We start from the raw sequence: 57671 nt of genomic DNA on the forward strand, positions 1-57671 counted from the left end.
GAGCAAGCTGATGGATACGCTTATAACGAATTTGCTGGCGACAAAAACTGTGTAATCAATCTATAGGACTTTTCTATAAAAAACATAAAAATACGTCTCGATTAAGTTAGAGATGCTTTTCATTTATCCTAATAACCGAACGGTCATTAGCGCATTAAAGCGTGTATCTATAGGTTTCCCATCAATGGTCCCTGGTGCCTTAAATTTTGGCATACGCTTTATCAACTGAATCACATCTACAGCAATAGCTTTATGATGTGCTTTTACATTAATATCTTTTGTTTTACCTTTTTCATTAATGGTGAATTCTACATAGAATTTTGTGGTTAGATCTGTTGGAAAGACTTTATCTGCCAATTCATAGTTAAAACTCACTTTAATATAATCTATAATTTTATCTGAAGTACATTTCTTAGTCTCTTCAAAACTTAATTCTTGATTACAACCTCTAAAAACTGGATAGGTACTATTCTCTCCTTCTTGCGCACTTAAAAATAAGCCACAAATAAAGGTCATAACAAATACAAATAATTTCATAGATAAAAATTTAAACGGCAACTTTACCTTTAATGTGTGGATGCGGATTGTAATCGACCAATGTAAAATCTTCAAATTTAAAGTCGAAAATATCTTTAATTTCAGGGTTTAAAATCATTTTAGGCAATGGTCTAATATCTCTAGACAATTGTAATTCTAGCTGTTCCTTATGGTTATTGTAAATATGTGCATCACCAAACGTGTGAATAAAATCTCCTGCTTCATAGCCACAAACCTGAGCCATCATCATTGTAAACAAAGCGTAAGATCCAATATTGAAAGGCACACCCAAAAAGATATCTGCACTACGTTGGTAAAGCTGACAAGACAATTTCCCATCTGCTACATAAAACTGAAAAAAGGCATGACATGGTGGTAAAGCTGCCTTACCATTAGCCACATTCTCTGAAAAGGATTTAGACGTATCTGGTAAAACTGAAGGGTTCCAAGCTGAAACCAACATTCTTCTACTGTTGGGATTATTTTTTAAAGTTGTTATAACCTCTTTAATTTGGTCTATTTCTTCACTTGCCCAATTTCTCCATTGATGGCCATAAACAGGTCCTAAATCCCCATGTTCATCAGCCCATTCATTCCAAATTCTCACTCCATTATCGGTGAGATATTTAATATTAGTATCCCCTTTTAAGAACCAAAGTAATTCGTATATAATAGATTTTAAATGTAGTTTTTTGGTTGTAACCATTGGAAAACCTTCGCTTAAATCAAAGCGCATTTGGTAACCAAAAACACTTGTTGTTCCAGTACCGGTACGGTCTCCTTTATCATTACCTTCTGCTAAAACGTGCTTTACTAAGTCGTGGTATTGTTTCATAATATTTCCCACGCAAGTGGGAATCTCTTTAAATTAAACTTGAAATATTCTGGGAAGAAACACCGAAAAAAAACTCAGCATCACTTATAGCGAAAATAAAGAAAAAGCATCAAATTTAATATCTGATGCTTTAAGTATTTTATAATCTCCTATTTTTTTTTAGTTAGTCTATCCAATAATCATACCTGCAATCGTTGCAGATATTAAAGAAGCAATCGTTCCTCCTATTAAAGCTTTCATTCCAAATTTAGACAATTGTGTACGTTGTCCAGGTGCTAAAGACCCTATGCCTCCAATTTGAATACCTATAGAAGCGAAATTTGCAAACCCACAAAGCATATAAGTAGCCATAATAATAGACTTCTCATAAGTGAGGTGTGTTGCATTTGCAGCATTTTTCAAATCAGCCAATTGAATATAACCTATAAACTCACTTGCTGCTAACTTAATGCCGAGCAATTGTCCCATAAGTGCCATATCTTCAGATGCTACACCAATTAACCACATTAACGGTGCAAATAAGTAACCCAAAAGAAATTCTAAGGATAAACTTTTATATGGAGTATTAGCTTCTATAATTTCATTTAAAGATGTAAAATGCCAATCTATATTTAAGAATTCAACTGTTAATCCATCAAAACCGGCAATACCACCAAGAATTCCATTTATCATAGCAATAAAGGCAACGAACACTAATAGCATGGCTCCTACATTAACCGCTAATCTTAGTCCTTCTGTTGTTCCGTTGGCAATAGCTTCTAAAATATTAGAACCAATTTTTTCTTGAGAGACAGCAACATCTGTATTCACCTCTTCCGTTTGAGGAAATAATATTTTTGAAATCACAATAGCTCCTGGTGCAGCCATAACCGACGCAGCTAATAAATGCTTGGCATAAAACAATTGTAAAGCTTCATCTTCACCGCCTAAAAAGCCAATGTAAGCCGCTAATACAGCACCTGCTACCGTTGCCATTCCACCAATCATAACGAGGAGAATTTCAGACTTATTCATTTTCTCTAAATACGCCTTAATAAGTAATGGCGCTTCGGTCTGACCTAAAAAAATATTACCTGCAACACTTAAGCTTTCTGGGCCAGAAATCCCTAAAACTTTAGATAACAACCATCCCATCCCTTTTACAACTTTCTGAATCAATCCTAAATAGAACAATACCGATGTTAACGCTGAGAAGAATATAATGGTTGGTAAAACTTGAAAAGCAAAAATAAAACCGAAGGAATTAATGTCTAACATCCCTCCAAATAGAAATTCACTACCTGCTTGCGTAAATCCTAGGATAGCAATAAACCCTTGTCCTATAAATTCAAAAGCCGTTTTTACAAAATCTATTTTTAAAACACCAATAGCTATAATTAATTGAAATAATAATCCAATACCTACTGTTTTCCAATTGATAGCTCTGCGATTACTACTAAATAAAAACGCAATAAAAATCAGAGTTACCATCCCTAGAATTCCTCTCCACAAACTGTTAAAAGAAAACCCTTGGTTTGGTATAATGTTGTTTGTAATTACACTAGGTGTTACAATAGCCTCTACTTCTTTTTCTTTAGTAGACACAAAATTAAACTGCATCTCTTTTCCTGAAAAGACTAAAGTAGAATCTGTAAGTTCACTGATTTTATACCTTTCAATAGTATTTAACGAATCGTTTTTATACAATACCAGCAAGCTATTTTGGTACATATAATCCCCTTGTAAGTCATCAACAGTATTAGAAGAAAAATTGAATTCTCCATTGTTAAACTCCAAAGTCGTATACATACTTTCTGAGTCTGTAGACTCCCATGTGTTTTCAAGTTCTTGTGCTGTTATTGACGAAAGCCCTAAGAAAATAGCCAGAAAAGCCTTGAAAAACTGATTCATATGTAATAAGTGTTAGTTAGCGTTTAGAAATTTCGTCTCTTATTTTGGCAGCCATTTCATAATCTTCATTATTAACCGCCTGTTCTAAGAGATTATTAAGTTCTTCGAGAGATTTATTTTTATAACCTTCTTGTTCTGCAGATGCAGATTCAATTTCTTCAACAATAAGGTCATCAACAAGAATACTATCTTGCTCTTCATCGTCTTCCTTTTTAGGATTGACTTTAAGATAGATTCCTGCTTTATCTAAAATATTTTTGTAAGTAAAAATTGGTGCCTGAAAACGTAGAGCCAACGCAATTGCATCGCTCGTTCTGGCATCTATGATTTCTTCAATTTTATCGCGTTCGCAAATTAAACTTGAATAAAACACACCATCAACCAACTTATGAATAATGACTTGCTTAACAACAATATCAAATCGGTCGGCAAAGTTTTTAAATAAATCATGTGTAAGCGGACGCGGAGGTCTAATTTCTTTTTCTAAAGCAATGGCAATAGATTGCGCTTCAAAAGCACCAATAACTATTGGTAACTTCCGATCACCATCGACTTCATTAAGTATTAAAGCGTAAGCACCATTCTGGGTTTGACTGTAAGAGATGCCTTTGATATTTAAACGAACTAAACTCATAATTTATAAAACACAAAGAACTGTTTAAATTTGGACTTTACCAACTGCATTGTGCAGATTTGGTTAATTTCCTTTATACTTTCGATAAAACTCAAGTAAATAAACGGAATCTAAATTTAAACAGTCCTTATTAATACCGCATCGTATTTTTATGAATTGGCATTGAATATTACAAGATAATAAAATTATGCGTTTGCAGCTTTAAAAGCTTTTAATTTTTCAATTAATTTTGGTACCACTTCAAATGCATCACCTACAACTCCGTAATCTGCAGCCTTAAAGAAAGGTGCCTCAGGGTCGGTATTAATTACCACTTTTACTTTTGAAGAGTTAATACCTGCTAAATGCTGAATAGCTCCAGAAATACCAATAGCAATATATAAGTTAGATGCTACAGGTTTTCCTGTTTGGCCAACGTGCTCGCTATGTGGTCTCCAACCTAAATCTGATACAGGCTTAGAACATGCTGTTGCAGCACCTAACACTTCTGCTAGTTCTTCAACCATACCCCAATTTTCAGGACCTTTTAATCCTCTACCTCCTGAAACTACAATTTCGGCATCAGCAATACTTACTTTATCAGTAGCTTTATCTACAGACTCAACTTTAACACCTGATTCTGGAATTGATGGTGAAAAATCTTCTACAGTAGCACTACCTTCCGTCTCAACTAAACCAAATGAATTATTAGATAAACCAACAATTTTCACATCTGTAGTTATCTCAGTATTTGCAAATGCTTTATTTGTAAACGCTGAATGTTTTACTGTAAATGGAGAGACACTAGATGGTACTGCTACAACATTAGAAACATAACCAGCTTCTAAACCTACAGCAAGTAATGGTGCTAAATATTTACTGTTTGCACTGGCACTAACTACGACCACTTTTGCTCCTTCGTTTTTTGCAGCACCTTCTATAACGGCTGCATATGTTTTAGCATTAAATGAATTTAAGGATTCATCTTTTACTAAAAGAACTTTAGAAGCCCCATAATTGCCCAACGTTTCTGCGTTATCTGCGTTAACAGCCACTGCAGTTACTGAAGTTCCCATTTGGTCTGCAACAGCCTTAGCATAAGACACGACTTCCAAAGCCGCTTTTTTAAACTTTCCGTTTTCGGATTCTGTATATACTAGAATTGACATAAAATTTTATTTATAAAATTTATCCTGAACTTGATTCAGGAACTTATTACTATTTCCTTTAACATCATGAGATTCCGAAACAACACTTCAACTGCGCTGAGTGTAATCGTTCGGAATAATTTAGCTTCACTAAATTACTTTAGCTTCGTTATGAAGTAAGTTTACTAATTCGTCTAAATTATCAGCATCAACTAATTTTACAGCTCCTTTAGGTTCTGGTTTTTCAAAACTTATAGCTTTAGTTTCAGCATTAGCTTCTATTGGCTCTACAACCGTTAAAGGCTTCTTACGTGCCATCATTATACCTCTCATATTAGGAATACGAAGATCACTTTCTTCTACCAATCCTTTTTGCCCTCCAATAACTAGAGGTAAAGCTGTACTAACTGTTTCCTTACCTCCATCGATTTCTCTAACAGCTTTAACACTAGTCCCATCAACTTCTAAACTAATACAGTTGGATACAAAGTTAGCACCAGTGATACCTGCCAACATCCCAGGAACCATTGCTCCATTATAATCTATAGATTCTCTTCCTGCAATTACCAAATCGTAAGCACCATCAGTAACAACTTTAGCCAGTTGTTTTGCCACAGCATAACCATCTGTTGCCGGTGTATTTACTCTAATTGCAGCATCGGCACCTATTGCTAATGCTTTTCTTAACGTGGGTTCCGTTTCTGGGCCACCAACATTAACAACATCGACACTTGCTCCTTGTTTTTCTTTAAACCACATGGCCCGTGTTAAACCAAATTCGTCATTAGGATTGATAACATATTGAACACCATTGGTATCAAACTTTGTATCACCATCTGTAAAATTAATCTTTGATGTTGTATCAGGTACATGACTAATACATACTAATATTTTCATATAAAAATGATTTATTTAAACGTCTTTTTTCTTGAGTACGAAGATAAAAATAATAATTTGAATTTTACTATGCATGCATAGTATGTTTTTTCAAAAATTCAATATTTTTAGATTAAACTATCAATTTTTTAAAAATTTAAAGATTTTTTGCTCATTCTATTACAATTTAATAATTATATAATTTAAACTCCTCATTAAAAAATCATTTAAATTCGAAAAAACAATCCACTACTATTTTTTTTATACTTTCACATTAAATTTAATGGCATTATATAGTCTAGAATTATTATTTTTGCTCTTCGACTAAAAACAATGCAATGAAGACAATTCAATTTAGAGAAGCTATATGTGAAGCCATGAGTGAAGAAATGCGCAGAGATGAAAGCGTTTATCTTATGGGTGAAGAAGTAGCAGAATACAATGGTGCGTATAAAGCATCTAAAGGTATGTTAGACGAATTTGGCGCAAAACGTGTCATAGATACACCGATTGCAGAACTTGGTTTTGCTGGTATAGCCATTGGCTCTACAATGACCGGAAATCGTCCTATCGTAGAATACATGACGTTTAACTTCTCATTGGTTGGAATTGATCAAATTATAAATAATGCCGCCAAAATCAGACAAATGTCAGGTGGACAATTTAAATGCCCTATAGTATTTAGAGGACCAACAGCATCTGCTGGCCAATTAGCAGCAACACACTCTCAGGCTTTTGAGAGTTGGTTTGCCAATACTCCAGGATTAAAAGTTATTGTTCCTTCAAACCCATATGACGCTAAAGGTTTATTAAAAGCTGCCATTAGAGATGACGATCCGGTAATTTTTATGGAAAGTGAGCAAATGTACGGCGATAAAGGCGAAGTGCCAGAAGGAGAATACGTAATACCTATTGGTGTTGCAGATGTGAAACGTGAAGGAACAGATGTTACTATTGTATCTTTTGGTAAAATCATAAAAGAAGCTTATAAAGCTGCAGACGAATTAGAAAAAGAAGGTATTTCTTGTGAAATTATAGATTTAAGAACTGTTCGTCCAATGGATAGAGACGCTATTTTAAAATCTGTTAAGAAAACCAATCGCCTTGTAGTATTAGAAGAAGCCTGGCCTTTTGGAAATGTTGCTACCGAAATTACATATTTAGTGCAATCTGAAGCGTTTGATTATTTAGATGCACCAATCATTAAAATAAATACAGCAGATACACCTGCTCCATATTCCCCTGTATTATTAGCAGAATGGTTACCAAACAGTAATGATGTTGTTAAAGCAGTAAAAAAAGTACTATATAAATAAATTGCAAATATTTGCGTTTAATAAACTTCATTTGTAACCCTCTAACTTATGTTTAGCACGGTTATTGATGAAGTTTATTTTTTTTAATATGAAACTAAAACTACTTATCCCATTTCTTGCACTCGGCTTTTTTTCTGCTTTGGCTCAGACCAAAGTTAGTGGACATGTTTTTGATGAAAACAATGTCCCTGTTCCTTTTGCTAATGTATTATTTAAAGGCTCTACAGAAGGCACAATTACTAATGAAGACGGTAAGTTCTACTTAGAATCCGATAACAATTGGGATAACTTAATTGTTTCTTTTATCGGTTTTGAAATCCTAGAGATTCCCTTAACCAAACGCGTTAACTACGACTTAAAATTCATCCTTAAAGAGGAAGCCTCTTCTTTAGATGAAGTCCTTATTGTCACTGGTAAACAATCTAAAAAAGCCTCAGAAAACCCCGCGATTAGAATTCTTAAAAAAATCTGGGAACGCAAACGTCAAAATGGTTTAAATCAATTTAAACAATACGAATACGACCAATACGAAAAAGTAGAATTTGATCTAAATACTATTGATAGTGCTTTAGTAAAAAGTAAACTCTTTAAAGGTATGGAGTTTGTTTTTAATGAGGTAGATACTTCAAAAGTTACAGGAAAAACTTATTTACCTATTTTCTTAAACGAATCTGTAAAGAAAATATCAGGAGATAATATTCTTAAGAAAAATCATGAAGAATTAAAGGGGAATAAAAACTCAGGCTTTAGTAATAACCAAGTCATTATCGATTTTATAGACGACCTCTACTCTGAGTATAACGTCTATGACAATTATTTAAAATTCTTCGATAAAAGCTTTGTTAGCCCACTAAGTAGAACTGGAGTTCAAACCTACAATTACGTATTATCCGATAGTGCTTTTATAGATAACAAATGGTGCTATAATATTATTTATTACCCAAGACGAAAAAACGAATTAACCTTTAAAGGTGATTTTTGGGTGAATGATTCAACCTTTGCGATAAAAGAAATTAACCTTCAAGCGTCTAAAAGTGCCAATATCAATTGGGTGAAAGAAATCTATATTGAACAAGAGTTTGAAGTATTAAATGATTCTGTCTTTCTTATTAAACGCGACTATTTCCTTTCGGACTTCGCCATGAATAAAAAAGAAATGTCTCGAGGTGTATATGGAAAACGAACAACCATCTATGACAATTACAAATTCAACCAGCCGAAAGACCCTAAGTTTTATGACAAGGTAGTTTATAACTATAATGAAGACGTATATAACAGAGCGGATGACTTCTGGCAAACCAATAGACTCGAAGACTTAAGTAAAGACGAAAAAGGAGTGTACAAAATGTTAGATACACTTAAAACGGTTAAGAAATTTAAGCGATTATATAACTTAGGAAGCATACTGGCCTCGGGCTATATTGAATTCCCAAGTGTGAATTTAGATTATGGTCCAATTTTTTCAACTTTTGGTTATAACGAAGTTGAAGGTGTTAGATTAAGAACAGGAGGACGAACCTACTTTGGCCCTAACGATTTATGGCGTATTGAAGGTTTTTTAGCTTACGGTTTTAAGGACGACAAATTCAAATATGGCATATCGGGAAAGTGGTTATTAGACAAACGCAGTCGATTTACCATTTTTGGTGGAAACAGACGTGATGTAGAACAAATTGGAGCGAGTTTAACAAGTTCTTCGGATGTATTAGGCCGTAGTTTAGCTTCTTCAGCCGTAATTGGTACAGGTACAAATGATAAGCTTTCAAATATTAATCTAACCAATTTTGGTGCCTCTATTGAGCCTGCTCGTAATTTTGAAATACGTGTAGATGGCAGTTTCCGTACCATAAGTTCAGCATCACCAACATTTAGTTTAGATTATGTTGATCCAGAATCATTATCTGGTGTTTCATCTGAAATTAAACAATTTGAATCGCGGCTATCTTTAGGCTATTTCCCAAAACGTCAAATGACAGGTTTTGGAGTAGAACGTAAAAATAAAAATGATAATTTCGCTAGCCTTTTCGCACAAGTAAGCCGTGGAGATCGCAATTGGTTTGATAGTGATTTTGACTATACCAAAGTTCAGTTTTCATATATCCAACCATGGCAAGTTGGCGGTTTCGGAAGGTTAGTTACTTCTGTAGAATTAGGTAAAACATTTGGAGAAGTCCCTTTAGGATTGTTGAGTGTTGTTCCTGGTAACCAATCCTATTTCTCAATTTATAACACGTTTACACAATTAGATTATTACGAATTTGTAACTGACACTTATAGCTCAGTACATTTAGAGCACAATTTTAATGGTCGTATTTTTTCTCGTATTCCGTTCTTAAAAAAGTACAACCTTAGAGCTATTTTGGGCTTAAGAGGTGTTTGGGGGGAATTATCTGATGAAAACAGAGCCCTAAGTAACACTGGCATAAACCCTGCTGAATTCTTATTAGATGCTCCAGACACACGCATGTATTACGAATACAGTGTTGGTGTGGCCAATATTTTTAAAGTATTACGTCTCGATTTCAACTTTAGAGGTAATTACTTAGACCAACCCAATGCTAGACCTTTTGGTATTACAGGTAGTTTTGGGTTTTATTTCTAAAAAAAAAGGATTTACGTTTTGTAAATCCTTTTTTTTTAGAAAATGTAATTAAAATTTTACTCAAATAAATCAGAGGATAAATAACGATCTCCTCGGTCGCAAATAATACAAACCACAACTCCGCTTTCTAATTCTTTTGTTAATTTTAAAGCTGCAGCTGTCGCTCCCCCACTACTCATTCCTGCAAGTATACCTTCTTCTTTCGCTAATCGTCGTGTCATTGCTATGGCTTCATCTTTACTAACTTCAATTGTTTGATCGACTTTAGAAGCATCAAATATTTTAGGTAAATATGCTTTTGGCCATTTTCTAATCCCAGGGATTTTAGAACCATCCGTTGGTTGTACACCTACAATTTTCACCTCAGCATTTTGTTCTTTCAAAAAGGTAGAGGTTCCCATTATAGTTCCTGTAGTTCCCATTGAAGAGACGAAATGCGTAATAGTGCCTTCGGTATCTCTCCAAATTTCAGGACCTGTGGTTTTATAATGGGCTTTCCAATTATCATCATTAGCAAATTGGTTAAATGAAAAATAACCTTCATTTTCAACCTTGTTAATAGCATAATCTCTAGCACCTTCTATACCATCAGGATGTAAAGTAACTGTTGCACCATAGGCGCGCATCGTTTGCACACGCTCTTTGGTCGCTGTATCAGGCATTACAAGCTCTATATTCAACTTATATACACTTGCAATCATTGCTAAGGCAATCCCTGTGTTACCGCTTGTTGCCTCAATTAATTTAGATGATTGATCAATTATTTTCGAATCGAGAGCGCTTTTAATCATATTATAAGCAGCTCTATCTTTGACACTACCACCTGGATTATTGCCTTCAAGCTTAAAATACAAACTTACCTTAGGGTTTGTATTCAATGCTATAGATTTCACAATAGGTGTATTTCCAATTTGATTTATTAAGGTCTTGTTCATTTTATTTTTTAATTTTCGAAAAAATTTCAACTTGATGATTGTGCGTTACAATAGAATTTTCTGGAACAGACTCCGTTAACCATGTATTACCTCCAATCACACTATTTTTCCCAATAATAGTATCACCACCTAAAATTGTCGCATTAGCATAAATGGTGACATGTTGCTCAATTTTAGGATGGCGTTTTGTATTTTGATGTTGTTTCTTTACGGTTAATGCCCCTAAGGTGACTCCTTGATATATCTTAACATTATGATGTATCTCTGTCGTTTCCCCAATTACCACACCTGTACCATGATCTATAAAAAATGACGCACCAATTGTAGCACCAGGATGTATATCGATACCTGTAATACGATGAGCATACTCGGTCATTAATCTTGGTATAAGTGGTAAATTTAATTGATAAAAAACTCTTGCCATCCTATAAATAGAAATAGCAAAAAAGCCTGGATAGGCTAAATATATTTCTTCTATGGATTGCGCTGCTGGATCATTGTTATAAATGGCTTCAGCATCTTTTTTTAAACTAGCGTATAAATCTGGAATATTAGCTTTAAAATCATCCCAACGTTTGCAAGGCATATTTTTAATCTGCGGACAAGCCATATTACGTATCGATACAAATAACACTTCAAGTTTCTGTAAAGCGTCTTCTGCATCGGTATCACCGTCATAAAACGCCTTAAATAGCAATTTTGTGAAACGTTGCGATTCTTCCTTTAAAGTCATTGAAACCTTAATAATTTGTTTATGTTTATTTATGACTTTGATTAAGTTTGAATCCATACTTGAATGACTATTTTAAATGTCGTGTAATTCTATTGCACATTACAGATGAAACGAAATTAGTGAAACAATTTGACGAAGGAAAGTCCTCTTTAGTTTATTAAAGCTATTCCCTTCACAAAATATCAGATCGTAGTATATACGTTTAGAAGTATCACTCCATTTAACGTACTCAATTTATTCGTCATTATTCTAAAATAAAATCAATAGAATAAACTCTAGATTCATTCTAAAAAATCAGTAGGCCACTATATACTTAAAGTCAAACATAATTAATTGCTTAACTCGCACAATATATTATCTTTGCTATGCTTAAATATGTAACAGAGAATATAATAACGGTTCTAAGAAAAATAGAACTCCCAAATACAATTTAAAACATGTCAGAATCAGAAGAATTAACTTTCGATGTATTAATTGAAATACCTAAAGGAAGTCGTAATAAATATGAATACGATTTCACATTACACAAGATAAGGTTTGACCGCATGCTTTTTTCATCTATGATGTATCCAGGTGATTATGGCTTCATTCCAGAAACTTTAGCTTTAGATAGTGATCCTTTAGATGTTTTAGTTTTAGGACATCAACCTACATATCCAATGGTCGTAATGGAAGTAAGACCAATTGGTGTTTTCCATATGACGGATGAAAAAGGGCCAGATGAGAAAATTATTTGTGTACCAGTTTCAGATCCAATTTGGAGTAACAATAAAGATATCAATGATTTAAATCCACACAGACTAAAAGAAATTGAACATTTCTTTAAAGTTTACAAAGATTTAGAAAAGAAAAAAGTTGATACAGGAGGATGGGGTGATGCTGCGGAAGCTATAAAAATCTACCACGAGTGTGTACAACGTTATGATGAAAGCGAACACAAAAAGAAACGCACTTTCACGATTTAACATTCTTATTTAGGAATCCAAAGTTTTTTACTTAAAAACTATTAAAAAAGCAATATCAATTAAATGATATTGCTTTTTTCGTAAAAATATGATTCATTTTACTACTTTTGCCCAGCTAAAAACTAATCAAATTAAATATTATAATATGGAATCAATGATGATTTATACGCCAATAGCTTTGGCCGTTTTAGGATTAATTTACATGCTTATAAAGCAATCTTGGGTTATGAAACAAGACGCTGGAGATGGTAAGATGAAAGAAATTTCAGATCACATCTACGAAGGAGCATTAGCATTTTTAAATGCTGAATATAAATTACTAGCTATTTTTGTTGTAATTGTAAGTATACTTCTTGCCGTTGTTTCTTTTATAGTACCAACAACACACTGGCTCATCGTTATAGCCTTTATATTTGGAGCTGTATTTTCTGCTTTCGCTGGAAACATCGGAATGAAAATCGCAACAAAAACTAATGTAAGAACAACACAAGCGGCTAAAACTAGTTTGCCAAATGCTCTTAAAATCTCTTTTGGTGGTGGAACAGTAATGGGTCTTGGAGTTGCTGGTTTAGCTGTATTAGGTTTAACCGTATTCTTCATCGTATTTTTCCATGTCTTTATGGATGGAGTTTGGACGAATACTATGGATATGACCATCGTTTTAGAAACCTTAGCTGGTTTTTCTCTTGGTGCTGAATCAATTGCTTTATTTGCAAGAGTTGGTGGTGGAATCTACACCAAAGCTGCCGATGTTGGTGCTGATTTAGTTGGTAAAGTTGAAGCTGGCATCCCTGAAGATGACCCTCGTAATCCTGCAACTATTGCAGATAATGTTGGTGATAATGTAGGAGATGTTGCTGGTATGGGAGCCGATTTATTTGGATCTTATGTTGCAACAGTATTAGCCGCAATGGTTTTAGGTAACTATGTCATTAAAGATATGGGAGGCGCTATTTCTGATGCTTTTGGTGGTATTGGCCCAATCCTTTTACCAATGGCAATTGCTGGTGTAGGTATCATTATTTCTATAATAGGAACTATGCTGGTAAAAATTAAGAGTAACGATGCTAAAGAAGCTCAGGTTATGGGAGCTTTAAATATTGGTAACTGGACGTCTATTATATTAGTTGCTGCAGCATGTTTTGGACTAGTTACTTGGATGTTACCAGAAACGATGCAAATGAATTTCTTCGGAGAAGGCTTACAAGAGATTTCTTCAATGCGTGTGTTCTACGCTACCTTAGTTGGTTTAGTCGTAGGTGCTGTAATTTCTTCTGTAACTGAATACTATACAGGATTAGGTAAAAAACCAATTTTAAATATTGTACAACAGTCTAGCACAGGAGCAGGTACCAACATTATTGCAGGTTTAGCAACAGGTATGATTTCGACGTTCCCTTCTGTATTATTATTTGCTGGAGCTATTTGGGCCTCTTATGCATTTGCAGGATTCTATGGAGTTGCTTTAGCAGCTTCTGCAATGATGGCTACTACAGCTATGCAATTAGCAATTGATGCTTTTGGACCAATATCTGATAATGCAGGTGGTATTGCTGAAATGAGTGAACAAGAACCTATCGTTAGAGAACGTACAGACATATTAGATTCAGTGGGTAATACAACAGCTGCAACAGGAAAAGGTTTTGCTATTGCTTCTGCAGCACTAACATCACTAGCGTTATTTGCTGCTTACGTTACGTTTACAGGTATTGACGGCATTAACATCTTTAAAGCACCAGTATTAGCGATGCTATTTGTTGGTGGAATGGTGCCCGTTGTATTTTCTGCATTAGCAATGAATGCTGTTGGTAAAGCCGCTATGGAAATGGTAGAGGAAGTACGTCGTCAGTTTAGAGAGATTCCTGGGATTATGGAAGGCACAGGACAACCAGAATACGATAAGTGCGTGGCGATTTCTACAGAAGCATCTTTAAAAGAAATGATGTTACCAGGTTTATTAACTATTGGTTTCCCATTAGTCATTGCTTTTGTTCCTATGATTTTTGGAATGGATCCTTTAGCTATCGCTGAAATGTTAGGTGGTTATATGGCTGGTGTTACCGTGTCTGGTGTGCTTTGGGCGATCTTCCAAAACAATGCTGGTGGAGCTTGGGATAATGCTAAGAAATCTTTTGAAGCTGGTGTAGAGATTAACGGAGAAATGACCTTTAAAGGTTCTGAAGCGCATAAAGCTGCAGTAACTGGTGATACGGTTGGTGATCCTTTTAAAGATACGTCTGGACCTTCAATGAACATCTTAATTAAGTTAACCTGTTTAATTGGCTTAGTGATTGCACCAATTTTAGGTGGTCATACTGATAAAACTGGTTTAGCAAATAATGACACAGACGTTTCTATCGAAATGACTGTTGATTCTCAAGATTTAGCAAAAGCCACTGTTAATTATTTGAACATAAAAGATGGAAAGGAAACATCTGAAGTAATTATTTTCAAAGGCACACAGGTCGAAGTTGAAAAAGAATTAAATGCTTTTGAAGCATCGCTTACAAACGAAGCTGGTGACGTTATAAAAGTTATTGAAAAAGTAGATATTTCTAAAAGTTAAATCTTAGAAATACACTTATTTAAAAACCCTCAACATTTTTAATAATGTTGAGGGTTTTTCGTTTTGTGAAATTGAAAAAAGTAGGAATTTAATCCATTGAATTGTTTTATAAGTGAGAAGTTAAACAACAATCAAAATCAATTCAACATGAAACGTATTAGTAAATTCCCCAGATTTAGTGTTCTAATTCTATTTTCAATATTGACATTCACATCTTGCCTAAAAGATGATGGCAACACATCTGGAGGTGAACATCAAGAAATCATCCCAGATGAGTTTTCTTCCTATTTTGGAAATGAAATTTCTAGAGATTTTCTTGGAACAGTAATCGATAAAAATAAAAACCCTATCGAAGGGGTTTTTATTTCAATTGGCGATGACACCGCATTAACCGATAGCAATGGTGTTTTTATGATCAAAAACGCTACAGTAAACCAACGCTTTGCATACATTAAAGCTTCAAAAGCAGGCTATATTCATGGCTCTAGAAATGTAGTACCCACTAATGGCACTAATAAAGTAACTATTATGTTACTTGACGCCAATATTACAGGTACTGTAAACAGTGGTTCTGAAGGAACAGTATCACTTGAAAACGGAAGTTCTGTAAGTTTTGATGGAAACTTTATTAAAGCAGATGGTTCCGAATATTCGGGCATTGTCAATGTGATTGTTCATCATTTAGATCCTACTGAGGAGGATATGGCTTTACAACGCCCAGGCATGTTATATGCTCAAAACTCTGATGGAGCTGAACGTATGTTACAAACCCTTGGCATGTTGGCTGTAGAATTACGCGGAAGCTCAGGAGAAGAACTTAACTTAGCTGAAGGTTCAACTTCCGAAATTAAAATGTACGTCGACCCGAGTTTAATGTCTATTGCTCCCTCTACGATTCCTCTTTGGTATTTTGATGAAACTAAAGGCTATTGGATTGAAGAAGGACAAGCCAGTTTACAAGGTAATATGTATGTAGGTAAAGTAGCACATTTTTCATTTTGGAATTGTGATATCCCTGCTGAGGCGATTACACTTTGTGTTACAGCTACAGATAATGATAACAATGCACTAAATAACCTCTATATAACACTAACAAGTACTACATTTGGTCCACGCAGTGGCTACATAAATGATATCGGACAAGTCTGTGGCTTTGTACCAAGTGGAGAAACCTTAGAGTTAGCTGTTTATAGTTATGATTATTGTGGAAATGAAGCCCTACACACAGAAATGATTGGCCCTTTTACATCAGACTCTAATATTACAGTAATTGTCCCAGACAATCCAGATATTATAGCAGAAACTGTAACAGGAAACTTCAACACTTGTGATGGTAATGCCATAACCGATGGTTATGTACAATTAAAATATGGTAGCCAAACATTTACAGATGTCGTTAATAATGGTATGTTTGAAATTAATCTTCTGCGTTGCAGTGACGATAATACCTTTAAGATAAAAGCGAGTGATTATGTAAATCTTCAAACCACAGATAGCATTAGTTACACGTTTACCACTCCATTAACAAACATTGGAACCATCAGTGCTTGTAATGCTGTTTCCGAATTTATTCAATATACCATAGATGATGATGACACTGTTTTTATACTTGATAATATAGCATCAAACTTTGCCGAGGTTTCAGATGCTGTAAATGGACCAAGGATAACCATAAGTGGTAGCGGAGGAGATAATGGAAACTATACTTGTTTTTATTTAATAGGAGTATTAGATGATTCTAATTATGAAGGTAATTATGACGCTTACAATTGGAACGATCCTGACGATACAGGTTTTAATATTCAAGAATGTATTGACATGTCTGACACCAATAACAATATAAGTTACAACTTAACGTCATTCGGAGCTATTGGTGAGTATATCGATATTAATTTCACTGGTGCTTTTGAAGATTTTAATGGAAATCCACATACTATTAATGGTGTTGTACATGTTTTGAGAGATAATTAGGATATTAAAGCAACAAAAAAAAGCCTCACATTCTTAATATTGAATGTGAGGCTTTTAAATTTTATTATAGCTTCTTAAAGCGTATAAGTCAACCTAAACGTTATAAATCTTGGCAGAATAAACGTCTCTGAATTATAAACCGAAATATTACTAGATCCATTACTAACTTCAGAATCGATATTCAATAAGTTGGTTGCTTTTAATTGATATTCCCATTTAGCATCCTCATCCTTTCTGTACGATAAACTTCCATTCCATGTTTGATACGATTGTGTATCACTAACATTACTACTTTGACTTGTGTACGAATAGTCTGTTCTAAATGTTAATGACTTCCAAATGTATGCATCAAATTCTACTGAAGGAGCATTGGTAATAAATTGCGTGTCATTATCATCTCCTTGATTGGTATCTGAAATGCTATAACTGTATTTCAAAGTAAAATTTGGTGCCTCTCTAAAGTTAGTACTTAATTCTGGCGTATAGGACTGAGAAAACGTTTCATTAACAGATCTAACATCTTCGACAAATTGATTACTCTTACTGTAATTAAGACCTACACGCATACTCGCTCTTAATTTACCGTAAGTACGCTGTATACGACCACTAGCCGTCACACTTTCATCAGCAAAATTTGAATTAAAAAAGGTATTGGTTCTAATCACATTATCGAAATTAGTGATAGACCTCACCTGGTCGATATTCTTATTATAATTAAGAAACGCAAAAATATTGGTATAATTAAATAAGTTAAAGCTAAAGTAACGCAGGTTTAAGTTGTGTGATAATGCATTCTGTAAATTTGGCTCACCATATTGAATACTATTATAATTATTTAAAACTAAACCTTCTGCTAAACTTGTAACATCTGTAAACGACGTTTGCATTTTATAGCTAAACGTTAAGCTTTCACTCTTTTTAAATTGAATTTGTGTTTCAAAATCCGGTAATAATCTCACAAAATTATCTTCATAAGTTTCACCGAATTGTATGTTTTTATTTCCGTAAGCGTGTACCGAGAATCCTGGCGTAATAGTGAATATTCCTGTTTTTAATCGGTAATGAAATCCAAGGTAAATATCACTAAAGTTATATTCTGTATCATTTTCATTTAGCAATACATCACCATCTGTATCTGTTAAGCTAGCAATAGGGTCATAAAAAGAACCATCATCTAAAAATTGAAAAATATTAGAGTTGAATTTTTGAGTACTTAAAATAGTACCTAAAGTAAAGTTGATATTACTTTTTGAATTTAAAATATTGTAGTAGTCTAATTTAGCATCTAGCTGATTAGACTTAATACGACGTTCTTGGTTAAGATCATAATTAGCCTGACCTGTATTTAATCCTAAACTGTTTGCTGTACTTTCAAAAGCACCTTCTTCCTTTAAACCAATTACATTATAAAATGGATCTTCGTCTTTTAACAAATGCTGCGCTTCAAAAGCAAAAATATTGTTCTCGTTGAGTGTGTAGTAGTAATTAATGTTTTGATTAATACTAAATGGTTTTGCTTCATCTAACTGTGTTGTATTTCCTACTACATCAGAAAATTCATTTTGCGTTTCAGAATCATCAGAAATACGTCCTAAAACATCATAGTTTAATTGATTGCTAGCATTTGGTTTATAAGCAGCACTCAATTTCACCAAACCTTGATTAGTAGCCTCTTTACCAGTTTGTATCGTTTCTTCATTCGGAATTCCTAATTCTGGATTTGTATAACGCACATAACTTTCTTCTCTTGTATTTAAACGATTTGCATTATAGATTAAAAACCCACTAAGATCTAAAGCTTCGTTAGGAGAATAACTAAAATTTACGGCTGCTAATTTAGACTCTATATTTTGAGAATCTCCAACATTTGTTAAACCACTTAACCCATTATCTCCAAGATTAAGACTTGTTCCACTGCTAGAACTCGGGCTTCTAAAACCTCCACCGAAATTTCTAATATCACGACTTGTTAAAGCAACTTCACCAATATTATTAATGTCTCCGATGACATTAATACTATATTTAGGACTGTAATAAAATAGCTTGGGTTGTACCAAATACAACTCATCATTTGGTGATGGAGCCACGCCTCCACCTGCTGTTACATCTCCAAACCAGAAGTTCTCCTTGCCTTCTTTTAATTTAATATTAATAGCAACGTTATCTTGATTATTTTGAACACCACTTAATTGGCCTACCTCAGCATAATTACGTAACACCTGAATCTTATCCACAGCATTTGAAGGAATATTTTGAGTTGCCAATTTTGAATCTCCATCAAAGAAATCTTTACCATTGACCATAAGCTTCGTCACCTCCTTACCTTCTACTTCAATCTTTCCTTCTGCTGTAATTTCTACACCTGGTAATTTTTTTAAGACATCTTCTAGCTTTCGTTCAGTTCCACTTTTAAAGGAATCTGCATTATAAATTAAAGTATCTCCTTTAATGGTTACAGGCATATCATAAGTCAATTCAACGGCATCAAGCATGTTATCAGAAAGCATCTGAAAGTCTTTTGTAATATCAACTTCTTTAGTCGCCACAGTTTCATCAACTGATTTTAAACCGATATAACTAACTTGAATACTATAAGTTCCATTTTTGCCTAATGAAATCACATATTTTCCACTAGCATCCGTGATGGCATAAGATTCTAATGTATTAGATTCTTTATTGATGGCAATAATATTGGCCAATTCTAAAGGAGATCCAATACTATCCTTTACAACGCCTGTCATTTTAATTTGAGCAAAAGAACTCATGACTACTAAAGTAAATAGCAGTACTAAAATATTTTTCATATAAATAATTTCTTTGGTTGGTAATTGAGAGCGTGGTTTAGACTCTGTGTCCCAACAGAGTTAAGTTGATATATTTTTTTAGTTTCTACCGCGTCCGCCACCTCGGCCATTACGCCCACCATACATTTCACGCATCTCTTCCATCTTTTTCGTGGTGATTTCAGTATACTCAGCTTGTGTTACCACTTCTCCTTTTTTAGGCTTATCAATGGTTTCTTTCTCTTTAGGATTTAATACAATTTTAGTACAAAGTATGGTGGTACGATCTGCATTAACTTCTAATATTAATCCTGGTAAGCCCCAATAATCATCTGGTCCTTGGTTAACAGGAATTTGCGGTGTGTACCACGCCACAACCTCTATTGTTTTTGGTGCCTTAGGCTCATTTGAGTTGGTAGAATCTTTACCCTTTTCCCCTTCATTTTTTTGATCTCTACCCCTTGGGCCTCTAAAACTGCTAAAGTCAACTCCACTAGGCACAATCGTTGCTGTAGCTTTGAAACAGGTATATTGACCAATTAACTTAGTTTCCGTACCCATTTTCCATTCTAAATCCTTTAATTCATCTTTAACTAAAAATTGCTTTCCAAAAAACTCTTGATCTTGAATCAACTCCTTTGTTTGAACATTTTTATATTTTGGACCACCAGCTAAACCACCTCCAAAACCTCTACGACCACCACTACCAGGTGCTGCTAACTTTTCTTCTTCTTTATAAATAGACTCTGATTTAGAAAACGTTAACGTATATTCCTTCTCTAAGAAGCTTTTCATACGTTCCATAATTTGCTTTTTTTGCTCTGGACTCATGTCTTGACCACCAAATTGATCTAAATCCATAGTGGTTTTAGACATGTAATAGGCTTTTCCTTGAAAATCTTGAGCGAACAAATTAGAACTGGCAAAAAACACAGTTAATAGTAATGTAATTTTTAGTGATAGTTTCTTCATTTTTAGCATTCTAGTTAAATTCAATCATGAATTAAGTTAATCTTACTCCCATAAGACTCCACAAATGAAGAAAAGTTAAGTCTAGGTTTGTTAAACTTGTGTTAAGAGATTTAACCACCAATAGAGATATGAATGGCACCGTCTTTAGACCCTCTGCTTGGCGCATAGCGCTCCATCATTTCTTTGGTTTTCTTATCCATAATATCGTCATACTCTTTCTGGCTCACTTCTTTTCCTTTCGTAGGTGCTTCAATCTCACTTTTGTCTTCTGGGTTGATGACAATTTTACTACAGATTACGGTTAGCTTCCCATCATGAATTTCTAAAATTAAACCAGGAAGTCCTTGATATTTTGCTGGTCCATTACTCACTGGGATTTGTGGTGTGTACCAAGCCGTAATAGTACGCTCTATCATTTCTGGCTCCTCTTCCTCTTCATTCTCATCATCTATATTTGAATTGCTATTAAAGCTAAAATTGTTTTTAGGCACCTCCTTGGTATAAGTTGCTTTAAAACACATGTATTCTCCAATATGTTTTGTCTCGGATTCTAGTTTCCATTCTATGGGAGAGATCGTATCTTTAATAAGGAATTTTTTTCCCATTGTTTCCTTGTGATCTACATAAATATGTTCTTTTATATTTTTATAAAACACATCTGACCCACTATTGCCAAAAGACATTTGAAAACCTCCACCAACTTGTGGCTTATCTAATTCTGACTCTTGTTTATATAAAGATGACGATTTATCGAAAGTCAAAATATATGTTTTCTGAAACTGCTTTTTCATCATGTCCATCATTTGCTTCTGCCTAGCATCATTCATTTTAGTACTATCCATCTTAATATCAAAATCACGATGGGTTTTGTAAGTCGCAATGCCTTGAAAATCTTGTGCACTAACAGATGAAACGATCCCCATTAATATCAAAATTAGAATTCTAGTAATTGTTGTCATTAGTTTCTGTTTTTTAAATTATAAAATTTCGATGCTGTAGCTTTCATTTTTTCAATATTCTTTAGAAATTTCGTTTTTTCATTTGCCCTTCCTGTAACAGTATAAGTCATGTTTCCTTCTAAATTATCCTTAGCCTCTGAAAAGCTACAGTTTAAGGTTAAACTCAACGCTTCATTGTTATCCATCATTTCTAATAACTCATCTAAATCTTCCGCTTTAAAAGTAGACTCTAAGGCTTCAAGAGAATCAACGCTAACCTCAATACTAAACGCATCAATTTTTACTGATTTTTCTTCAACTTTAGATTGACTAAATCCAACAACAGAAACTAATAACACTAAACAAGTAAGCACTTTTTTTAGACTATAACAGTCGCGAATCTTTAATTTCATTTTTTATGGTTTTATAATTAATACCTTACAAAGGTCTCAACACCAATTGATCTTTTAGGTTAACTAGTGTTAACGTGTGTTAACCGATCACTCAATCTAAGCAATAACTTTATACATTTGACATATGAATGATAAAAGATATCGACTGATTTTATATACCATCATTGCCGTAATTATGGCTACCATTGGCATACAGGTCTATTGGAATTATAAAAACTACCAAACCAATAAACAACAGCTTATAAACGACGTGCAAATTAGCTTAGATAAAGCAGTTGATGATTATTATACCGCTTTAGCAGAGCGTACCACTTTTGGTTTTATTCTTGAAGGCGACCAACAAAAAAATGCTTTTGAAGACGATGGAGAACTCGAAAAAATTTTAAAAACCATTGATGAATCTAAAAAAGAGTTTACAAATCTTGATGCTTTAGATACAAATACTATTGAAGGCATAACTATCTTTAGAGGGCTTAAGGCAGATTCAATGTCAGAGGCTCATAATAAAAAACACAAACCCTTATCAACAGAGGAATTTAAATTAAAAATAGATAGTCTAAAAAATAACAATAAAGATGTCAATTTAAAAAATGCCGAATTTCTCACCTCTAAAGTGATGATTTCGATAAAAAATGACACACTCGATGTTAAGGCTGTTGAAAAATTAATAGCAAAAGAATTAGAACGCAAAAGCATTAATGTCGATTTTTATTTAGATTATAAAGACATCGAACGCGACGTTGATTTTTTTAGGGTAAACGGATCCTTACCAGAATTGGACCCTAATCATATGTCTGATGATTATCTTCAAACGGATACAAAATCTAGATTCCTTCCAAAAGGTACTTTTTTAACCATTCTATTTACCAATACAACAAAAGCTATTTTATATCGTATGATCGGTGGCATCTTAATTTCAACGCTCTTAGTTTTAGCCGTAATAAGTTGTCTATTCTATCTATTAAAAATCATAAAACATCAAAAGCAACTCGCCGAAGTTAAAAATGACCTTATCAGTAATATTACGCACGAGTTTAAAACACCAATTGCCACCATTAGCGCGGCACTAGAAAGTATTAGCAACTTTAATGCTATTGACGATAAAGCCAAAACTAAAAAATACCTCAATATGTCTTCTGAGCAATTAGGTAAGTTGACCATTATGGTTGAAAAACTATTAGAAACTGCCACTTTAGATAGTAGTAATTTAGAATTGAATAAAGAAAATTTCGATATCACTAGTTTACTTGATGCTTTGGTTAATAAGTATAAAATTCAATTTTCGGATAAGATATTTAAAACTAATTTTCAACTTGAAAGCTTAATCATTAATGCTGATATCTTTCATATTGAAAATGCCCTAAACAACATTTTAGATAATGCCGTAAAGTATGGAGGTGAGCTTATTTCAATTGAATTGAAAACAACGAAAACTAATTTTGAAATTTTAATTTCAGATAACGGCAGTAGTCTAACCCAAGAAAATAAAACTCAAATTTTCGATAAATTTTATCGTGTCCCAAAAGGGAATACTCACGATGTAAAAGGTTTTGGCATTGGCTTATACTACACCAAAACCATTATTGAAAAGCATAATGGCTCAATCAGCTTAGAACTAAATAAAAATTCAACAACCTTTAAAATCACACTTCCAAATGCCTAATAAAACTAAACTCTTATTGGCTGAAGATGAAGCCGCTTTAGGACAAATTATCAAAGAAAGTCTTGAAACACGAGATTTTGAAGTTATTCTCTGCGAAAACGGAGACAAAGCATTTGACAAATACAACTCTGAAGCCCCTGAAATTTTAGTTTTAGATGTGATGATGCCCAAAAAGATGGTTTTACCTTAGCGAAAGAAATTAGAGCAATTGACCAAACCATACCTATCATATTCTTAACGGCAAAGTCGCAAACCGCAGATGTCGTTGAAGGTTTTTCAATTGGAGGAAATGATTATCTCAAAAAACCATTTAGTATAGAAGAGTTGATTGTTAGAGTTCATAATCTAGTCGATCGGGCAAAGACTCAAAAAACTTCTGAAGCTATCACAATTGGTGATTACACTTTCGATTTTCCTAAGCAACACCTAAAGTTTAAGGATGATGATTTTATTCAACTTACACACAGAGAAGCACATTTACTCTTTCATCTTATAAAAAACAAAAATCAAGTTTTAGAACGTTCAGTAATACTCAATAAACTTTGGGGCACAGACGATTTTTTCTCAGCGAGAAGCATGGACGTATTTATTACAAAGCTTCGCAAAAAACTTAAAAGAGATGAACGTATTCAAATTATTAATGTGCGTGGGTTTGGGTACAAACTGACGGAATAAAATTTTAAAAGCACATTAGTCTGATTTGCATAAATTTAAATACCTCATATTTTAAAAACCTAATACCTCTAGTCAATAAAACTGGATCAATTTTTGTACTTTTCAATTCTATACGCCACAACCAATGCAAAAGTTAGTTTATTTGTTCGTCTTCTTCAACCTGCTCTGTTTTTCACAAGAGAAAACACAGAAACAAATCACAGCAACATTAATAGACTCTACTAAAATTAAGGCTAAAGCAATTTATGGCGTTGACAATTTCGGCACTCTTTATTATACAACTGAAAACAATTCGTTTCAAAAGAAAACGCAAGATACCATTATAACATATGCCAATTTTCAACTTGGTAACATCACCACCGCAAATACCTTTAACCCTTTAAAAATCAACTTATTTTATAAAGACTTCAATACCGTTATCATTTTAGATAACCGTTTAGCTGAAATTTCAAAAATAGACTTCAACACTATTCAGCCCTACAAAAATGTATCATTTGTATCTTCAGGTTTTGATAATTCGCTATGGTTATTCAATCAAGATTATCAGTATTTAGAATTGTACGATTATAAAACTAATAAAATTAAACTCAAAACGGTCCCAATTCAATCTAATGCCTTAGACCTAAAAAGTGACTATAACTACTGTTACTTACTTACCGAAAATTTTCTTTATGTCTATAATTATTTTGGTAGTCTCATTCAAAAAATCAAAAACACAGGTTTTGATAGTTTGGCATTCAGCAAAGCACATTTATTATTAAAGAAGAATGAAAAGCTTTTTATTTTAGAAAAAAATGAATCTGTGATTCGGCCGATCAAGCATCCCAATTTGTTAATAAAACAGTTTTTGGTAACCAATGAAACAATGTATATTTACGACGATATTTTACTACGCCTTTACCAATTAAAAATAGAATAGATTATGCATGTTGCTGTTGCAGGAAATATAGGAGCTGGAAAAACAACGCTCACAAAATTACTAGCTAAACACTTTAAGTGGGAAGCACAATTAGAAGACGTGGTTGACAATCCATATTTAGATGATTTTTACAATCAGATGGAACGTTGGAGTTTCAATTTACAAGTCTATTTCTTAAACAGCAGATTTCGCCAAGTCAACCAAATTCACGATAGTGGAAAAGACATTATTCAAGATAGAACCATTTATGAGGATGCACATATTTTTGCTCCTAACTTGCACGCTATGGGTTTAATGACCAATCGTGATTTTGAGAATTACTCCTCGCTATTTGAATTAATGGAATCGTTTGTAAAAGGACCAGATTTATTAATTTACCTACGCAGTTCTATTCCTAATTTAGTAAACCAGATTCATAAACGTGGTCGTGACTACGAAAACACAATTAGTATAGATTATTTAAGTCGATTAAATGAACGTTACGAAGCTTGGATTTCGAAATACGATAAAGGTAATTTATTGATTATTGATGTCGACAATCTCGATTTCGTGGCTAATCCTGAAGATTTAGGTGATATTATTAATAGAATTGATGCTGAGATTAATGGCTTATTTTAAGTGATTTTATTCATCCTATAATACGCAGGTTTGCCTCTTAAATAATTCGTTTTCAGATTAACACTGTTATAAAACAGCGCATTTGATGCAACGTTGTTCTGCCTTGCCTTTATTAAAAATGGGCAATACAGCTGTATAACAACAAACGAAGAAAGCATAGTCTTAAGCAATAAACCCGCTTTTCCTAGCATGTTCAATGGCTTGTTGGCTATTTTCCACTAATAGCATTGGTGTGGTTTTATAACCATCTACAATACTTTTTACACGCAACATTTTCTTCTTATGCTTTACACTACGTAAGTAAATTGCTAAAATTCGATTTGGAAACTCTTCAGCAATCTCGATATAAATATCTGGATCATGCTCTCCACTATCTCCTATTAAGATAAAAGGTAAATGCGGATATGTTTTTAAGAGATTGGTAATTTCCTTTTGCTTTTGAGGCTTTTCATCTTGTGGTTTTTTCCGAAGTAAATTACTGAGGCTTCGCAATAAAATTGGCCCTTTAGGAAAATTATTTTGTCTTAAAAAAAGTTCTAAATAACGGTATAAGTTCCAAGGACTATGACTCACATAAAAAATAGGATTGGCATTATTACCAGAAGCTCCACGATGTAATTTATGATAAAACTCTGCAGAACCTTCTAAAGGAATTCTATGTTTTGCATGCTTAAAAATGGAATTATAAATTACTTTCCACTTTAAAATAGAAACCACTCCAGTGTGCAATATGGTATCATCTATATCACTTGCCACACAAAATTCTGCTTTATTAGAAGGAATCAAGAGTTCGCCGGGAAATCTATTTTTATTCTGTATGGTACGTTTAAGATTGACGTCATTATAGGATAATTCAAAAGGCAACCAACCTTCTTCATTCGCTAGATCGCTTAAGTTTTCTATAGATTCTTCAGCAATAAAATAACCATTCTCGTCGGTCGTAACTTTTAGAATTGTATTGTTTGGCAATTTAACATCTAAACCAACATGCTTTATTTCGTCAGTTTCAAAACGTTTCCATGTATTTACAATAAGGTGCCAAATATGCTGATCTTCTAAATCAATTGATTCATCTTCTAAAGCTCTACCTCTAGCATAAAAATTAGAATCTGTCCCATAACTCTGAAACGTAATAATCTGTAAAGGATCTTTTTTAAACCAACTCAATTATCTTAACTTTTTATATTTTTCAAGATACTAAAATCACTTCACAACAAAAGCAATAGCACAATTAATTCGTTAGGCTAATGTTAAATATTCATCAATTTTATAATATTCCTAGTATTTTAGTCATTCAAGACACTAACGCAACTTAAATCCATCCACAACGCATGCAAAAATTAATACTCCTACTCCTATTAAGCCTATCTTGTAGCTTAATAACCGCACAGAACACCGAAAAAGAAAACCTAACACCCACACCAAACTATAGAGCAGCTGCTAAATTTTCTCCAACAAATTTAGCAAAACTGGTACATTCAACGTCTGTAAATCCACATTGGTTAAAAAACGGAAATCGGTTTTGGTACCAATACAAAACAACTGAAGGCTCTAAATACTATATTGTAGATGCCGACAAACGCAGTAAAAAAGAACTTTTCGACAATGAAAAGATGGCAAAATGGCTCACTGAAATTACAAAAGACCCATACGATGCTAAGCATTTACCAAAATTCAATTTTGAGTTTGTAAAAAATGAAACCGCAATACGTTTCTATGTGACATCTACTGAAAAAGTAGACGAAGTAAAAGATGACGATAATGATATTGAAGACAACATAGACACCGATACTACCAAAACAAAGAAAAAAGGCAAAGCTAAAAAGCCTAAAAAAGTCAACAAAGTATACCATTTTGAATACCGACTTGGAGGCAATGGCTTAACCCTCTTAGATAATAAAAAGAAGAAAAAAGAAGATTGGAAAAAATGGGCAAACATTGCACCAGACAGTTCTGTAGTCTTATTTTCTAAACATTACAATTTGTATTGGATGGATAAGGAAAATTTCCTCAAAGCAGTTAAAAACGAGAAAGATTCTACAATAGTTGAGAACCAATGGACCACTGATGGAGAAGAACATTATGACTTTGGAGGAAGTAGTCGTGGTGAAAACAATGAAACCAAATTAAAGAATAAAGACAAACGTAAATATGTTCGTGGTATTTGGTCTCACGACTCTAAAAAGTTTGTATTCCAAAGAACAGACTCAAGACATATTAAAGATTTATGGGTTATTAATACAACCTCAAGCAAACGCCCTACTTTAGAAACCTACAAATACCACATGCCTGGTGAAGATGAGTATTATAAAACAGAACTCCATATCTTCGATATACCTTCAAAAAGTAATATTAAAGTCCAATTAGATACTGTTAAACAACAAAGTATTCAAGTATATCGTGCGCCAAGATTAAAATCGAGTTACGATGATGATTTTTCACCTTCATTACTTTTATCTAAAAAAGGTAAAATCTATTATAGCACAATTAGTAGAGATCGTAAAAAACTAGATATCTGTGTGGCTGATATTAATACCGGAGAAACAAAAGTTTTAATAGAGGAACGCTTCAACACCTATATAGAGTCACGTCCGTTAGTATTACTAAATAATGAAACTGAAATGCTACATTGGGCAGAACGTTCGGGTTGGGCACACTATTATCTGTATGATACTGAAGGACACTTAAAAAACGAAGTGACCTCAGGCTCTTATCATGTAGAACGCGCTATTGGGGTTGATGAAAAAAGTAGAACACTTTATTTTACAGCGCATGGTATTCCAAAAGACCAAGATCCGTATTATGAACACCTTTATAAAATTAATTTAAATGGCTCTGGACTGCAAGCCTTAAATCCTGGTGATTATAATACGAGTACGAGCATGGCAGACTCTAACGCTTATTTTGTGAATAATTATTCTAGAGTGAATACGGTTCCTAAATCAGAATTAAGATCCAATTCCGGAAAACTTATTATGAGTTTAGAAGAAGCCGATCTATCACAATTAATGGCAACTGGCTATCAATTCCCAGAACCTTTTAAAATGAAGGCAGACGATGGTATTACAGATATTTATGGAGTAATGTACAAGCCTTTCGATTTTGACGAGACTAAAAAATACCCACTACTAGAATATGTATATCCTGGACCACAAACCGAAGCTGTAAATAAATCATTTTCTGTACGTATGGATCGCTTAGATCGTATGGCACAAGTCGGATTTATTGTAGTCACTACGGGAAATCGTGGTGGACACCCAGACCGTTCTAAATGGTACCACAACTACGGCTATGGAAACCTTAGAGATTATGGTTTGGCTGATAAGAGACACGTCGCCGAACAATTAGCCGACAAACATAATTTTATTGATATTAATAAAGTTGGAATTTACGGTCATTCAGGTGGTGGTTTTATGTCTACCGCAGCCATTTTAGTGTATCCAGATTTCTTTAAAGCAGCAGTCTCTTCTGCCGGAAACCACGACAATAACATTTATAATAGTTGGTGGAGTGAAACACATCATGGTGTACAAGAAGAAATGGATGATGATGGTAATGTGAAATACAAATACCTCATTGACACTAACCAGTCTTTAGCTAAAAATCTAAAAGGACACTTAATGTTGATTACTGGTGATGTTGATAATAATGTCCATCCTGGAGGTACCATTAGAATGGCTAACGCGTTAATAAAAGCTAACAAACGTTTCGATTTTATGCTTATGCCAGGTCAACGTCATAGTTTTGGTAATATGACTGAGTATTCTTTTTGGTTACGTGCCGATCACTTTAGTAAACATTTACTAGGAGTAGAAGCAACAGAAATTGATATCACCGAAATAAACAGAGATCAACCTAAAACAAAACCTTAGTACACTACTATATTTGAGATAAAAATAAAACCACGTTCCTTAGCGTGGTTTTTTTATGTTTATATTGAAACCCAAACATTACAACTTAGTGCTATTTAAAAATTTTGATAACATTTCTTTTCTTTAATTTTGCAACATGATAAAAGCCTTACAACTACGCATTAATTTACAGCAAGAAAGACAAGCCGATGGTTTGCTTAATAAAGCGGCCTATGATTTGGGAATGAAACCTTCCGAAATCTCAGGAATTAAAATTCTTAGAAAATCGATTGATGCACGTAAGCGAACTATCATGTTCAACTATAAAGTTGAAGTTTACATTAATGAACCTGTACCTGAAACTTCAGATTATCATTTTGATTATAAAGATGTCTCTAATGCAAAGCCTATTCATATTATAGGTTTTGGACCAGCAGGCATGTATGCCGCATTACGCTGTATAGAGTTGGGATTTAAGCCTATTGTTTTAGAACGCGGTAAAAATGTACAAGATCGTCGACGTGATTTAAAAGCCATTAACCAAGATCATTTTGTAAACGAAGATTCTAATTACTGTTTTGGTGAAGGTGGTGCTGGTACGTATTCTGACGGTAAATTATACACCAGAAGTTTAAAACGTGGAGATGTTAGAAGAATCTTTGAAAACCTAGTGTATCACGGAGCAACAGATCAAATTTTAGTGGATGCCCATCCACATATCGGAACCAATAAACTACCAAAAGTGGTTCAAAATATAAGAGAGAATATCATCAAGTTTGGTGGTGAAGTGCATTTTGAAACGCGTGTGACTGATTTCACGATTAAGAACAATAAAATTGTGACTATTCAGCTTAACAATGACAATGAACTTGATGTTGAAAAAGTCATTCTAGCGACGGGTCATTCTGCAAGAGATATTTTCTATTTGTTAAATAATAAGAAGATAAAGTTAGAAGCCAAATCATTTGCCATGGGAGTGCGTGTAGAGCATCCGCAAGACATCATTGATGGTATTCAGTACCATTGTAAAGGTGAGCAACGCGACGAGTTACTTCCGGCAGCTTCATACAGTTTGGTACAACAAGTGAATGACAGAGGCGTGTATTCATTTTGTATGTGTCCTGGTGGATTTATAGTTCCTGCAGCCACAGCCAATGGTGAAGTGGTTGTTAACGGGATGTCACCTTCCAAACGAAATAATAAGTTTGCCAATTCAGGTATTGTCACAGAAATTAATGCTGATAAAGATCTTTACAAATACGAACATTTTGGAGCTTTAAAAGCACTCGAATATCAAAAAGATTTAGAACGTTTAGCTTTCACGGCTGGAGGAAGACGGCAATCTGCTCCTGCTCAAAGATTGACGGATTTTGTAGAAGGCAAATTATCTTCAAGTTTAAATGAAACCTCTTATCAGCCTGGTTTAAAATCGGCACCATTGCATTCTTTATTACCCAAAATAATTGGGGATGTTTACGCAAAGGCTTTAAAGCTTTTGGTGAAAAAATGAAAGGCTATTATACCGAAGAAGCTAATATTATTGGTGTAGAATCACGTACCTCTTCTCCTGTAAATATTCCAAGAACTGAAACTTTAGAACATCCTGAAATCACTAATTTATTCCCATGTGGAGAAGGTGGTGGTTATGCCGGCGGTATAATTTCTGCAGCTATGGATGGTGAGCGTTGTGCTGAAGCAGCTACTGCTCAGTTTTAATTAATTTAGAAAGCGCTTTAGCGCAAATCAGTCACAACAAATGAAATTTGCCTATTTTTTAATAGCATTATTTTTTACAACCAACGGTATAGGTCAGGTTAGCGAAAAGAAACAACATGCTATAGACTCAACATACCAGATTGCTGTTGATGATAAAAAACCAATACTTATAAGATTACAGTCTTATAAGTATTGTTGTTGGAAAACCATTTATTTAGATTTTAATCAAGGGCTTAAAAATAGTTCAGAGTATTTAGCATTAGCTAAAACCAGTACCGATTATAATTCAATGATTCAGGCTTATCATTTCTTAGGACATTCACAAATAATGTTAGGCCAATTTAATAAAGCTGCTACGACCTTACACGAAGGTTTAGTCATCGCTATTCAAAATAATAATCATAGGGGTATCGCTCAAATTTATGGTGACTTAGGAAACCTAAATAATAACTTAGGAAACTCAACACTCGCATTAGAGTATCATTTAAAAAGTTTAGAATACGCAAACCACTACAATTTTAATGTAGAATATGCGAAGGCTAAAATTAATATTGGTGAAATATATGAATCTCAAGGCCAATACAAATTGAGTATAGAAACTTTTGTGAATGCTTTAAATTTTTGCGAATCACATAATTTTGTAGGATTTAAATCATCGATTTACGAAAACCTAGGAGATATAAACATTACCATTAAAGAGTACGAAACGGCTGAAAAAAATTATACTAAAGCATTAGCATATGCTAAACGTCTTAATAACAATAATAGATTAATTAATGCTTTAAATAAATTAGGTAAACTCAACTTAGAGCTAAACCACCTAAACCAAGCCTTAGACTATTACAACGAAGCCTTACATATTGCTATAACTAGAAAAGCCTATGTACTAGAAGCCAAAGTTAGAGCCAACTTAGCGAACGCTAATCTATTGCAAAATAATACAAATGAAGCCTTAAAAAATATCACCCTTGCGATCAATCAATTTGAAAATTTAAAAATCAAAGACAACTTAGATAGGGCTTATATTATTGCCGCTAACATATATTCTGAATTAAATCAAAAAAGAAAACGCAACACCTATTATAAAAAAGCCTATGACATTGCTAAAACCACAAACCAAATAAACACATTAAAATCGGCTAGCAAAGGTTTAGCCATGGCCTACGAAGAAGGTGGAGATTTATTAAACGCTATTAAATACCATAAGGAATTTAACACTTATAGTAATCAAATAAGAGATGATGATGGGATAAAAGATATTATCCGTATAGAAATGCAAGATGTTTACAAACAAAAATCGTTTACGGATAGTATTAATAAAGCAAACGAAATTAAACTGCTGCAATACGAGCATAATAAGAAAGAAGAACGCAACAAACTAAGAAACTACATTGCTATTTCAAGTATTATGACTCTTATTTTAATTGTGTTATGTGTTACTTATTATTATTTTCAAAACAAGAAAATAGCAATAGTGCTCTCAAAAAAAAACAAACTCATTAACGCGGCTTTAAGCGATAAAGAAATCCTGCTAAAAGAAGTACACCATCGTGTAAAAAACAACATGCAAGTGGTTTCCTCCCTGCTATATTTAAAATCAAAGAATACAGAAAATCAAATTACCAAAGACGCTTTAATCGACAGCAAAAAAAGAATAGATGCCATGCAATTGGTACATCAAAAAATGTATCAAAAAGGGAACTATCAACAAATTGATATTTTAGAATATTTTAATGATATTGTAGACCTTCTATTAAAACCTATTAAATCATCAGAAGACAGTTTTACGGTACACGGTAAAGAATTATGGTTGCATGTAGAACAAGCACAAGCCTTAGGCTTTATTTTACATGAATTAATTACAAATAGTGTAAAACATGCTTGGAATAAAACAACAATTAGAAACATAGACATCAGTATCATAAAAACCGAAAACAACATTCAGTTTAGCTACTCAGATAACGGTAAAGGCTTACCTGAAAACTTTGATATTACAACTTCCAAATCTTTTGGTATGAAGCTCATCTATTCACTTTCAACAAGACAACTACTTGGCAAAACCCAAATTAATACCTCCAAAGGATTTGCTATAACCATTACATTCAATGCTCGATAAAATAAAATTAAAAGTCCTAATTGCTGACGATGATGTATTCATCTCAGAACAACTCAATAGCATTTTAGAAGATTTGGGTTATCAGGTTACAGAAATAGCGTTCAATGCTGAAAGTGCGCTACAGGCTTTAAAGACAAATCCGCCCGACATTGCTATATTAGATATCAATATGCATGGCAAAAATCAAGGGTTTGAAATCGCAAAATACATCAGAGAAAATTTAAATATTCCTTTTATATTCTTAACCTCTTTTGCTGATGAATCAACCGTTAATGAGGCTTCAAAACTAACGCCAGACGGTTACTTATTAAAACCATTTAATGAAGCGACGATCTTTTCTACTTTAAATATTGTACTCAACAGACATCGTAAAACTAATAGTTACTTTAACATTAAAATAGGTCATAAAATACATAAAGTAAAAACTGATGAATTACTTTTTGTAATGTCTGCAGATAAATATATCGAAATCCATACGAAAGCTAAAAAATACTTAAAGAGAGATACTATAGATCATTTTATTCAAGAAAATAAGCTTAAAGGAATGAATCGTGTACATCGATCTTATGCAGTTAAAGTAGATAATATCGATAGTGTAAAAGGATCAATTATTTATATCAACAATCAAGAAATCCCAATATCGAACACCTATAAAGAAGCTTTTAAGAAAGCCTACAGTTCTTTTTTGTAAATACATTCTTATAGATAAATTCAATTCAACGTTATTCTAAAATAAAGTAGACCTTAGGAAAGTGTCATCTTAACTTTCCACGTACAAAACCCGTCACTTCACGACATTTTTTTTCACCATTTCCATTATTGCTCTAATTTTGTTTAGAACGCTCTACCTACTTATTCATGAAAAAAAAATCATTATTGGTTTTTGTATTAATACTATTTGCAGTAGCACTTGTCATAGCACAAAGCTTAATACTATTAGGCCTCAACTAACACTGATGAATTGATAAAGTTGTAGATCTAATTTCCAAAAAAAATTAAACCCTAAAAATCGAATAACAGGTATTCAATAAGGAAACAACCTTGACAGACATAAGGGAATAAAAAAAGAGCACTTCTTGTTGTAGGGAATAAGAAGTCAGCTTAAAAGGATGCTTTTGAAAAGCATCCTTTTTTTATGGAACAAAACGGTTCTAAATTCTTAACATAAAAAAAGAAAACCAAAGAAGGGAATACATACCATACAAAGGTCTCTTTAATAAATTATTACTATTTTCGCGTCTTAAATTGAAATACAAATGAACGCATATATATTTCCAGGTCAAGGTGCACAATTCTCAGGAATGGGATTAGACCTTTATGAAAATTCACCTTTAGCACAAGAGTTATTTGAAAAAGCCAATGACATTTTAGGCTTTCATATTACAGACATTATGTTTGAAGGTTCTAAGGAAGATTTAATGGAAACTAAAGTAACCCAACCTGCTATCTTTTTACATTCTGTAATTTTAGCAAAAACACTCGGAGATAGCTTTAAACCAGATATGGTTGCAGGACATTCTCTTGGAGAATTCTCTGCGTTGGTTGCTGCTGGAGCCTTAACATTTGAAGACGGACTTAAATTAGTTTCTCAACGTGCCCAAGCCATGCAAAAAGCCTGTGAATTGCAACCAAGTACAATGGCTGCTGTTTTAGGTTTAGAAGATACCGTTGTTGAAGATATCTGTAAAACTATAGACGGAGTTGTTGTTCCCGCAAATTATAATTGCCCAGGACAATTGGTGATTTCTGGAGAAGTTGAAGCCATCAATAAAGCTTGTGAAGCGCTAAAAGAAGCCGGAGCAAGACGTGCTTTAGTATTACCTGTTGGCGGAGCATTTCACTCACCATTAATGGAACCTGCTCGCGAAGAGTTAGCTGCTGCCATAGAGAATACAACATTTAGTAAACCTAATTGCCCAATATATCAAAACGTAACAGCGTCTGCTATAACAGATGAAAATGAGATTAAATCCAATTTAATTTCACAATTAACAGCTCCTGTTCGTTGGACACAATCGGTACAGCAAATGGTTGCTGATGGTGCATCACATTTTACAGAGGTTGGTCCTGGAAAAGTATTACAAGGCTTAGTAAAGAAAATACATAGAGAAGCAGAAACGGCTTCAGCTACTTTTGAAACTAACTCCTAAACCCAATTACTTTGAACAGATCACTATTTATTATATTACTCATAGCTTTTAATATTGCCATTGATCAAATTTCTAAAGTAATTGTTAGAACAACAATGATTAAAGGAGCTAAAGGCCAAATCAATGTTATACAAGATTATTTTCAACTCATTTGGGTAGAAAATAAAGGAGCTTTTTTAGGTATGGGAAGTGATATGAATCCTACGCTTAGGTTAATCTTCTTGTTAGTTTTACCAACCCTTGTTTTAGCTTATGTGATATATTATATTTTAAAAACTAAAGAATTAGACAGATTAAGCCTTATTGCCTTTTGCTGTATTGCAGGAGGAGGTATAGCCAATGTCTTTGACCGCATTGTTTTCGGTGAAGTCACGGACTTTTTCTTTATTGATTTAGGCGGTGTTTTTAAAACAGGAATCTTTAATGTTGCAGATATGTCTGTTACCATAGGAATGGTAATGTTACTATTCAGTGGTGTTTTTAACAGTAAGAAAAAAGAAAAGATTGCTTAATGCGCTAGTTTACAATCTTCGCAATCTTTAATTTCACCATAATAGGTTTCACGATATTTGTGAAGTGTTTTGTAAGGTATACTTAAAAATTGCTTTTTGATGTAAGTGACATTAGTCTGTAATACACCCATTTTTTTTGTGAAGCGACCTTCGGTTTTGGTCTCTCTTTTAATACTAATCAATTTCATGTTGTTCAATTATCATTCACTGCAAAGCAACGAAGATTGAAGACCAACTCCAAGGAATCGATGTTAAAACCGGGGTAATCCCTTTTGATATTATCATATTGAAAATCAGACACTACAACAGTTAACATATTCACATCATTGTAGCCTAAGGATTACACATTCAATAATCAAAATTTCGCTTAAAATGGCTATTTTTTGTAAATAATGCCGTTTTTCATTACAAACGTAACGTTTTCCATAGTAGAAATTGTAATTGTTGGATCGTCATTTACAGCAATAATATCTGCTAAATAATTAGGTTTAATTTGTCCAATTTTATCTTCCATTTGTAACAACATAGCATTGGTAACTGTTGCACTTTGAAGAGCTTCAATTGCAGGCATTCCTGCTTCAACCATATATCCAAACTCTTTAGCATTATCACCATGATAAAATACAGCAGCGTCAGTTCCAAAAGCAATTCCCACACCTGATTTATAAGCTCTACCAAACATATCTTGAATTTTTGGTCCAATATTTAAAGCTTTAGGAACAATAATTTCAGGATAATACCCCGAAATCTTTGCTTTATCAGACACAAACTTACCTGCTGTAATGGTTGGCACTAAATAAACATCGTGCTTCTTCATAAGCTCCATAGTTTCATCACTCATTAAAGTACCATGCTCAATCGTTTTTACTCCACCTAAAATGGCACGTTGCATCCCTTCATCTCCATGTGCATGTGCCGCTACATGAAAGCCATAATCTTTGGCTGTTTCACAAATAGCTTTTATTTCTTCGACAGTAAATTGTGGATTTTGTCCACTTTTAGCCCTACTTAAAACACCGCCTGTTGCTGTTATTTTAATTAAGTCTGCTCCGTTTTTATACCGTTGTCTTACTGCTTTCTTCGCATCCTCGACACCATTAACCACACCTTCCTTTGGACCAGGATCACCCATAAGATTTTTACTAGATCCGTTTGTTGGGTCGGCATGACCACCTGTCGTTGCTAATGATTTACCTGCCGTAAAAATTCTTGGACCAACAACTTTCCCTGCGTTTATAGCATTTCTTAATGCTATATTTACTCCAGAACCTCCTAAGTCTCTAACCGTTGTAAAACCACTCATTAAGGTGACTTTCGCATAATTTGTAGAATTAAAAGCTACATCTGCATCATTCAAGGTATATTTATTAAGATAAGCTTTTGGACTCGTTTCGCCTTCAATATGAACATGCATATCTATTAAGCCTGGCATGACCGTTTTAGACTTTAAATCTACTGTGATATCTTCTGCACTTGTTGGATTTATATAGCCATTTTCAACCGAAATTATTTTATCGCCAGAAACAACAATAGTTTTCTTCTTATGTACTTTACCTGATTTTGTATCTATCAATTTTCCACAGTGTAAATACGTGTTCTGTGCCGTAAGTGTTACTGTACAGAGCAATACTAAAATCCCAAGTAAAGTTTTCATAATTATTTAGTTCTTATTTTTTGTTCCCATTTCCAAGCAGAATCCATGGCGTCGTCTAAGGTCAATTCGGTTTTCCAACCTAAAACCTTATTGGCTTTGGACGTTTCAGCATAAGCCGAAATGACATCTCCTTCGCGTCGATCTACAATTTTATAATTTAAAGATTTCCCAGAAACGCGCTCAAAAGACTGAACAGCCTCTAAAACTGTACTTCCTTTTCCTGTTCCTAAGTTAAAAAACTCAAAATTAGAATCGTTTTTATGATTCAATAAGCGCTGTAACGCCAGTACATGTGCTTTTGCTAAATCTACCACGTGAATATAATCTCTAACACAAGTACCATCTGACGTTGGGTAATCGCCCCCAAAAACAGATAATTGTTCTCGTATACCAATTCCTGTTTGCGTAATAAAAGGCACTAGATTTTGTGGCACTCCAATGGGTAATTCTCCTATTTCTGTTGAAGGATGTGCTCCTATAGGGTTAAAATAACGTAAAGCAATAGCATTAACATCTCCATTTACTTTACAGACGTCTCTTATAATTTCTTCACCAATCTGCTTTGTATTTCCATAAGGAGACTCCGCAGGTTTTATTGGTGCATTCTCTGTAATTGGCAATTCATCTGCTTGACCATAAACCGTACATGATGAACTGAAAATGAAATTTTTAGTATTTAAACCACTTAATTCCTGAAGCATATAAACCAAAGTTGTAATATTATTTTCATAATACATTAAAGGTTCAGCGACACTTTCTCCAACCGCTTTACTTGCGGCAAAGTGAATGACTCCAACAACATCATTATGACGTTTAAAAAAGTCTTGTACGTCTTGTTTTACTCTTAAATCTAATTTTTCAAAATGTGGCTTTTTATTCGTAATAGCAGTGATACCATCTAAAACTTCGATTGAAGAATTAGATAAATTATCTATAATTACAACGTCGTAGCCTTCGTTTTGTAATTCAACAACGGTATGCGACCCAATAAAACCTAAACCTCCTGTTACTAGAATCTTCATATTATTTATTTGTCTGTATAAAATTTAAAACTGTACTCGTGATAAATTCAATTTGTTCATCATCGAGTTCTGTATGCATTGGCAGTGAAATCACAGATTGGATTAAGGCATTGGTAACTGGAAAATCTGATTCGTTATAACGCTCATCCATATACGCTTTTTGTCTGTGCAACGGAATTGGATAATACACTCCACATGGAATATTTTTTGATTGTAAGTGTGCTACAAGGGCATCTCTATCCACTCCTTTTAAATTAAGTGTATATTGATGAAACACATGGTCACTACTAGTATCATCATTTTCTAAACCTATTGGTGTTACAATATTAGGATGATTCTTAAAGGCTTCATTATATTTTCTTGCTGTATTTCGTCTAGCAGCATTATAAGTATCTAAATGTGGTAATTTAGCATCTAAAACAGCGGCTTGAATAGAATCTAAACGTGAATTTACCCCTACAACATCATGATGATAACGTTCGTACATCCCATGATTTACAATACCTCTAATTTTATGAGCCAAATCATCATCATTTGTAAAAATGGCACCACCATCTCCATAACATCCTAAATTTTTAGAAGGAAAAAACGACGTTGAAGCAGCATGTCCTATAGCACCTGTTTTGGTTTTTGACCCATCGCGATGTGTATAATTAGCCCCAATTCCCTGAGCGTTATCTTCTATAACATATAAGTTATGGGCTTTAGCTATATCCATTATAGCATCCATATCGGCAGGTAAACCAAATAAATGAACAGGTACAATCGCTTTTGTTTTTGGTGTAATGGCTTTTTTAATGGCCTCTAAATCAATGTTAAATGTAATAGGATCGACATCTACTAAAACTGGAGTTAATTGCAATAAAGCAATAACCTCAACAGTAGCAGCAAATGTAAAATCTGCAGTAATAACTTCATCTCCCGGTTGTAATCCTAAACCCATCATGGCTATTTGTAAGGCATCTGTTCCGTTTGCACATGGAATAACATGCTTAACTCCTAAATAATCTTCTAGATTTTTTTGAAACTCATGCACTTTTGGTCCATTAATAAAAGCGGCACTGTCCATAACCTCTTGAATCGATGGATCTACTATATCTTTAATTTTGGCATATTGACTCTGAAGGTCAACCATTTGTATTTTTCTCATTCTAAAAACTACGATTAAATGTGTAAATAAAAAAGCAAATTGCTCTAAGCGAAAATACAAAATTGTAAGCGCTATGGCAATGCAATTAATTGAAAGTAATGTATTTTAGCACAAATCTTTATTTTTGAAAGGACTCTATTCTATAGGAATCTACTTAGCAAGTTTTGTTGTTAAAATTGCAGCCTTATTCAATTCTAAATTGAAACAAGGTGTTATGGGCAGAAAAAAGACCTTTTCAACACTTGAAAATGCGATTACACCACAAGACAAAACCTTTTGGTTTCATTGCGCTTCACTTGGCGAATACGAACAAGGTTTACCTGTCTTTGAAGCTTTAAAAGCGAAACATCCTAACTACAAAGTGGTGTTGTCATTCTTTTCGCCTTCTGGTTATAACGTTAGAAAAAACGCAAAAATCGCCGATGTTGTAGTTTATCTTCCGCTTGACACTAAAGCAAATGCCAAACGTTTTTTAGATTTGGTAAATCCTGATTACACGCTATTTGTAAAATATGAAATCTGGCCTAATTTTTTACATGAAATTAAAAAACGCGGCCTAAAAGCGATTTTAATTTCTGCTGTCTTTAGAAAAGATCAAGCCTTTTTTAAATGGTATGGCAGTTATACAAAGTCTGCACTGTTTGCGTTCAATCATATTTTTACACAAGACGAAAACTCTAAAACATTACTTCATCGTATTGGTTACAATGCTGTTTCTGTTTCTGGCGACACACGATTTGATCGGGTTTCAAATCAATTAAAAGTTGACAATACAGTTTCTTTTATTGAAGAATTTAAAAACGACAAATTATGTATGGTTTTTGGAAGTTCTTGGCCAGATGATGATAAATTATATATGAATTTCATAAATTCTAATCCTAATGCAGATGTAAAGTTTGTAATTGCTCCACATAATATAAAATCGAGTTATGTAGCTTCATTAAAATCCCAATTAAACGTAAAAACCATTTGTTATTCAGAATTAACTGAGAATGAAAATTTAGCCGATTACGACGTCTTTATTTTAGACACCATTGGGTATTTAAGCAAAGCTTATAGCTATGCCGATATGGCTTATGTTGGTGGCGGAGCTGGAACAACAGGTTTGCACAATATATTAGAACCTGCGGTTTTTGGCATTCCAATTCTTATTGGAAAGAACTACGACAAGTTTCCTGAAGCTAAAGCATTAATTGACTTGGGAGGTGTAACAAGTATAGCTAGTTCCAATGGTTTCAACTCTACATTACATGCCTTGATTAAAGATGATGTTTTACGGACAACCCAAGGACATATCACTAAATCCTTTATTACATCTAACACAGGAGCTGTTCTTCAAATTATGGATTATTTAGATCATTAATCTAAAATCCGTCTTGCTTTTATAGTTTAGAATGCACTAATCGATACATTAAAACTGCAGTAATTTTAGCTTGGGTTGCAACTGTATTTAAATTTCCGGTTTCATTGATTGTATGATCGTCGCCCCCACCAGTAAGCCCTATACCATCTATAGCCATATTTACATATTCTGAAGTAAATGAAATATCTGCAGCTCCTGCATTTCTCGGATTTACTGCTGTTACGGGACCAAAACCTAAATCTTTACTAACAGTATTGTAATATCCTAATAATTTCGTGTTTCCTTCCGTTAACGTTAATGGTGGATATCCTCCAGACGAAAACTTAAGTTCAGCTTTTGTTTTTGGATAATTTTCAGAAACTATATTTTGCATTGTGGCTTTAGCTTGCACTAACTGATCTAGAGATACAGCTCTTAAATCTCCACGAACAATGGTTTCTTGAGCTACCACATTGGCTTTCCCTAGAGCATGCCCACCTGTTCTTTCTTCGTTTTGACTTACAGAAGTTCCGCCTATTATAAAGCCAGGATTAAAGGTTAAATCTTTTTCTTTAGCGAGCTGTACGTAGAATTCATTTAAAATTCGAGAGGTTTCATATATAGCGCCTACACCAATATTTTTAGTAAAAATTTGAGACGAATGCGCAGGGTTCCCAGTAACTTTAAGTTCCCAATCCGTAGATCCTCTTCTTGAAACCACTACTGTTTTAGGATTGTTATCCCCATTTTCAAAACCTAAAGCAATATCTGCGCGTTTTGCGGCATCAATTAAAGCTTTTTTAGACGATTCTAAAGGGGCACCACTCTTTTCTTCGTCGCCTGTCATTACAATTTCTATAGACATATCATCTAAAAGTCCAGCGTCGTGTAAAGCTTGCATGGCTAAAATGATGATAACGTCACCACCTTTCATGTCGGCAACGCCTGGTCCTTTCATGATAGAATCGTTAAGCATGGTGTAGTCTTGAAAAGGACTATCTAATTCAAAAACGGTATCTAAATGACCTATCATTAAAAATTTTGGACCTTTTTTTCCTTTCCTTGTGGCAATTAAATGTCCTGCTCTACCATAAGCATCACCATTAGTCAATTCGGTTTTAAACCCTAATTTATCGAGCTCGGCTTGAAACAAACGGCCGACCTCTTTTACTCCTTCAAAGTTCATAGTACCACTATTAATGTTGACTGATTTTTTAATCAAGGCAATGGCATTTTCCGAATGCTTATCAACTGCTTTTATAATTTTTCGCTCCTTATTATTATTTTGTGAAAAGCTTACAAGTGAAAAACAAATAGAAGCCATTAAAACTATCTTTTTATAATTAGGGGTTTCGATTATCATTTGAATTTGATATTAAAGTTAATCTTGGTAAAATAACTTCAATATAATCATTAATAATCTTAGAAAACCAACAAAAATCAATTTGCTAACGTCCAAACCTATCGCTACATACGTATATAACCATGATATACGACGAATAATTTAACAATAAATGTTAATAATTGATTGAAATCATTATTTTCGTATATTAACATAAATTAACACTAAAACTATTAAAATGAAAAAAGTTGTATTAAGTTTAGCACTTGTTGCTGTATTAGGATTATCATTTACATCATGTAGAGAAACTGCTGAAAAGGCTGAAGACGCTGTAGAAAACGCTGCAGACAAAACAGGAGATGCTTTAGAAGATGCTGGTAACGCCATAGACGAGACTATTGAAGATGCAGGTGATGCTTTAGAAGATGCAGGCGATGCTGTAGAAGACAGTATTGATGATGCTAAAGAAGCTACTGGTGATGCTTTAGATAACGCTAAAGAAGGTGCAGAAAACATGGCTAATGATGCAAAAGATGCCGCTAATAATGCGATTGAAGGAGCAAAAAAAGCTGGTAATGACGCCGTAGATTCAGCGAAAAAAACTGGTAGCGATGCTGTTAATAAAGCAGCTGACAAAGTTAAAGGTATGTAATACCAAACTTTCCTAAAATAAAAAGAGCTTGATTTTTATCAAGCTTTTTTTTATGTCTTATTTTTAAAATTCTGTTTGAGAGGATTCACTTAATTTTAATTCACTAGGAACAATTATCGTTTGTAATTTTAAAGAATCATCTTTAATATTATCAATTAATAGTTTTGTAGATATCTCACCAATTTTATGAGCTTTTTGATGAATGATTGAGATTTTTGGACTTGATAATAATTGGGTATGCTCGTAACCAAAACCAACTACAGATAAATCTTTAGGAATATCTTTTCCTAATTTTTTAGCCATATTAATGGCCACAATTCCTGTAAGGTGATCTATAGATAGAATAGCGTCTATGGATTTATTAGCTTTTAAATAGTTATATATTAGCTTTTCAACATCACTATCTAAGGCATTATCTAATTTTAAAATATTAGTTTTTAGATTATGATCCTCTAAAGCCTTTGTATATCCACTTATTCTAAGTTGACCAACACTAAGCTCCTCAATATTACTGACTAAAAGAATATTCTTACGCTGTTCCTTTATTATTAAATGCTCCGCAGCTTCATATACCGATTGAAAATCATCTACAATCACTTTATTACATTCAATATCATCAACCACCCTATCAAACATTAAAACAGGAAGCTTACTTTTTATTGCAGATTTTATATGATCCGTTTGCTCCTTTACTTGACTCTCTCTTGCGACAGCTATAATAAACCCATCAACACTTCCATTAGCTAATAAATCTAAGCTTCGTTTTTCTTTATGCAAGGTTTCATTAGACAAACAAACAATAATATCGTAATCATTATTAGTGGCTGTTTTTTCAATACCGTGTAAGACTTCAGCAAAAAACGGATTCGTTACCGTTGGAAGAATAACACCAATAATTTTAGTTTTATTTGTTTTTAATTGTTGTGCTATTCTGTTAGGCTTATAGTTTAATTTATCTGCCAATTCATTAACACGTTTTTTAGTGTTATCACTAATTTCGTGGCTATCGTTTAAAGCTTTGGATACTGTTGAAATTGAAAGATTCAATAGCTTTGCTAATTCCTTTAATGTTGTCATGATTTTACTATTTTATGTCTAACAAATAAATTGTTTATCGCCTTTAATATTTATTTTATTTTGATGCCTAGATCCATATTTTGATTAAAATTTCTATCAATACAGAAGTATAGTACTAAATGATATCACACCTCTTCCTTCTTCCCTTTAATTGACAATGCCAATCCATTATCGAATAAAACCGACTCACTTTATAGTTATTAAAATGAAATTATCAATCAATCCATCCATTCTCGAGATTAAGCCACTATGCAATGACTGTATCTGATTCAACCAATACTGTAGCCGTCCCAATATAGTCCTCAAACTCGTCATTATTCTATGACATTTAGGTAATTTATCTTATAAGAACTTGGATAATCATTCACAGCAAAGTTAATTGTTCTTTTTAATCTACTTTAATGTAGACAAAAATTATCGTTTATAAACCAAGTATCCTAACGTTAATTTAAAGAAAAAGCATGTTTATAAGATATAAACACGCTTTTAACTAAGATTGATTTATTGCTATTAATCTCATTCTTTTATAAGCTTCACACTTTTTGAACCCTTCACACCTTCAACTCTTGCAAAATAAACACCAGATTTTAATGTTGACGAATCAATTACAGCATCAGTTGCATTTGGTTTTAAAACACGCACTTGCTTACCTAAAATATCATATACAGTAATAGAATTTATTGTTGTATTACTTTCAACATTCCAGTTATTTCTCTTTGGGTTAGGAAACATCTTAACAGCCGTTGCTTTAAAATCATTTGTTCTTAAGACACAATCATCACCAACTTGGTCAGCAAAATATTTAGTTTCCCATTGCCTGCCTGCGTATGCAAATTAACATGCGTAAGTCACATCTTCATCAATAATTAAATCATCTATCATTGCTGAAACCATATATTTCCAAGACTAATCATAAGGAATTCAGCAAAAGGAGATTACCTCCATAAGTAAACAACAATACCAAATTTATCATCAAGTTATTACAATGTAACTTCTACACGAGCAGCTGTAGTAAGAAAAGCATAGTTATAACCCGCTCTAAAATCTACAGGTAAAGTAAATTCAGAATGGATAAATATATGAGATGCTCGAGCAATATCATCTATTACATAAGTTCCAACTGCTGTAATTACAGAACCAAAATCAATAAAAACACCCATCTTTGCATAACCACCAAGACCTGCAGAAAATTTAATAAAATATCTTTTCCTTGATCACATCTATAACACAATGTTAAGGTTCGAATACCCGAAAACACCAGGATTAAAAGGGAGTGGTATCGCTCTAAGAATAGCTGTTGTATCGCTTTTTTTTAAATAAAATATTATATACTTCTAAGAAATTAGACCCATTATTTGTAACCAAGACATTAGAAATAAAGACAAGAATAGCATTTATCAAAGGCGTCATAAATATATTTAGACAAACCCCAACAATCCCTTTTATTAAAGAGTTTAAAACAAAAAAAGCCGAAACTTTCGTTTCGGCTTTTCAACAGTACTGAAGACGGGAGTACAATTGAACAAAAAGCTTAGTTTCCTAGACTCCTTAAAACCAACAAGACACACCACAAAACCAACAGCCACAAAGGCTTAACCAATAAGATTAAGTTTGTTTTAGATTGTAATAATTTGCATTAATTTGTATTCTACCGTACATTTACCGTACAACTTATTAAATAAGCAAAAACATAAATATGGCTACAGTCAATTTTTTATATCGATCCAAGAAAGAAAGTGCTCCCTTAAACATTCGACTGCTATACAGAGCAAAGAATAAAGATTATATCATTGGAGGAAAAATAAAATATGTGGTCACGAAATCTTATTGGAATAAAAAGCACTTTTTAACCAGAACAAGGGATGCTAAAACTCAACAAGAACAAAACAAGGTTAGAAATGCTCTACACGAAATTGAACAACATATATTAAAATCTTTTAATAACACTCATGTTGATGCTGTTAATAAAGAATGGCTAAAACTTCAAATAGACAACTACTATAAGGCTGAAATAAATGAAACATCAAAAGACAACTCCCTGTCCTCGTATTTTAACACATATACAGAACAAAAAAAGAATGACATTACATTAAGTAGCATAAAAAAATATGATGTGGTCAGAAACTTAGTCATACGTTATCAGAACAGCATTAATACCAAAATAAAAATTGAAGATGTTGACTTAAACTTTAAGACGAGCTTTGAAGCATACTGTAATAATGAGAACTATGCTCATAACACTATTGCGAAAGCACTTAGAACAATAAAAACAGTGTGTAATCATGCAAAAATCAATGGTTTCAAAGTAAGCCACCAACTTGACGCTATTAAACCTAGGTTCAAAAAAGTTTCAAATATTTATTTATCATTTGATGAATTAGAAAGAATTGAGAATATTGATGATGATAAATTAACGGAAAGCTTAGCTAATGCTAGAGACTGGTTAATTATAAGTTGTTATATAGGACAACGAATTTCTGACTTTATGAATTTTAATAAAAAAATGATCAGGGTGGAAAAAGGGAAACATTTAATTGAGTTCACCCAGAAGAAGACAAATAAAATCATGACCGTTCCGTTGCATCAAAAGATTTTGAAAATACTCGAAAATCGAGAAGGTAACTTTCCACGGCCAATCTCAGATCAGAAGTACAATAAGTATATTAAAGATGTCTGTGAGTTAGCAAAAATCAATGAATCAGTCTATAGCAGTGTTAAGAAAGAAACTAAAGAAGGAAGTAAAATATATCGAAAAGTATTTGATAATTACAAAAAACATGAATTAGTATCATCACATATTGGAAGGCGTAGTTTCGCAACGAATTTCTACGGAACAATACCTACTTCACTTTTAATATATGCAACAGGACACAGCTCTGAAGCTATGTTTTTACAATACATAGGAAAGAGTAATAAAGATATGGCAATGGAATTAACAAATTATTTTTAACATGTACGAATACATTAATAAATTACAAATGCAACTAGAATTTTTAAAAAGTTGCTTCTTAATAGATAGACACTTTAATCAACACACAGCTAATTATGAAATTCTAGAACATGACGATCTAATAAATGAATTCTTAAACTGTCATAAACTAAGAAGCTCATTAATTGAAACAGATATAAAAAACAATAAGCATTTGCTTCAAATAATTAAACTATGCAATTCATTAATATACATTTACGACAAAGAACTAGTCAACTTCACCAAGCAAAAACTACCTAAGCATAAGCGTAGTGATGAGATGAATGAGAGTCCTGAGGAACTATCATTTCTTATAGATAAATATTTAGATTTTTGGATTGTTTCCGTAAGTGATTTCGATATATTCCCAGAATATTACAAGATTAAATACAAGGAAACTACTGAGTGTTTTACAACCGAGGAGATTAGATTAAAACTTGACGAAATTATAGAAACAATAACTTTTTTTCATGAAGATTTAAACAAATATTCAATTGACACTAATTTATATGAAGATGTTTTTTATGCAAAATACTCGCACTACAGCCCATGGAATGAATCAGGATTAAAGGAAGATGAGTTTGAACCAATAATTGATAAATTAAAATACGAAAAAGCAAATTTAAACACTTGGGACTTAAATTTCGCTTCATTAACGGCTCCTGACACTACTGACAAATTTGAAAATCCCACCTATAGGCATCCGAAATTAAATCCTTTTGCAAATGACTATGCAAGAAAGTTGTTCTTAAAGCTTCATGACAGATACAAAGATGAAAAAATGTACAGTAATGCAAATTATAGCTTTATCTATTACGCAATGAAGAATGACGCTTTAATTAATAGCTCAGGAGTTTATTTCATTGACTACTTGGCATCTATAGATATATTGATTGATAGAATTGATAGTAGGCAATCAGGATCCAATAAAAGAACTCCCTTTTATGAAGAGTGCAAAACGTCAATGCACATAAATTGAAAGACATAATTCTAAAAAGAGTCTAACTACCAGGTGTTTAAAATCACCAAAATTATATTACGCTATTTATGTGTTATAAATAGCGCATAATCGCGCTATAATTAACACACTTCACTTCCGAATTTTGGCCAATATTAATAAACAAACTACGCCAAAATGAAAGAAAAATTTATCATTCAGGAAATTTCACCTGAACAATTCTCAACTATGCTATCTGAGAATATCAAAGACCAAATCGAACAATTAATTAATGAACTTTCGTTAAAAAAATCGGTTGATGAATTATTGACACGAGAAGAAGCCTGTGAGCTTCTGAAAATAAATTCCTCAACATTATGGAGTTGGACAAAAAAAGGAAAATTACTATCTCATGGTATTGCCAACAGAAGGTATTATAAAAAAGAGGAATTACTTAAAGCTTTAACCCCCTTAAAAAGCTAACCTACCCACAGTAATATAAAAAAAAGAGTTAAATATTAGATATTCTATTCAACACCAAGACAATGTGCTTCACCCCCTTGATTTGAATAGAAGATACTAACTCTTTCACTCCTTATAAACACTCTTAAATATCAAATTAAGTCAGTATGCATCATCTATTTTTTAGATATGCCTAATTACTTAATACACTCAATTTAAATATAATACCATGAAAAATGAATTCATAAACATACGAATATCATCAGATTTTAAAGCTGATTTGGAAATACTTTCCAACACAAAAGGCATTTCACTATCCAATTTAGGTAGAGAAGCATTAAACGAATATTACAACAATACGCCAGTTAATGAATCTACAAAAACTAACCTTAACAATGACCAACTCATACAGTCATTAGCATTTACAGAATTTATATTTTGGATCTATGAAAAAAAGAATAATCCGATAATATCTGAAATGGATTATTTTTACAAGCAACACCTATCACTTATCGAAGAAATGAAGACTCACCCTAGATTCGACATTAAAATATTAAGTGAATTTAACAAGATAAAAGTTGAAATCGAAGACAAACTGAAAGGCTTCAAGGATTATCCAGAAGTATTCCTGTTTCCCACAGAGAATCATGAAACTTCTTTTAACTATTCACTCCTAGCAGATTTCATGTACAACATAAGATACACAAAATTTGGAGCGCAAGATTTATTCATTAAATAGTTATGGAATATTTAAATCATGAAATAATCAGTGCCGAGTTACAAAATTTAACTAAATCTAATTTAGAAAAATCTCGAGATCTATTATCTAGTATAATCAATAAGCTTCCTAATGAATATAGCGATCTTATTGAAAGTACTTTTCTATATAAACGCGTTCCAAAGGAATATATGCTATGCTCAATCTTGTTTACAGTGAGCACTTCCGTAGGACTTACATTTTATTTACAAGCATTAGGCTACAGAAATTATGCTAACCTATATTTCACCATAATAGGTAGTCGTGGTGACGCCAAGACAGAAGCTATGAAAATAGCCACTAAACCAATAAAACTCATAGATGACAAATTTTATAATAATCATTTAATAGATGTAAGTAATACAAGTTCAGAAGAAGATACTCCAAAACGAAAACAAGTATTAGTACAAAATGCAACAATAGAAGCTGCACACAAAATCCACTCAGATAACCCCAACTCTGTTGGCATTTTGATTGATGAAATATTTGCATTAGTTGAAAAAATGGGAAATCCAAATAGTAGAGATGGTATAGCCTGGAGGAATTTTTTATTAGAAGGCTACACCAATGGATATATTGACATAGCCAGAAAGACTTCAGAGAGTTTTAGAATAAATGAGTCGTGCCCAACCCTTTTAGGTGGCTTGCAACATCAATTTATCCCTAAACTTATTGCTAATGGAAATTTAGAAAGCGGTTTTATAGATAGACAGTTATTTACTCCTAAACTAACGAACAATCCAAAACTACATAAAGGTAATGCAGATGTGAAAATCATGGAAAACTACAAAAAGTCCATTAAAAACATGTTAGATTATAAATTTCAATCTGAACAAGACTACGAAGAAATAAAACAATTTGAGATAAGGATGACGGACAAAGCTCATGAACGACTTTTCCAATACACACAAGACCTTATAGATAGGCAATCTAAGGCTAAACCAATTATAAAAGAGTACATCTCAAAAATGCAAATATCCATACATAAGTTATGTATAAATGTATTTATGATGTTTCACTCCCATAAATCTGAATTTAGACAACCTTTAACGCTAGAAAATATGGAATTAGCCATTTCTTTAAATGAGTTTTATCTAATGAATTTTAGAATTGTTTTAGATGATAATATCAATTCAGAAACAAAAGAACCAACAGCAGAGGATATTATAAAAGTTGCTAAAAGAAATAACTCTTCACAAAAGGCAGTAATTGAAGTAACGGGACTTCATAAAGGTACTATTTCTAAAAAGTGGAATAAAGTCTAATCGACAACTGGCAACTCACAACAATAGTTTACAGCATCATAAAACCATAACCATCAAACATATATGATGATTATTTAAAAAGTTGCAAGTTGCCAGTTGTTTTAAAAAAAATCCAAAATGTTACAAAAAATTGAATTAAACCTATCATTTGACACAAAACGGTATAGAAATATTATCACTCCATGTTGCCAAAGCAACAATAATGATGGGAAATTTGTGAACTACAAACAACTACCCCCTATTTATGGGTATTGTCATTCATGCGGCAAAGCAACACTTCCATCTACACGGTATAAAGACAATTTTGGAAATGAATTTATCTGGAATGATATTACTAAAAAAATGGAACCATCCGTCACACAATTGTATGACAACAATGTATTACAAACGTATGACAAACATTACAAGTCGTGTAATACATTGTCATACAAAATCAAAACGGACATTAAATATATTGATTTTAAGAAAGTTATTCTGTGTTATGAGAACATTGCAGAGAATAATCTATTAAAATATTTACGCAATAAGTATGGTAATGCAAAAACTGATTTGGTAAAAAAAATGTATTACATAGGCACAACAAAAGATTTAGGTACTGTTTTCTGGAATATTAATCGTGACACAAAAGCCCAAAAAGCGAAAGTATCATATTACAAGCCAAATGGCAAAAGAACAAAATACTTTAAAGTTCCTTATAAAAACCAAAACGGTTATTATAGCTGCTTATTTGGAGAACATCTATTAGATATAGCTGAAAATAAAGACAAAGCCGTTATGCTTGTTGAGAGTGAAAAAACAGCTATTGTATGCGCAATGCATTTGACTGAATATGTTTGGCTGGCCTATGGCGGAATTACAGCACTCACAATCGACAAAATGCAAGTATTAGCTAAAAGAAAAGTTATTCTTATTCCAGATATGAGCGAGAAAGCAGTTAAAATAATGGCTGAAAAAGTTCTTAAATTTAAAACTCTAGGTATCGATGCTAAACTTTGGGACTTAACATCTGGAAAAACGGATAAAGAGCTTAAAGATAGTAATTGGTATAATTGCGATTTAGAGGACGTGTTTAGACGAAGCGGAAACATATAATACATGAAAAATTAAGAGTATTGTATTGTTTTTTTCAAGCCTATTAGCCTTGTCATAAAAATAATCAGGAATATTACAGCACACATGCTTATATTGATATTCTATTTTTAAATAGCTTATTTGAAAACTTTAATTCTTAATTGCTGATATTTATAACAGTCCCCAAATAAATGCCTTCTTGCTATAAGAAAGTTATTATTCGTCTTTAGAAAGATCATTAAATCTGTACAATGTTATTCTTAATTATAAATAAGTTATTGATTTGATTTTTGGACATTGAAGGAGAAATATAATAGTTATCTATATCATTATTTTGATAAAGCAAATAAGATATTTTATTATTAGAATAAAGGATTAAAATATTATGATTTGCAAACTGTAACATAAAACCATCTTTGGGCTTTACTGCGAATACTTTAATCGAATAATTATATAATGCAGCATAAGATTCGATTGTATTGTTAAATTCAAACCCTACCCAATTATTATTAAAATTGATTGCATTAAAAGAAATAGACACTATAGCATCATTTACTTCTAAACAAATTGACTGTTGCTTTTAACTTGAGCAATGCTTATCTTGGCTAAACACATTAGCACGATAAAGTATAAAAAGAATTATTAATGATTGTTTTAACATGAGTATTAATATAATTTACTTTAGTGTAATTGAGGCCAAGTGAAGGATAAGTAAATATTTTACATAATAACACATATAAAGAAGAAAACACAAAAACTTAGACTAAGCGTTCCCTTGAAAGGTTTTTACCTTATAACTAAGCAAGCATTATGTAATACAGCTTTGAGTTAGTTTGGTAGCGGAATATTGGTTCTGGAGTTAGCAATGGCTCTTTGTTTTTCAGGGTACTTATTTAATAAAATAACTATTTTAAATAAAACAAGCAATGTGCCATTATAGCGTTGGCTACAACTATTATGACATAAAACCAACAATGTGGTGGCGCGCGGAACAACACAAAAGACAGAGGGTTTTTACTTTTTCGTAAAAAACTGGGTTTTGGGTTGTGGGGAATTTTTAGTTATCTGACCAATATTCTATTTTACTAGGGTTTAAAACTAATTTAGACATTCTTTCGATATTGAATGTCCTATCTTCTTCCCTCATATAGCAATAACCAACAACACATAATGAATTACCAACTGTTTTAAACTCTGATGGTTTTATTGTTCTTAAACTCTGAACACCACCATCAAATTGAATTGATTTATGATAAGAGAACTTAATATCTAAATTTGAACTAATAGCAATATTAATATACTCTTTAATTATGCTAATTTTTGTTGAATTTATTTTTCTTTCAGATTTTTTTAACTCTTTAGTTGTGTAATTTATTAGTTTATTTTTAAAAGTAATTGCTATTTCATTATCTGGACTTACTTCTAATTCTTTATTAATATATTCAAATGACAACCCTATTTTTTTCTTTTTGAAATAAGCAACAGACAGAAAATAATTTATATATTTTTGATTTGGCTTCTGCTGATTATAATAATTCCAAGAATCAATTGCTTCATCAAATTCATTTAGCTTTAGAAATACTAAAGCTTGCCCAAAAAAAGCAATAGCATTTGTATTATCTAAACTTATCGAATTTGAAAAATGTTCTTTTGCTTCTTTAAATTGTTCATTTTGTTGATATGCTCTTGCTAAATTGTATTGGACTTTAGCATTGTCACTTTGAATTTCTAATGACTTTAAATAGTATTTAATGGCATTTTCATAATCTTTTTTATTTGATAATTCGTCAGCAACTGTTGTTAAATCTTCAGCTTCAATTTTTTTAGTATAATTACAATAATGAGAATTATTACAGGCATAAAAATACCCGTAAGGACCTTTTCTTTCAATTAATTTACCATTATCACACCAAGCACATTTTAAAGATGTTATAGGTTCATTTGCCTCAATTTCTGTAACAAATTTTGAAGGATATTCATAACTTGATAAAATATGAACGTGTTTTTTTGCTCTTGTCATTGCGACATAAAACAAACGTCTTTCTTCTCCATTTGGAAATTGGTCTGCTTTCGATAATAAGAAGTTTAACAAAGGATCATCAGATATTTCAGAAGGGAAGCCATAAGTTCCTGAATTTCCATTTAGGATAATAATATAATCTGCTTCTAAACCTTTTGATGTATGTACTGTAAGAAAGTTTATTTTAAGATTGTGATTGTTTTTAAATATGTAGTCGTAATTATTGTTTAGCTTATTGTATTGTTTTGAGATATGTTGAGAATCATTTATAATAAGTTTTTCAAAATCATAACGCCCTAAAAGTAATATTGAAACTTTATTATCTTTTTCCTTCTCATTAATTACATCAAGAGCTTTATTTAACACTTTATGTGCCTCATTACCATTTCTTTCTGCATCATTATATTTGTGAATTGTTAATGGATTTAATTTTGATTGCTTATTACTTTTTAAGGATTTTTCAATTTGATTTGGGTTTTTTAATATAAAGTTACTTGAAAGGTCAATAAGTTTATTATCAAACCTATATGTATGTTCTATATAAGACTTGTTTGTTTTTCTTTTAAATCCTGAAATAGTAGAGGTTTCAAAATATTCTGAAAAGCCTGTAAAGACGCCTATATCACTACCAGAAAAACGATAAATAGATTGCCAATCATCACCAACACAAAACAATTTAGTATCAGGTTTTTGGTCTAATAATGCTTTAATTAATTGGTATCTTGATTGCGATATATCTTGAAATTCATCAATGATAATGTATTTGAAAGGGGATGAAAATTGATTATTTGAAATTAGAGTTGTAGCCATATTAATCATATCACTAAAATCAATTTCATTATGTTCTTTTAAATAGTTTTTATAATTCTTTAAAATAGGTTCAAATAAGTTTAAAAATAACGTTGCCCTCTGGTTATCCTCCTGTTTAGCTCTAAATATAAGATTACTAATAGATTCATTATTAGATTTAAACAATACTAAAAAGGTGTTCAGTAACTGTGTAAACTTATCTATATCTTCAGGTGTATTTTCTTGTATGTAATCCCAAAGTTCATCATCTGACATTGGGTTAAATTCTACACCTTCATCCTCTAACTTATCCTGTAGATTAGATAATAAAATTCCTTTTTTCTGTTCCCAAGAATACGTTTCAACAAGTGTAGTACCATTATATTGATGTTCATTTCTTTTCCAAGCAATACCATCATTATAAACTTGTTTAGCAGATATACCTTCTTTTCCCTTAAACCAAGATGGAACATTATTATTTTCATCAATACCAAAATGTTCTATATATATATTGTAATCAGGTAAATAGAAATCAGGTTTATATTGTCCGAACTTTTTACTTGCTGTTTTGTATTGGTAACTTTCTTCGTATTTGTATTCAATATTGTTTCTAAATAAAAAATTTGCAATCAGTACTTCTTCTTGACTTTTAAATCTTTCTCGATACTTTATATCTACACCATCTTTAGTTTTTCTCTTTACAATTTTATACCCTTCAAGTTTTTGCTCTTTTAGATAGTTTTGATGTTCTGCATCAGATTTAAAATCGTGAATGTCTTTATATGGTTTTAGGTAATATGCTAAAAAGTCTATAAGGTTATTGAAATAAGTATCATTAGATTTAGCATCGGAAATAAAGGAAGAAAGTAGTTGTAAAATTTCTTTTTGAGATAAACCAAAAATAGATGGTTTCTCATTCGTAGATTCTGCAATAATATCTAATCCTAATTTGTGAAATGTTTTTACAGGTAGCGAAATATCCATTTTCTTTTGGATTCTTTCTGCCATTTCATCAGCAGATTTACGAGTAAAAGAAATAAGTAATATTTCTTTAGGATTGACTTTTAACCTTTTAGTTAAATATTGAACTTTACCAGCTATTGTTAGTGTTTTACCAGAACCTGCACCTGCAATTATTAAATTATTATCTTCATTTACAACTACTGCATTTCGTTGTTGCTCGTCTAAAGATTTACCTTCAACATCACTTAATAATTCATCAACCTTTTCAAGTTCATTGGAAACAAAGATGTTGTTTCTAACCTTAATTAAATCCTCAAAATTTGAGTATTCAGAAATAAACGTATCAATAAGTGTTATTTCTTCCTGAAAGTCTGGTAAGTCCTTATAATCAGTAATCTTTAGTTTATTAAATAAAGCTGTATAATTAGATTTAAAGTTAAACAAATCATAATTAGATAAGTACTTTCTTTTATTACGGAATTTATCAAAATCAATATTGAATTGCTTGATTTCGGTTAATTGTTTTTGAAGGCTTTTTTTAAGTTTTTCGCATTTTAGTAAATACTCTGCTCTGCGTAGACTTGCTTCCTCTTCAAGTTTTTTTTTCTTTTTAGCATTTGTATAAGCTGAAACAGAAATAGCTGTTAAAGCAATACTACCAACTACAATATAACCTATCATTCAAATACTTTTTTCTTAAAAAATTCTAATTATCAACCCCATTAATAAAAGTTTTTACGAAGTCTTTTATTTTTTCTGTGATTCTGGTGCTTATTGATTCTCTTTGTAAGACACTTGGTTGTTTTTCTAATGCTTCTATTACTTCATCTTCTGTTGCCATTCTTCCTGTGAAAAGAAAATCGTTTATGATGTCTTCTACTTTATCTTGTTTTAATGCTTCTGCTGTACTTAAATCTTGTAAAGCTTTTTTAGTTTCTTCTTGCCAATAGGTTTTAAATTCATCTTCAATAGCTTCACTATCGTTTATTTTAGGAAGATTATTTTGAATAAACTTTTCTATTAAAACTCGTTTACTTCTTAATTCAGATTCTCCAGCTATTAAATCTATAATTTGTTTTTTCTGTTTTGCTTGGTCTTTTGGTTTTGCATCTTTTAATTGTGTTAATAGCTTCATTATGTAGGCTACATTAATTTCATCACGATGTATTAATTCTAATTCAAAATCAATTTCATCTAAGATAGATACTGTTTCCTTTTGGTTATTTGTTTTTATCTTATCGTAAAGGTCTAAATATTTACTTGTGTAATCTGCAAACTCTTGGTCTTTCATATACGTATCATCAAATGAAAATTCTACAAATGATGATAATATATTTTTTAATCGCATTATTTCTCTGAATGCTTTAGCAAATTCTAATTCATCTTCTTCAGTAACTAAATCGTTTACACTATCTACAGTTGGCGCAATAGCCATTAATACTTTATAAGCTTCATTAAATTTCGTTATTTGCTCGTTGTATGGTGCTATAATTATAGTTTCTTGAGCATTTTTATCAGAAAACAAAGCGATAGCATCGTCGGTGTTTTGTTTTAGATTACGGAATGCTAAAATATTCCCTTGTGATTTCTTTTCGTTTAAGATTCTATTAGTACGAGAGTATGCCTGTATTAATCCGTGATAGTTTAAGTTTTTATCTACATATAACGTGTTTAAAGCCTTACTATCAAAACCTGTAAGAAACATATTAACGACTAATAATATGTCAATCTGCTTGTTCTTAACACGTTTAGAAATGTCTTTTTTATAGTTTAGAAATGCATTACCATCTTTAGCTGATTGTTTAGTACTAAACTGTTTATTGTAATCTGCTATAAATTCATCTAACTTATCTCTTGTGTGTTTATTTACAGGTGCATCATCATTTA

At 32.6% G+C, this 57671-nt stretch carries 45 protein-coding genes and 2 pseudogenes (2 of these 47 only partly in view); 24 read left to right on the forward strand and 23 right to left on the reverse strand.

The genetic code is table 11. The features are described 5' to 3' along the window. On the forward strand, positions 1-66 hold the final stretch of the coding sequence (locus ACXGSQ_RS00605; protein ID WP_458627727.1) for an isoamylase early set domain-containing protein. It extends 237 nt beyond the left edge of the window; only the last 66 of its 303 coding nucleotides appear in the window; its start codon lies off the left edge, out of view; its stop codon occupies positions 64-66. Positions 67-123: 57 nt separating this feature from the next. On the opposite strand, the gene ACXGSQ_RS00610 is transcribed toward ACXGSQ_RS00605, so the two are convergent. The 6 genes from ACXGSQ_RS00610 to ACXGSQ_RS00635 all read right to left on the reverse strand — a co-directional run bounded on the left by ACXGSQ_RS00610 (position 124) and on the right by ACXGSQ_RS00635 (position 5920). Then, positions 124-537, reverse strand: a complete 414-nt coding sequence (locus ACXGSQ_RS00610) for an energy transducer TonB (RefSeq protein ID WP_458627728.1) — start codon at positions 535-537, stop codon at positions 124-126. A 10-nt stretch (positions 538-547) separates the two neighbouring features. Then, a complete protein-coding gene (locus ACXGSQ_RS00615) occupies positions 548-1372 on the reverse strand; it encodes a thymidylate synthase (RefSeq protein WP_458627729.1) in 825 nt (274 codons plus the stop codon). A 168-nt stretch (positions 1373-1540) separates the two neighbouring features. Beyond that, the gene (locus tag ACXGSQ_RS00620; protein WP_458627730.1) at positions 1541-3262 is read right to left on the reverse strand and encodes a NupC/NupG family nucleoside CNT transporter; all 1722 of its coding nucleotides are present in this window, start codon (positions 3260-3262) and stop codon (positions 1541-1543) included. A 16-nt stretch (positions 3263-3278) separates the two neighbouring features. Further along, positions 3279-3896, reverse strand: coding sequence for a bifunctional nuclease family protein (locus ACXGSQ_RS00625; RefSeq protein ID WP_458627731.1), 618 nt, complete (start codon positions 3894-3896; stop codon positions 3279-3281). A 185-nt stretch (positions 3897-4081) separates the two neighbouring features. Beyond that, a complete protein-coding gene (locus ACXGSQ_RS00630) occupies positions 4082-5044 on the reverse strand; it encodes an electron transfer flavoprotein subunit alpha/FixB family protein (protein WP_458627732.1) in 963 nt (320 codons plus the stop codon). 129 nt (positions 5045-5173) lie between these two features. Continuing rightward, positions 5174-5920, reverse strand: a complete 747-nt coding sequence (locus ACXGSQ_RS00635) for an electron transfer flavoprotein subunit beta/FixA family protein (protein ID WP_458627733.1) — start codon at positions 5918-5920, stop codon at positions 5174-5176. A gap of 317 nt (positions 5921-6237) precedes the next feature. Here ACXGSQ_RS00635 and ACXGSQ_RS00640 point away from each other — a divergent pair, with 317 nt between their 5' ends. After that, complete coding sequence (locus ACXGSQ_RS00640) at positions 6238-7215, forward strand: pyruvate dehydrogenase complex E1 component subunit beta (protein WP_458627734.1); 978 nt, start codon at positions 6238-6240, stop codon at positions 7213-7215. 88 nt (positions 7216-7303) lie between these two features. After that, complete coding sequence (locus ACXGSQ_RS00645; protein WP_458627735.1) at positions 7304-9817, forward strand: DUF5686 and carboxypeptidase-like regulatory domain-containing protein; 2514 nt, start codon at positions 7304-7306, stop codon at positions 9815-9817. Between the two features lie 56 nt (positions 9818-9873). Here the strand turns inward: ACXGSQ_RS00645 and cysM are convergent, their stop codons facing one another. After that, entirely contained in the window at positions 9874-10752 is an 879-nt protein-coding gene (gene cysM, locus ACXGSQ_RS00650; RefSeq protein ID WP_458627736.1) for a cysteine synthase CysM, read from the reverse strand. A 1-nt stretch (position 10753) separates the two neighbouring features. Then, the gene (gene epsC, locus ACXGSQ_RS00655; RefSeq protein ID WP_458627737.1) at positions 10754-11542 is read right to left on the reverse strand and encodes a serine O-acetyltransferase EpsC; all 789 of its coding nucleotides are present in this window, start codon (positions 11540-11542) and stop codon (positions 10754-10756) included. A gap of 380 nt (positions 11543-11922) precedes the next feature. Here epsC and ACXGSQ_RS00660 point away from each other — a divergent pair, with 380 nt between their 5' ends. The 3 genes from ACXGSQ_RS00660 (at position 11923) to ACXGSQ_RS00670 (ending at position 16987) form a co-directional block, all read left to right on the forward strand. After that, positions 11923-12450: an inorganic diphosphatase gene (locus ACXGSQ_RS00660; RefSeq protein WP_458627738.1), complete on the forward strand. Its 528-nt coding sequence runs from the start codon at positions 11923-11925 to the stop codon at positions 12448-12450. A 145-nt stretch (positions 12451-12595) separates the two neighbouring features. Beyond that, positions 12596-15016 (forward strand): sodium-translocating pyrophosphatase, encoded by a 2421-nt coding sequence (locus tag ACXGSQ_RS00665; RefSeq protein ID WP_458629300.1) that lies wholly within the window; start codon positions 12596-12598, stop codon positions 15014-15016. Between the two features lie 147 nt (positions 15017-15163). Further along, positions 15164-16987, forward strand: coding sequence for a hypothetical protein (locus tag ACXGSQ_RS00670; RefSeq protein ID WP_458627739.1), 1824 nt, complete (start codon positions 15164-15166; stop codon positions 16985-16987). Positions 16988-17061: 74 nt separating this feature from the next. Here ACXGSQ_RS00670 and ACXGSQ_RS00675 read toward each other — a convergent pair whose 3' ends face one another. The 4 genes from ACXGSQ_RS00675 to ACXGSQ_RS00690 form a co-directional block, all read right to left on the reverse strand. Beyond that, positions 17062-19791, reverse strand: a complete 2730-nt coding sequence (locus tag ACXGSQ_RS00675) for a carboxypeptidase regulatory-like domain-containing protein (protein WP_458627740.1) — start codon at positions 19789-19791, stop codon at positions 17062-17064. A gap of 78 nt (positions 19792-19869) precedes the next feature. Further along, the gene (locus tag ACXGSQ_RS00680) at positions 19870-20742 is read right to left on the reverse strand and encodes a GLPGLI family protein (protein ID WP_458627741.1); all 873 of its coding nucleotides are present in this window, start codon (positions 20740-20742) and stop codon (positions 19870-19872) included. A 110-nt stretch (positions 20743-20852) separates the two neighbouring features. Then, the gene (locus ACXGSQ_RS00685; protein WP_458627742.1) at positions 20853-21701 is read right to left on the reverse strand and encodes a GLPGLI family protein; all 849 of its coding nucleotides are present in this window, start codon (positions 21699-21701) and stop codon (positions 20853-20855) included. Continuing rightward, entirely contained in the window at positions 21701-22093 is a 393-nt protein-coding gene (locus ACXGSQ_RS00690; RefSeq protein WP_458627743.1) for a hypothetical protein, read from the reverse strand. The genes ACXGSQ_RS00685 and ACXGSQ_RS00690 overlap by 1 nt, the downstream gene beginning before the upstream one ends. A 124-nt stretch (positions 22094-22217) precedes the next feature. Here ACXGSQ_RS00690 and ACXGSQ_RS00695 point away from each other — a divergent pair, with 124 nt between their 5' ends. The 4 genes and pseudogenes from ACXGSQ_RS00695 (at position 22218) to ACXGSQ_RS00710 (ending at position 25968) form a co-directional block, all read left to right on the forward strand. Continuing rightward, a complete protein-coding gene (locus tag ACXGSQ_RS00695) occupies positions 22218-23756 on the forward strand; it encodes a sensor histidine kinase (protein WP_458627744.1) in 1539 nt (512 codons plus the stop codon). Then, positions 23749-24431, forward strand: a pseudogene (locus ACXGSQ_RS00700) (response regulator transcription factor). The gene ACXGSQ_RS00695 and the pseudogene ACXGSQ_RS00700 overlap by 8 nt, the downstream one beginning before the upstream one ends. 124 nt (positions 24432-24555) lie before the next feature. After that, entirely contained in the window at positions 24556-25350 is a 795-nt protein-coding gene (locus ACXGSQ_RS00705; protein ID WP_458627745.1) for a hypothetical protein, read from the forward strand. 3 nt (positions 25351-25353) lie between these two features. Then, positions 25354-25968, forward strand: coding sequence for a deoxynucleoside kinase (locus ACXGSQ_RS00710; RefSeq protein ID WP_458627746.1), 615 nt, complete (start codon positions 25354-25356; stop codon positions 25966-25968). Between the two features lie 162 nt (positions 25969-26130). On the opposite strand, the gene ACXGSQ_RS00715 is transcribed toward ACXGSQ_RS00710, so the two are convergent. Further along, complete coding sequence (locus ACXGSQ_RS00715; RefSeq protein ID WP_458627747.1) at positions 26131-27135, reverse strand: App1 family protein; 1005 nt, start codon at positions 27133-27135, stop codon at positions 26131-26133. A gap of 164 nt (positions 27136-27299) precedes the next feature. Between ACXGSQ_RS00715 and ACXGSQ_RS00720 the strand changes: the two genes are divergently transcribed. The 6 genes and pseudogenes from ACXGSQ_RS00720 (at position 27300) to lspA (ending at position 36313) form a co-directional block, all read left to right on the forward strand. Beyond that, positions 27300-29840, forward strand: coding sequence for a S9 family peptidase (locus tag ACXGSQ_RS00720; RefSeq protein WP_458627748.1), 2541 nt, complete (start codon positions 27300-27302; stop codon positions 29838-29840). Between the two features lie 136 nt (positions 29841-29976). Next, positions 29977-31535 (forward strand): annotated as a pseudogene (locus ACXGSQ_RS00725) (NAD(P)/FAD-dependent oxidoreductase). A 40-nt stretch (positions 31536-31575) separates the two neighbouring features. Further along, positions 31576-33651 (forward strand): tetratricopeptide repeat-containing sensor histidine kinase, encoded by a 2076-nt coding sequence (locus ACXGSQ_RS00730; protein ID WP_458627749.1) that lies wholly within the window; start codon positions 31576-31578, stop codon positions 33649-33651. After that, the gene (locus ACXGSQ_RS00735; protein WP_458627750.1) at positions 33641-34342 is read left to right on the forward strand and encodes a LytR/AlgR family response regulator transcription factor; all 702 of its coding nucleotides are present in this window, start codon (positions 33641-33643) and stop codon (positions 34340-34342) included. Before ACXGSQ_RS00730 ends, ACXGSQ_RS00735 begins: the two co-directional genes overlap by 11 nt. 565 nt (positions 34343-34907) lie before the next feature. Next, positions 34908-35801: an ACP S-malonyltransferase gene (gene fabD / locus ACXGSQ_RS00740; RefSeq protein ID WP_458627751.1), complete on the forward strand. Its 894-nt coding sequence runs from the start codon at positions 34908-34910 to the stop codon at positions 35799-35801. Between the two features lie 11 nt (positions 35802-35812). Beyond that, positions 35813-36313, forward strand: a complete 501-nt coding sequence (gene lspA, locus ACXGSQ_RS00745; RefSeq protein WP_458627752.1) for a signal peptidase II — start codon at positions 35813-35815, stop codon at positions 36311-36313. On the opposite strand, the gene ACXGSQ_RS00750 is transcribed toward lspA, so the two are convergent. From ACXGSQ_RS00750 to ACXGSQ_RS00765, 4 genes are all read right to left on the reverse strand, one after another. Further along, a complete protein-coding gene (locus tag ACXGSQ_RS00750) occupies positions 36310-36501 on the reverse strand; it encodes a hypothetical protein (RefSeq protein WP_458627753.1) in 192 nt (63 codons plus the stop codon). The two genes, lspA and ACXGSQ_RS00750, sit on opposite strands and share 4 nt — an antisense overlap. A gap of 188 nt (positions 36502-36689) precedes the next feature. After that, positions 36690-37967 carry a metal-dependent hydrolase family protein gene (locus tag ACXGSQ_RS00755; protein ID WP_458627754.1) on the reverse strand — a complete coding sequence of 426 codons (1278 nt, stop codon included), beginning with the start codon at positions 37965-37967 and terminating at the stop codon, positions 36690-36692. Between the two features lie 2 nt (positions 37968-37969). After that, positions 37970-38989 (reverse strand): UDP-glucose 4-epimerase GalE, encoded by a 1020-nt coding sequence (gene galE / locus ACXGSQ_RS00760; RefSeq protein ID WP_458627755.1) that lies wholly within the window; start codon positions 38987-38989, stop codon positions 37970-37972. 1 nt (position 38990) lies between these two features. After that, a complete protein-coding gene (locus tag ACXGSQ_RS00765; RefSeq protein WP_458627756.1) occupies positions 38991-40139 on the reverse strand; it encodes a DegT/DnrJ/EryC1/StrS family aminotransferase in 1149 nt (382 codons plus the stop codon). Between the two features lie 124 nt (positions 40140-40263). On the opposite strand from ACXGSQ_RS00765, the gene ACXGSQ_RS00770 reads away from it, so the two are divergent. Next, positions 40264-41502: a 3-deoxy-D-manno-octulosonic acid transferase gene (locus ACXGSQ_RS00770; RefSeq protein WP_458627757.1), complete on the forward strand. Its 1239-nt coding sequence runs from the start codon at positions 40264-40266 to the stop codon at positions 41500-41502. Between the two features lie 19 nt (positions 41503-41521). Here the strand turns inward: ACXGSQ_RS00770 and ACXGSQ_RS00775 are convergent, their stop codons facing one another. Then, entirely contained in the window at positions 41522-42805 is a 1284-nt protein-coding gene (locus tag ACXGSQ_RS00775; protein ID WP_458627758.1) for a M20/M25/M40 family metallo-hydrolase, read from the reverse strand. A 256-nt stretch (positions 42806-43061) separates the two neighbouring features. Here ACXGSQ_RS00775 and ACXGSQ_RS00780 point away from each other — a divergent pair, with 256 nt between their 5' ends. After that, complete coding sequence (locus tag ACXGSQ_RS00780) at positions 43062-43475, forward strand: hypothetical protein (protein ID WP_458627759.1); 414 nt, start codon at positions 43062-43064, stop codon at positions 43473-43475. 63 nt (positions 43476-43538) lie between these two features. On the opposite strand, the gene ACXGSQ_RS00785 is transcribed toward ACXGSQ_RS00780, so the two are convergent. The 3 genes from ACXGSQ_RS00785 to ACXGSQ_RS00795 form a co-directional block, all read right to left on the reverse strand. Continuing rightward, positions 43539-44552, reverse strand: coding sequence for a LacI family DNA-binding transcriptional regulator (locus ACXGSQ_RS00785; RefSeq protein ID WP_458627760.1), 1014 nt, complete (start codon positions 44550-44552; stop codon positions 43539-43541). A 516-nt stretch (positions 44553-45068) separates the two neighbouring features. Next, a complete protein-coding gene (locus ACXGSQ_RS00790) occupies positions 45069-45284 on the reverse strand; it encodes a T9SS type A sorting domain-containing protein (protein ID WP_458627761.1) in 216 nt (71 codons plus the stop codon). Between the two features lie 248 nt (positions 45285-45532). Next, complete coding sequence (locus ACXGSQ_RS00795) at positions 45533-45712, reverse strand: hypothetical protein (RefSeq protein WP_458627762.1); 180 nt, start codon at positions 45710-45712, stop codon at positions 45533-45535. Positions 45713-46248: 536 nt separating this feature from the next. On the opposite strand from ACXGSQ_RS00795, the gene ACXGSQ_RS00800 reads away from it, so the two are divergent. From ACXGSQ_RS00800 to ACXGSQ_RS00825, 6 genes are all read left to right on the forward strand, one after another. Next, the gene (locus tag ACXGSQ_RS00800; RefSeq protein ID WP_458627763.1) at positions 46249-47502 is read left to right on the forward strand and encodes a phage integrase SAM-like domain-containing protein; all 1254 of its coding nucleotides are present in this window, start codon (positions 46249-46251) and stop codon (positions 47500-47502) included. A gap of 1 nt (position 47503) precedes the next feature. Further along, entirely contained in the window at positions 47504-48499 is a 996-nt protein-coding gene (locus ACXGSQ_RS00805) for a hypothetical protein (protein WP_458627764.1), read from the forward strand. Between the two features lie 156 nt (positions 48500-48655). Further along, on the forward strand, positions 48656-48940 hold the full coding sequence (locus ACXGSQ_RS00810; protein WP_458627765.1) for a helix-turn-helix domain-containing protein: 285 nt from the start codon (positions 48656-48658) through the stop codon (positions 48938-48940). A 208-nt stretch (positions 48941-49148) separates the two neighbouring features. Further along, entirely contained in the window at positions 49149-49658 is a 510-nt protein-coding gene (locus ACXGSQ_RS00815; protein WP_458627766.1) for a hypothetical protein, read from the forward strand. 2 nt (positions 49659-49660) lie between these two features. Then, positions 49661-50941 (forward strand): DUF3987 domain-containing protein, encoded by a 1281-nt coding sequence (locus ACXGSQ_RS00820; protein ID WP_458627767.1) that lies wholly within the window; start codon positions 49661-49663, stop codon positions 50939-50941. A gap of 117 nt (positions 50942-51058) precedes the next feature. Next, positions 51059-52033 (forward strand): DUF6371 domain-containing protein, encoded by a 975-nt coding sequence (locus ACXGSQ_RS00825; protein ID WP_458627768.1) that lies wholly within the window; start codon positions 51059-51061, stop codon positions 52031-52033. Positions 52034-53069: 1036 nt separating this feature from the next. On the opposite strand, the gene ACXGSQ_RS00830 is transcribed toward ACXGSQ_RS00825, so the two are convergent. Next, on the reverse strand, positions 53070-56465 hold the full coding sequence (locus tag ACXGSQ_RS00830; RefSeq protein WP_458627769.1) for a UvrD-helicase domain-containing protein: 3396 nt from the start codon (positions 56463-56465) through the stop codon (positions 53070-53072). 25 nt (positions 56466-56490) lie between these two features. Continuing rightward, positions 56491-57671, reverse strand: partial view of a type I restriction endonuclease subunit R gene (locus ACXGSQ_RS00835; RefSeq protein ID WP_458627770.1) — the 3' end only. It continues 1648 nt past the right edge of the window; 1181 of the gene's 2829 nt are visible here — the last part of the coding sequence; its start codon lies beyond the right edge, outside the window; it ends in the stop codon at positions 56491-56493.

The organism is Winogradskyella sp. PC D3.3, from assembly GCF_054366245.1.

Excerpts from the sequence above, each read along its gene's own strand:
- ACXGSQ_RS00615 (WP_458627729.1), bottom strand. The coding sequence starts at position 1,372 with ATGAAACAATACCACGACTTAGTAAAGCACGTTTTAGCAGAAGGTAAT.
- ACXGSQ_RS00795 (WP_458627762.1), bottom strand. The coding sequence starts at position 45,712 with ATGGGTGTTTTTATTGATTTTGGTTCTGTAATTACAGCAGTTGGAACT.
- ACXGSQ_RS00665 (WP_458629300.1), top strand. The coding sequence starts at position 12,596 with ATGGAATCAATGATGATTTATACGCCAATAGCTTTGGCCGTTTTAGGA.
- ACXGSQ_RS00720 (WP_458627748.1), top strand. The coding sequence starts at position 27,300 with ATGCAAAAATTAATACTCCTACTCCTATTAAGCCTATCTTGTAGCTTA.
- ACXGSQ_RS00675 (WP_458627740.1), bottom strand. The coding sequence starts at position 19,791 with ATGAAAAATATTTTAGTACTGCTATTTACTTTAGTAGTCATGAGTTCT.
- ACXGSQ_RS00830 (WP_458627769.1), bottom strand. The coding sequence starts at position 56,465 with ATGATAGGTTATATTGTAGTTGGTAGTATTGCTTTAACAGCTATTTCT.
- galE (WP_458627755.1), bottom strand. The coding sequence starts at position 38,989 with ATGAAGATTCTAGTAACAGGAGGTTTAGGTTTTATTGGGTCGCATACC.
- ACXGSQ_RS00630 (WP_458627732.1), bottom strand. The coding sequence starts at position 5,044 with ATGTCAATTCTAGTATATACAGAATCCGAAAACGGAAAGTTTAAAAAA.
- ACXGSQ_RS00765 (WP_458627756.1), bottom strand. The coding sequence starts at position 40,139 with ATGAGAAAAATACAAATGGTTGACCTTCAGAGTCAATATGCCAAAATT.
- cysM (WP_458627736.1), bottom strand. The coding sequence starts at position 10,752 with ATGAACAAGACCTTAATAAATCAAATTGGAAATACACCTATTGTGAAA.
- ACXGSQ_RS00730 (WP_458627749.1), top strand. The coding sequence starts at position 31,576 with ATGAAATTTGCCTATTTTTTAATAGCATTATTTTTTACAACCAACGGT.
- ACXGSQ_RS00735 (WP_458627750.1), top strand. The coding sequence starts at position 33,641 with ATGCTCGATAAAATAAAATTAAAAGTCCTAATTGCTGACGATGATGTA.
- ACXGSQ_RS00710 (WP_458627746.1), top strand. The coding sequence starts at position 25,354 with ATGCATGTTGCTGTTGCAGGAAATATAGGAGCTGGAAAAACAACGCTC.
- ACXGSQ_RS00785 (WP_458627760.1), bottom strand. The coding sequence starts at position 44,552 with ATGACAACATTAAAGGAATTAGCAAAGCTATTGAATCTTTCAATTTCA.
- ACXGSQ_RS00825 (WP_458627768.1), top strand. The coding sequence starts at position 51,059 with ATGTTACAAAAAATTGAATTAAACCTATCATTTGACACAAAACGGTAT.
- ACXGSQ_RS00660 (WP_458627738.1), top strand. The coding sequence starts at position 11,923 with ATGTCAGAATCAGAAGAATTAACTTTCGATGTATTAATTGAAATACCT.
- ACXGSQ_RS00705 (WP_458627745.1), top strand. The coding sequence starts at position 24,556 with ATGCAAAAGTTAGTTTATTTGTTCGTCTTCTTCAACCTGCTCTGTTTT.
- ACXGSQ_RS00680 (WP_458627741.1), bottom strand. The coding sequence starts at position 20,742 with ATGAAGAAACTATCACTAAAAATTACATTACTATTAACTGTGTTTTTT.
- ACXGSQ_RS00620 (WP_458627730.1), bottom strand. The coding sequence starts at position 3,262 with ATGAATCAGTTTTTCAAGGCTTTTCTGGCTATTTTCTTAGGGCTTTCG.
- epsC (WP_458627737.1), bottom strand. The coding sequence starts at position 11,542 with ATGGATTCAAACTTAATCAAAGTCATAAATAAACATAAACAAATTATT.
- ACXGSQ_RS00690 (WP_458627743.1), bottom strand. The coding sequence starts at position 22,093 with ATGAAATTAAAGATTCGCGACTGTTATAGTCTAAAAAAAGTGCTTACT.
- ACXGSQ_RS00750 (WP_458627753.1), bottom strand. The coding sequence starts at position 36,501 with ATGAAATTGATTAGTATTAAAAGAGAGACCAAAACCGAAGGTCGCTTC.
- ACXGSQ_RS00610 (WP_458627728.1), bottom strand. The coding sequence starts at position 537 with ATGAAATTATTTGTATTTGTTATGACCTTTATTTGTGGCTTATTTTTA.
- ACXGSQ_RS00640 (WP_458627734.1), top strand. The coding sequence starts at position 6,238 with ATGAAGACAATTCAATTTAGAGAAGCTATATGTGAAGCCATGAGTGAA.
- ACXGSQ_RS00625 (WP_458627731.1), bottom strand. The coding sequence starts at position 3,896 with ATGAGTTTAGTTCGTTTAAATATCAAAGGCATCTCTTACAGTCAAACC.
- ACXGSQ_RS00810 (WP_458627765.1), top strand. The coding sequence starts at position 48,656 with ATGAAAGAAAAATTTATCATTCAGGAAATTTCACCTGAACAATTCTCA.
- ACXGSQ_RS00775 (WP_458627758.1), bottom strand. The coding sequence starts at position 42,805 with ATGGCTTCTATTTGTTTTTCACTTGTAAGCTTTTCACAAAATAATAAT.
- ACXGSQ_RS00780 (WP_458627759.1), top strand. The coding sequence starts at position 43,062 with ATGAAAAAAGTTGTATTAAGTTTAGCACTTGTTGCTGTATTAGGATTA.
- ACXGSQ_RS00635 (WP_458627733.1), bottom strand. The coding sequence starts at position 5,920 with ATGAAAATATTAGTATGTATTAGTCATGTACCTGATACAACATCAAAG.
- ACXGSQ_RS00790 (WP_458627761.1), bottom strand. The coding sequence starts at position 45,284 with ATGTTTCCTAACCCAAAGAGAAATAACTGGAATGTTGAAAGTAATACA.
- ACXGSQ_RS00800 (WP_458627763.1), top strand. The coding sequence starts at position 46,249 with ATGGCTACAGTCAATTTTTTATATCGATCCAAGAAAGAAAGTGCTCCC.
- ACXGSQ_RS00805 (WP_458627764.1), top strand. The coding sequence starts at position 47,504 with ATGTACGAATACATTAATAAATTACAAATGCAACTAGAATTTTTAAAA.
- ACXGSQ_RS00695 (WP_458627744.1), top strand. The coding sequence starts at position 22,218 with ATGAATGATAAAAGATATCGACTGATTTTATATACCATCATTGCCGTA.
- fabD (WP_458627751.1), top strand. The coding sequence starts at position 34,908 with ATGAACGCATATATATTTCCAGGTCAAGGTGCACAATTCTCAGGAATG.
- ACXGSQ_RS00670 (WP_458627739.1), top strand. The coding sequence starts at position 15,164 with ATGAAACGTATTAGTAAATTCCCCAGATTTAGTGTTCTAATTCTATTT.
- ACXGSQ_RS00645 (WP_458627735.1), top strand. The coding sequence starts at position 7,304 with ATGAAACTAAAACTACTTATCCCATTTCTTGCACTCGGCTTTTTTTCT.
- ACXGSQ_RS00820 (WP_458627767.1), top strand. The coding sequence starts at position 49,661 with ATGGAATATTTAAATCATGAAATAATCAGTGCCGAGTTACAAAATTTA.
- ACXGSQ_RS00755 (WP_458627754.1), bottom strand. The coding sequence starts at position 37,967 with ATGAAAACTTTACTTGGGATTTTAGTATTGCTCTGTACAGTAACACTT.
- ACXGSQ_RS00685 (WP_458627742.1), bottom strand. The coding sequence starts at position 21,701 with ATGACAACAATTACTAGAATTCTAATTTTGATATTAATGGGGATCGTT.
- ACXGSQ_RS00815 (WP_458627766.1), top strand. The coding sequence starts at position 49,149 with ATGAAAAATGAATTCATAAACATACGAATATCATCAGATTTTAAAGCT.